This is a genomic window from Actinoplanes sp. NPDC024001 (assembly GCF_040638955.1).
In the GTDB taxonomy this organism is placed as follows: domain Bacteria; phylum Actinomycetota; class Actinomycetes; order Mycobacteriales; family Micromonosporaceae; genus Actinoplanes.
On sequence record NZ_JBEZZB010000027.1, the window covers coordinates 23,470 to 80,309 of the forward strand.

54 protein-coding genes and 1 pseudogene are annotated in these 56,840 nt (G+C 70.2%); 39 read left to right on the forward strand and 16 right to left on the reverse strand.

Features of this window, described 5'->3' with window-relative positions:
* Positions 1-1,009: 1,009 nt before the first annotated feature.
* Positions 1,010-1,315, forward strand: a complete 306-nt coding sequence (locus tag AB0F81_RS13310; protein WP_360195742.1) for a metalloregulator ArsR/SmtB family transcription factor — start codon at positions 1,010-1,012, stop codon at positions 1,313-1,315.
* Here the strand turns inward: AB0F81_RS13310 and AB0F81_RS13315 are convergent.
* The 3 genes and pseudogenes from AB0F81_RS13315 to AB0F81_RS13325 all read right to left on the reverse strand — a co-directional run bounded on the left by AB0F81_RS13315 (position 1,305) and on the right by AB0F81_RS13325 (position 2,684).
* Complete coding sequence (locus AB0F81_RS13315) at positions 1,305-1,637, reverse strand: DUF3140 domain-containing protein (protein ID WP_360195744.1); 333 nt, start codon at positions 1,635-1,637, stop codon at positions 1,305-1,307. The two genes, AB0F81_RS13310 and AB0F81_RS13315, sit on opposite strands and share 11 nt — an antisense overlap.
* Positions 1,630-1,829, reverse strand: a pseudogene (locus AB0F81_RS13320) (DUF2945 domain-containing protein). The gene AB0F81_RS13315 and the pseudogene AB0F81_RS13320 overlap by 8 nt, the downstream one beginning before the upstream one ends.
* 42 nt (positions 1,830-1,871) lie before the next feature.
* Entirely contained in the window at positions 1,872-2,684 is an 813-nt protein-coding gene (locus AB0F81_RS13325; protein ID WP_360195747.1) for a class I SAM-dependent methyltransferase, read from the reverse strand.
* Positions 2,685-3,006: 322 nt separating this feature from the next.
* Here AB0F81_RS13325 and rpsA point away from each other — a divergent pair, with 322 nt between their 5' ends.
* The 4 genes from rpsA (at position 3,007) to AB0F81_RS13345 (ending at position 9,211) form a co-directional block, all read left to right on the forward strand.
* Positions 3,007-4,515: a 30S ribosomal protein S1 gene (gene rpsA / locus AB0F81_RS13330; RefSeq protein WP_360195749.1), complete on the forward strand. Its 1,509-nt coding sequence runs from the start codon at positions 3,007-3,009 to the stop codon at positions 4,513-4,515.
* A gap of 144 nt (positions 4,516-4,659) precedes the next feature.
* The gene (coaE, locus tag AB0F81_RS13335; RefSeq protein WP_360195752.1) at positions 4,660-5,853 is read left to right on the forward strand and encodes a dephospho-CoA kinase; all 1,194 of its coding nucleotides are present in this window, start codon (positions 4,660-4,662) and stop codon (positions 5,851-5,853) included.
* A 262-nt stretch (positions 5,854-6,115) separates the two neighbouring features.
* Positions 6,116-8,233 carry an excinuclease ABC subunit UvrB gene (uvrB, locus tag AB0F81_RS13340; RefSeq protein WP_360195755.1) on the forward strand — a complete coding sequence of 706 codons (2,118 nt, stop codon included), beginning with the start codon at positions 6,116-6,118 and terminating at the stop codon, positions 8,231-8,233.
* A gap of 252 nt (positions 8,234-8,485) precedes the next feature.
* Positions 8,486-9,211, forward strand: a complete 726-nt coding sequence (locus tag AB0F81_RS13345; RefSeq protein WP_360195758.1) for a VOC family protein — start codon at positions 8,486-8,488, stop codon at positions 9,209-9,211.
* A gap of 298 nt (positions 9,212-9,509) precedes the next feature.
* On the opposite strand, the gene AB0F81_RS13350 is transcribed toward AB0F81_RS13345, so the two are convergent.
* Positions 9,510-9,842 (reverse strand): antibiotic biosynthesis monooxygenase, encoded by a 333-nt coding sequence (locus tag AB0F81_RS13350; RefSeq protein ID WP_360195761.1) that lies wholly within the window; start codon positions 9,840-9,842, stop codon positions 9,510-9,512.
* A gap of 452 nt (positions 9,843-10,294) precedes the next feature.
* On the opposite strand from AB0F81_RS13350, the gene AB0F81_RS13355 reads away from it, so the two are divergent.
* Positions 10,295-11,293 (forward strand): TerC family protein, encoded by a 999-nt coding sequence (locus AB0F81_RS13355; protein ID WP_360195764.1) that lies wholly within the window; start codon positions 10,295-10,297, stop codon positions 11,291-11,293.
* A 60-nt stretch (positions 11,294-11,353) separates the two neighbouring features.
* On the opposite strand, the gene AB0F81_RS13360 is transcribed toward AB0F81_RS13355, so the two are convergent.
* Both AB0F81_RS13360 and typA read right to left on the reverse strand, forming a co-directional pair.
* The gene (locus AB0F81_RS13360) at positions 11,354-11,809 is read right to left on the reverse strand and encodes a hypothetical protein (protein ID WP_360195767.1); all 456 of its coding nucleotides are present in this window, start codon (positions 11,807-11,809) and stop codon (positions 11,354-11,356) included.
* Between the two features lie 76 nt (positions 11,810-11,885).
* Positions 11,886-13,751: a translational GTPase TypA gene (gene typA / locus AB0F81_RS13365; RefSeq protein WP_360195770.1), complete on the reverse strand. Its 1,866-nt coding sequence runs from the start codon at positions 13,749-13,751 to the stop codon at positions 11,886-11,888.
* Positions 13,752-13,900: 149 nt separating this feature from the next.
* Between typA and AB0F81_RS13370 the strand changes: the two genes are divergently transcribed.
* The 3 genes from AB0F81_RS13370 (at position 13,901) to AB0F81_RS13380 (ending at position 15,306) form a co-directional block, all read left to right on the forward strand.
* Complete coding sequence (locus tag AB0F81_RS13370; protein WP_360195772.1) at positions 13,901-14,158, forward strand: hypothetical protein; 258 nt, start codon at positions 13,901-13,903, stop codon at positions 14,156-14,158.
* A 114-nt stretch (positions 14,159-14,272) separates the two neighbouring features.
* Positions 14,273-14,695, forward strand: coding sequence for a transglycosylase SLT domain-containing protein (locus tag AB0F81_RS13375; protein ID WP_360195775.1), 423 nt, complete (start codon positions 14,273-14,275; stop codon positions 14,693-14,695).
* A 185-nt stretch (positions 14,696-14,880) separates the two neighbouring features.
* A complete protein-coding gene (locus tag AB0F81_RS13380) occupies positions 14,881-15,306 on the forward strand; it encodes a 50S ribosomal protein L11 (RefSeq protein ID WP_360195778.1) in 426 nt (141 codons plus the stop codon).
* Between the two features lie 30 nt (positions 15,307-15,336).
* On the opposite strand, the gene AB0F81_RS13385 is transcribed toward AB0F81_RS13380, so the two are convergent.
* Entirely contained in the window at positions 15,337-15,978 is a 642-nt protein-coding gene (locus tag AB0F81_RS13385) for an ATP-dependent Clp protease proteolytic subunit (RefSeq protein WP_360195780.1), read from the reverse strand.
* A gap of 143 nt (positions 15,979-16,121) precedes the next feature.
* Between AB0F81_RS13385 and AB0F81_RS13390 the strand changes: the two genes are divergently transcribed.
* Positions 16,122-16,631: a SigE family RNA polymerase sigma factor gene (locus AB0F81_RS13390; RefSeq protein ID WP_360195783.1), complete on the forward strand. Its 510-nt coding sequence runs from the start codon at positions 16,122-16,124 to the stop codon at positions 16,629-16,631.
* 26 nt (positions 16,632-16,657) lie between these two features.
* Positions 16,658-17,326, forward strand: coding sequence for a hypothetical protein (locus tag AB0F81_RS13395; RefSeq protein WP_360195785.1), 669 nt, complete (start codon positions 16,658-16,660; stop codon positions 17,324-17,326).
* 83 nt (positions 17,327-17,409) lie between these two features.
* Here AB0F81_RS13395 and AB0F81_RS13400 read toward each other — a convergent pair whose 3' ends face one another.
* Both AB0F81_RS13400 and AB0F81_RS13405 read right to left on the reverse strand, forming a co-directional pair.
* Entirely contained in the window at positions 17,410-18,066 is a 657-nt protein-coding gene (locus AB0F81_RS13400) for an MBL fold metallo-hydrolase (RefSeq protein WP_360195788.1), read from the reverse strand.
* The gene (locus tag AB0F81_RS13405) at positions 18,063-18,767 is read right to left on the reverse strand and encodes a maleylpyruvate isomerase family mycothiol-dependent enzyme (RefSeq protein ID WP_360195791.1); all 705 of its coding nucleotides are present in this window, start codon (positions 18,765-18,767) and stop codon (positions 18,063-18,065) included. The genes AB0F81_RS13400 and AB0F81_RS13405 overlap by 4 nt, the downstream gene beginning before the upstream one ends.
* 284 nt (positions 18,768-19,051) lie before the next feature.
* Between AB0F81_RS13405 and rsgA the strand changes: the two genes are divergently transcribed.
* The 13 genes from rsgA (at position 19,052) to AB0F81_RS13470 (ending at position 36,401) form a co-directional block, all read left to right on the forward strand.
* On the forward strand, positions 19,052-20,077 hold the full coding sequence (gene rsgA / locus AB0F81_RS13410; protein ID WP_360195793.1) for a ribosome small subunit-dependent GTPase A: 1,026 nt from the start codon (positions 19,052-19,054) through the stop codon (positions 20,075-20,077).
* Between the two features lie 1,099 nt (positions 20,078-21,176).
* Positions 21,177-22,985, forward strand: coding sequence for a hypothetical protein (locus tag AB0F81_RS13415; protein ID WP_360195796.1), 1,809 nt, complete (start codon positions 21,177-21,179; stop codon positions 22,983-22,985).
* Between the two features lie 127 nt (positions 22,986-23,112).
* The gene (uvrA, locus tag AB0F81_RS13420; RefSeq protein WP_360195799.1) at positions 23,113-26,070 is read left to right on the forward strand and encodes an excinuclease ABC subunit UvrA; all 2,958 of its coding nucleotides are present in this window, start codon (positions 23,113-23,115) and stop codon (positions 26,068-26,070) included.
* 233 nt (positions 26,071-26,303) lie between these two features.
* On the forward strand, positions 26,304-26,822 hold the full coding sequence (locus AB0F81_RS13425) for a Rieske (2Fe-2S) protein (protein WP_360195802.1): 519 nt from the start codon (positions 26,304-26,306) through the stop codon (positions 26,820-26,822).
* Between the two features lie 99 nt (positions 26,823-26,921).
* Complete coding sequence (gene uvrC / locus AB0F81_RS13430; RefSeq protein WP_360195806.1) at positions 26,922-29,042, forward strand: excinuclease ABC subunit UvrC; 2,121 nt, start codon at positions 26,922-26,924, stop codon at positions 29,040-29,042.
* Between the two features lie 105 nt (positions 29,043-29,147).
* Entirely contained in the window at positions 29,148-30,050 is a 903-nt protein-coding gene (rapZ, locus tag AB0F81_RS13435) for an RNase adapter RapZ (protein ID WP_360195878.1), read from the forward strand.
* On the forward strand, positions 30,047-31,141 hold the full coding sequence (locus tag AB0F81_RS13440; protein WP_360195809.1) for a 2-phospho-L-lactate transferase CofD family protein: 1,095 nt from the start codon (positions 30,047-30,049) through the stop codon (positions 31,139-31,141). Before rapZ ends, AB0F81_RS13440 begins: the two co-directional genes overlap by 4 nt.
* 54 nt (positions 31,142-31,195) lie before the next feature.
* The gene (whiA, locus tag AB0F81_RS13445; protein WP_360195812.1) at positions 31,196-32,176 is read left to right on the forward strand and encodes a DNA-binding protein WhiA; all 981 of its coding nucleotides are present in this window, start codon (positions 31,196-31,198) and stop codon (positions 32,174-32,176) included.
* A gap of 410 nt (positions 32,177-32,586) precedes the next feature.
* Entirely contained in the window at positions 32,587-33,585 is a 999-nt protein-coding gene (gene gap / locus AB0F81_RS13450) for a type I glyceraldehyde-3-phosphate dehydrogenase (RefSeq protein WP_360195814.1), read from the forward strand.
* Positions 33,586-33,593: 8 nt separating this feature from the next.
* Positions 33,594-34,790 (forward strand): phosphoglycerate kinase, encoded by a 1,197-nt coding sequence (locus AB0F81_RS13455; RefSeq protein ID WP_360195817.1) that lies wholly within the window; start codon positions 33,594-33,596, stop codon positions 34,788-34,790.
* On the forward strand, positions 34,790-35,575 hold the full coding sequence (gene tpiA, locus AB0F81_RS13460; RefSeq protein ID WP_360195820.1) for a triose-phosphate isomerase: 786 nt from the start codon (positions 34,790-34,792) through the stop codon (positions 35,573-35,575). Before AB0F81_RS13455 ends, tpiA begins: the two co-directional genes overlap by 1 nt.
* Positions 35,576-35,665: 90 nt before the next feature.
* Positions 35,666-35,920 (forward strand): preprotein translocase subunit SecG, encoded by a 255-nt coding sequence (gene secG / locus AB0F81_RS13465; RefSeq protein ID WP_328467304.1) that lies wholly within the window; start codon positions 35,666-35,668, stop codon positions 35,918-35,920.
* Between the two features lie 139 nt (positions 35,921-36,059).
* Positions 36,060-36,401, forward strand: a complete 342-nt coding sequence (locus AB0F81_RS13470; RefSeq protein WP_360195822.1) for an RNA polymerase-binding protein RbpA — start codon at positions 36,060-36,062, stop codon at positions 36,399-36,401.
* Position 36,402: 1 nt separating this feature from the next.
* Here the strand turns inward: AB0F81_RS13470 and AB0F81_RS13475 are convergent, their stop codons facing one another.
* Positions 36,403-37,005: a GNAT family N-acetyltransferase gene (locus AB0F81_RS13475; RefSeq protein WP_360195825.1), complete on the reverse strand. Its 603-nt coding sequence runs from the start codon at positions 37,003-37,005 to the stop codon at positions 36,403-36,405.
* Positions 37,006-37,114: 109 nt separating this feature from the next.
* Here AB0F81_RS13475 and AB0F81_RS13480 point away from each other — a divergent pair, with 109 nt between their 5' ends.
* From AB0F81_RS13480 to AB0F81_RS13490, 3 genes are read left to right on the forward strand one after another with little or no spacing between them, the layout of a single operon-like run.
* Positions 37,115-37,474, forward strand: coding sequence for a hypothetical protein (locus tag AB0F81_RS13480; protein WP_360195828.1), 360 nt, complete (start codon positions 37,115-37,117; stop codon positions 37,472-37,474).
* 52 nt (positions 37,475-37,526) lie between these two features.
* Positions 37,527-38,114, forward strand: coding sequence for a sigma-70 family RNA polymerase sigma factor (locus AB0F81_RS13485; protein WP_360195830.1), 588 nt, complete (start codon positions 37,527-37,529; stop codon positions 38,112-38,114).
* Positions 38,111-38,599, forward strand: coding sequence for a hypothetical protein (locus tag AB0F81_RS13490; protein ID WP_360195833.1), 489 nt, complete (start codon positions 38,111-38,113; stop codon positions 38,597-38,599). Before AB0F81_RS13485 ends, AB0F81_RS13490 begins: the two co-directional genes overlap by 4 nt.
* Positions 38,600-38,636: 37 nt before the next feature.
* Here the strand turns inward: AB0F81_RS13490 and pgl are convergent, their stop codons facing one another.
* The 5 genes from pgl to tkt all read right to left on the reverse strand — a co-directional run bounded on the left by pgl (position 38,637) and on the right by tkt (position 45,303).
* Positions 38,637-39,374, reverse strand: coding sequence for a 6-phosphogluconolactonase (gene pgl / locus AB0F81_RS13495; protein ID WP_360195836.1), 738 nt, complete (start codon positions 39,372-39,374; stop codon positions 38,637-38,639).
* A 66-nt stretch (positions 39,375-39,440) separates the two neighbouring features.
* Entirely contained in the window at positions 39,441-40,427 is a 987-nt protein-coding gene (locus tag AB0F81_RS13500; protein WP_360195838.1) for a glucose-6-phosphate dehydrogenase assembly protein OpcA, read from the reverse strand.
* A 15-nt stretch (positions 40,428-40,442) separates the two neighbouring features.
* Positions 40,443-41,960 carry a glucose-6-phosphate dehydrogenase gene (zwf, locus tag AB0F81_RS13505; RefSeq protein ID WP_360195841.1) on the reverse strand — a complete coding sequence of 506 codons (1,518 nt, stop codon included), beginning with the start codon at positions 41,958-41,960 and terminating at the stop codon, positions 40,443-40,445.
* 78 nt (positions 41,961-42,038) lie between these two features.
* Entirely contained in the window at positions 42,039-43,175 is a 1,137-nt protein-coding gene (gene tal, locus AB0F81_RS13510; protein ID WP_360195843.1) for a transaldolase, read from the reverse strand.
* Positions 43,176-43,188: 13 nt separating this feature from the next.
* Positions 43,189-45,303, reverse strand: coding sequence for a transketolase (gene tkt, locus AB0F81_RS13515; RefSeq protein ID WP_360195846.1), 2,115 nt, complete (start codon positions 45,301-45,303; stop codon positions 43,189-43,191).
* Between the two features lie 265 nt (positions 45,304-45,568).
* On the opposite strand from tkt, the gene AB0F81_RS13520 reads away from it, so the two are divergent.
* The 3 genes from AB0F81_RS13520 (at position 45,569) to AB0F81_RS13530 (ending at position 47,886) form a co-directional block, all read left to right on the forward strand.
* Complete coding sequence (locus tag AB0F81_RS13520; RefSeq protein ID WP_360195882.1) at positions 45,569-46,513, forward strand: heme o synthase; 945 nt, start codon at positions 45,569-45,571, stop codon at positions 46,511-46,513.
* Between the two features lie 201 nt (positions 46,514-46,714).
* On the forward strand, positions 46,715-47,008 hold the full coding sequence (locus tag AB0F81_RS13525; protein ID WP_360195849.1) for a hypothetical protein: 294 nt from the start codon (positions 46,715-46,717) through the stop codon (positions 47,006-47,008).
* Positions 47,008-47,886 (forward strand): hypothetical protein, encoded by an 879-nt coding sequence (locus AB0F81_RS13530; protein ID WP_360195851.1) that lies wholly within the window; start codon positions 47,008-47,010, stop codon positions 47,884-47,886. Before AB0F81_RS13525 ends, AB0F81_RS13530 begins: the two co-directional genes overlap by 1 nt.
* Positions 47,887-48,078: 192 nt before the next feature.
* Here the strand turns inward: AB0F81_RS13530 and AB0F81_RS13535 are convergent, their stop codons facing one another.
* Complete coding sequence (locus tag AB0F81_RS13535; RefSeq protein ID WP_360195885.1) at positions 48,079-48,993, reverse strand: COX15/CtaA family protein; 915 nt, start codon at positions 48,991-48,993, stop codon at positions 48,079-48,081.
* Between the two features lie 151 nt (positions 48,994-49,144).
* Here AB0F81_RS13535 and AB0F81_RS13540 point away from each other — a divergent pair, with 151 nt between their 5' ends.
* The 9 genes from AB0F81_RS13540 (at position 49,145) to AB0F81_RS13580 (ending at position 56,535) form a co-directional block, all read left to right on the forward strand.
* The gene (locus AB0F81_RS13540) at positions 49,145-49,849 is read left to right on the forward strand and encodes an HTH domain-containing protein (RefSeq protein ID WP_360195854.1); all 705 of its coding nucleotides are present in this window, start codon (positions 49,145-49,147) and stop codon (positions 49,847-49,849) included.
* The gene (sufB, locus tag AB0F81_RS13545; RefSeq protein WP_360195857.1) at positions 49,846-51,267 is read left to right on the forward strand and encodes a Fe-S cluster assembly protein SufB; all 1,422 of its coding nucleotides are present in this window, start codon (positions 49,846-49,848) and stop codon (positions 51,265-51,267) included. Before AB0F81_RS13540 ends, sufB begins: the two co-directional genes overlap by 4 nt.
* Before the next feature lie 37 nt (positions 51,268-51,304).
* Entirely contained in the window at positions 51,305-52,432 is a 1,128-nt protein-coding gene (gene sufD / locus AB0F81_RS13550; RefSeq protein WP_360195860.1) for a Fe-S cluster assembly protein SufD, read from the forward strand.
* On the forward strand, positions 52,422-52,754 hold the full coding sequence (locus tag AB0F81_RS13555; RefSeq protein WP_360195862.1) for a non-heme iron oxygenase ferredoxin subunit: 333 nt from the start codon (positions 52,422-52,424) through the stop codon (positions 52,752-52,754). Before sufD ends, AB0F81_RS13555 begins: the two co-directional genes overlap by 11 nt.
* Entirely contained in the window at positions 52,751-53,509 is a 759-nt protein-coding gene (gene sufC, locus AB0F81_RS13560; RefSeq protein WP_360195865.1) for a Fe-S cluster assembly ATPase SufC, read from the forward strand. The genes AB0F81_RS13555 and sufC overlap by 4 nt, the downstream gene beginning before the upstream one ends.
* Before the next feature lie 16 nt (positions 53,510-53,525).
* Positions 53,526-54,755 (forward strand): cysteine desulfurase, encoded by a 1,230-nt coding sequence (locus AB0F81_RS13565; protein ID WP_360195867.1) that lies wholly within the window; start codon positions 53,526-53,528, stop codon positions 54,753-54,755.
* Positions 54,755-55,210 (forward strand): Fe-S cluster assembly sulfur transfer protein SufU, encoded by a 456-nt coding sequence (gene sufU / locus AB0F81_RS13570; protein ID WP_360195870.1) that lies wholly within the window; start codon positions 54,755-54,757, stop codon positions 55,208-55,210. Before AB0F81_RS13565 ends, sufU begins: the two co-directional genes overlap by 1 nt.
* Positions 55,207-55,713, forward strand: coding sequence for a metal-sulfur cluster assembly factor (locus AB0F81_RS13575; protein ID WP_360195873.1), 507 nt, complete (start codon positions 55,207-55,209; stop codon positions 55,711-55,713). The genes sufU and AB0F81_RS13575 overlap by 4 nt, the downstream gene beginning before the upstream one ends.
* Before the next feature lie 69 nt (positions 55,714-55,782).
* Complete coding sequence (locus AB0F81_RS13580; RefSeq protein ID WP_360195875.1) at positions 55,783-56,535, forward strand: maleylpyruvate isomerase family mycothiol-dependent enzyme; 753 nt, start codon at positions 55,783-55,785, stop codon at positions 56,533-56,535.
* The last annotated feature ends 305 nt before the right edge of the window (positions 56,536-56,840 follow it).

The window sequence follows — 56,840 nt, forward strand, 5'->3', positions numbered from 1 at the left end:
GGGCTGGTCGTGGATGTCGGCTGGTTGGTCGCGGTTGGCGGTGTGTGCCGGTGGGCTGGTCGTGGATGTCGGCTGGTTGGTCGCGGTTGGCGGTGTGTGCCGGTGGGCTGGTCGTGGATGTCGGCTGGTTGGTCGCGGTTGGCGGTGCGTGCCGGTGGGCTGGTCGTGGATGTCGGCTGGTTGGTCGCCGTTGGCGGTGCGTGCCGGGGCGGGCACCTGCTGCTATCGGCTGTGCCACCGGCTTCTCTCGGAGCGGTATGCCGGTCGATGCCGGCCTACCTTCGCGTTACCGACGTGTGCCGGCGGGCCGATGGCTGGTGCCGACCACTTCTTCGCTGTCGTCGCGCGCGCCGGACCGGGCGACCGCTGGGCCTGGCCCTGCCGCAATGGCGGGCCGGGGATGTGGTCAGCTTCCTCGCGCCGCCATCGGTTCCGCGCGGGTTCCTCCCGTGGGGCTCCGCGGTGCGGACGTCGGTGGCGCCGTCGGCCGCAACGCCGCCGGACTCCTGCCGCTGGCCAGGGCCGGGCCACTCTTCCGGGTGGCGCCGTCGCGCGCTTTGCGGTGATCTGCCACTCTGGTCCGATGCCGAGTGGATCGACATCGATGGAAGTCGTTGCCGCAGTCGCCGAAACCGCGCCCGCATCGTCCCGCCGACCCGGCTTCAACCCACCGCCGGACCGGCCCGCAGCCGAGGATGGGCCCACTGACGACAGCGCAGCCGGTGGGAGTTCAGCAGTAGGCGGCTCAGCGGTAGATGACTTGGCGGGCGCCGGCACCACTGGCGCCGGCTCGGCTGGTGAAGGCTCAACTGGCGGCACCACTGGCGTCGGCTCGGCTGGCGAAGACTCGGCCGGCGGCACCACTGGCGTTGCATCGGCTGTCGAAGGCTCGGCCGACGGGACCACTGGCACCGGCTCGGCTGTCGATGGCCCGGCTGGCGGCCGCCCGTCGGCCGGCGGATCACTGCCGCCAGCGCTGCGCGACCCCGCCGCCATCGCCGACGGCCCCATGGACGCCGCTCGCGCCGGCGCCCTCGCCGTCATGTTCAAAGCGCTCGGCGACCCCGTACGCCTGCGCCTGCTCTCGATGATCGCTTCGGTGCCGTCCGGGGAGATCTGTGTCTGTGACCTGAGTGGCGCCTTCCCGCTGACCGGCCCGACGATCTCGCATCACCTGCGCATCCTGCGCGAGGCCGGCCTCGTCGGCAGCTCCCGCCGGGGCACCTGGGTGTACTACCGGCCGGTCCCCGCCGCGCTCACGGCCCTGGCCGCGGCGCTCGACCCGCCGGGCCGGCCGGTCACGGTCACTTCTTGAGCGGGTCGTGACCCCAGTTCATCAGTGAGTACCGCCACCGGCTCTCGCTGACGTCCCCGTCCGGGCGCTGCGCCATGTGCCGGTGCACGTAGCCGACCACCTTGCGCATGTGCTTCTCGTCGGCCTCGGTGAGTTCGGTCTTCTTCTTGCCGAGGATCTGCACGATCTTCCGGCCGGAGTCGTGCCCCACCGACTCGGCCCCGGCCGACGACTTCTGGCCCACGTCCCGGGACTCGTCGCTGCCGAGCCATTTGCGCAGCTCGGCAGGGGTCATGTTGACCGCGTCGCGGAACTCGGCGTACGTGTCGGTCTGCTCAGCCATGACGCAGCGCCCCGCCCTTGTGCACCGCCTCGCGCCCGGTCTTGTCGCTCTTGACCTTGTACTGGGGTTCGTCCGGCCGGCGGCCTCGGTGCGCTTGGTGATCTTCTGCTGCACGGTGCCGTGGACGTTCTCACCGTGACTCTTCCAGGTGACTTTGTCGCCTTTTTTCAGGCTCTTCTCCGCGCTGCTCATGCTCGCGAGATACCCGCTGACCGGGCCGGAAAACGACTCCGGTCAGAGTTTGGGCAGCTCACAGACGAAGATCGCGGTGCCCGGGAAGAGCCGTCCGCGCAGTGGGCTCCACTGCCCCCACACCTGCTCGTGGTCTTCCGGCCACTCCGGTTCGACCAGGTCCCGCAGCACGAACCCGGCCGCGACCAGCTCCCGCACCCGGTCGCCGATGGTCCGGTGCTGCTCCAGGTAGCTGACGGTGCCGTCCTCGTCCCGCTCGACATACGGCGTCCGGTCGAAATACGAGTTCCGCGCGATCAGGCCGCTCTCGTCCGGCTCGTCCCAGAAGACCCAGCGCATCGGGTGCGTGACCGAGAACACCCAGCTGCCGCCGGGCCGCAGCACCCGGGCCACCTCGCGCATCGCGGCGCCCGAGTCGGCCACGAACGGGATGGCCCCGAACGCGGTGCACACGATGTCGAACGCGTCCGCCGGGAACGGCAGGGCCATCGCGTCGGCCTGGACGAGCGGCACGCGTACCCCGCTGCGCTCGGCGGCCTCGCGCGCATGCCGCAGCATGCCCGCGGAGAGATCCAGGGCGACCGGCCGGGCGCCCTCGCGGCGCAACCACCGGCTGGCTGCCGCAGCGCCGGCGCCCAGTTCCAAGATCGTTTTTCCCCGTACGTCGCCGAGCAGCCGCGCGTCCGCCTCCCGGAGCCGCTCGGGGCACCAGACGAAGTCGACGTCACCGAGGAATGCGCCGTGTTCATCCTGGTAGTCGTCGGCGTCAAGATCCCACCAGGAACGGTTGGCGCGACGTGCCTCAGCCTCGGTGACGCGGCGCCGGGCGGGCTGGGGAGAGGGGATCTCGGTCACCCGGCAACGGTACGACAGGCGTGTCGGCCGCCCTGAATCAGCTCATATCGGGCATGCTGACGGGTTCCAGCCGAACAATGTGCCGCGGTCCTCAGGAGGGCTTGCAACCTGTGGTAATGCGCACGGTAAGCTAGTCGATGCGCTCGCGGATCGTGTGCCTCGGCAGGGAGCAGGCTCCGTGGTCGTCGGTCTCGGCATGATCGACTGCGTTGATCAGACTGCTCTCGGGTTGGTCGTCTCGTTTCGCTCGTGCCGCGTCCGGTGGCAGTTCCGCTGAGCGCGAGAGACACCACGACACCATCCGTTCGGAGCAACTGTCCACATGACGAGCAGCATCGAGGCCACCTCGAGCGCCAACAAGGTCACCGTCGACGACCTCGGCTCGGAGGAAGCTTTCCTCGCAGCCATCGACGAGACCATCAAGTACTTCAACGACGGCGACATTGTCGAAGGCACCGTCGTCAAGGTCGATCGGGACGAAGTCCTGCTCGACATCGGCTACAAGACCGAGGGTGTCATCCCCTCGCGCGAGTTGTCGATCAAGCATGACGTGGACCCCGCGGAAGTGGTGTCGGTCGGTGACCACATCGAAGCCCTCGTCCTCACCAAGGAGGACAAGGAAGGGCGGCTGATCCTCTCGAAGAAGCGCGCTCAGTACGAGCGTGCCTGGGGCACCATCGAGAAGATCAAGGAAGACGACGGCGTCGTCCGCGGCTCGGTCATCGAGGTCGTCAAGGGTGGTCTCATCCTCGACATCGGCCTCCGTGGCTTCCTCCCGGCCTCGCTGGTCGAGATGCGCCGCGTCCGCGACCTCCAGCCCTACGTGGGCCGGGAGCTCGAGGCCAAGATCATCGAGCTGGACAAGAACCGCAACAACGTGGTTCTGTCCCGCCGCGCCTGGCTCGAGCAGACGCAGTCCGAGGTTCGCACCGAGTTCCTCAACAAGCTCCAGAAGGGCCAGGTCCGCAAGGGCGTCGTGTCCTCGATCGTCAACTTCGGTGCCTTCGTGGACCTGGGTGGCGTGGACGGTCTGGTGCACGTCTCCGAGCTCTCCTGGAAGCACATCGACCACCCGTCCGAGGTTGTCGAGGTCGGCCAGGAGGTCGAGGTCGAGGTGCTCGACGTCGACCTGGACCGCGAGCGCGTCTCGCTGTCGCTGAAGGCGACCCAGGAAGACCCGTGGCGTCAGTTCGCCCGGACCCACGCGATCAACCAGATCGTGCCGGGTAAGGTCACCAAGCTCGTTCCGTTCGGTGCGTTCGTCCGCGTCGACGACGGCATCGAGGGCCTGGTGCACATCTCCGAGCTGGCCGAGCGTCACGTCGAGCTGCCCGAGCAGGTCGTGCAGGTCGGTTCGGACGTCCTGGTCAAGGTCATCGACATCGACCTGGAGCGCCGCCGGATCTCGCTGTCGCTCAAGCAGGCCAACGAGGGCTTCGTCGAGGGCGAGGAGCACTTCGACCCGACCCTCTACGGCATGGCCGCGACGTACGACGCCGAGGGCAACTACATCTACCCGGAGGGCTTCGACCCGGAGACCGGCGAGTGGATGGAAGGCTTCGACAAGCAGCGCGAGGCCTGGGAGAAGCAGTACGCCGAGGCGCGCGAGCGCTGGGAGGCCCACACCAAGCAGGTGCAGGCGTCCCGCGACGCCGACGCCGAGGCCGCGCTCAACCCGGCTCCGGCCGGTGGCGTGACCACCTCGTCGTCGTCCTCCTCCTCCACGAGCTCGTCGGCCCCGGCGCGCTCGGCCGAGGAGCCCGCGGGCACTCTCGCCACCGACGAGGCTCTCGCCGCTCTGCGCGAGAAGCTGGCCGGCGGCAAGAGCTGACCTCAGGCAGCAGCCGGTAATACCCAGCTGTACCAGCTACCCCAGAAAGGCCGCTCCGACTCAGGTCGGGGCGGCCTTTCGCCTTTCCCGCACACCGGCGGCCCGGGACCACACGTCGATCATTCCGACCGGGATACTGATGCCATGTTGATGGTCGGGCTCACGGGTGGAATCGGTGCCGGAAAGAGTGCGGTCGCCCGCCGCCTGGCCGAGCGCGGTGCGGTGATCATCGACGCCGACGTGCTCTCCCGCGAGGTGGTGCAGCCGGGGACCGACGGTCTCGCGGAGATCGTCGCGCTGTTCGGGTCGGGGGTGCTGACCGCCGACGGCGAGCTGGACCGGCCGGCGCTGGGTGCGAAGGTGTTCGGCGACGAGGAGGCACGCCGCAGCCTCGAGCGGATCATCCATCCCCGGGTGCGAGCGCGGACCGCCGAGCTGACACACGCGGCGGCACCGGACGCGATCGTGGTCAACGACGTGCCGCTTCTGGTCGAGGCGGGGCTGGCTTCGTCGTACCACCTGGTGATCGTGGTGGAGGCCGACCGTGAGGTGCGCTTGGAGCGTCTGACCGGCTTGCGGGGCATGACGGCGGCGGAAGCCGCCGCCCGGATCGACGCGCAGACCGACGACGCCAGCCGGCGTGCGGTCGCCGACGTGGTGCTGACCAACAACGCCGGCCTGGACCAGCTGCACGCCCAGGTGGATCGGCTGTGGCGCGAGCGGCTGGTCGAGTTCGAGCGAAACCTCCGCCTGCGCCGGCACGCGCCGAAAGGCGCCGAGCTGTGCATCGTGCCCCCCGACCCGGGCTGGCCGGCGGCGGCGGCGCGGCTGATCGCGCGGATCCGGCACGGGCTGGGCCCGGGTGTCGAGGTTCACCACATCGGCTCGACCGCGGTGCCCGGCCTGCCGGCCAAGGACATCATCGACCTGATGCTGAGCGTGCGCACGCTCGTGCAGGCCGACCAGCTCGCGGACCGGCTGGGCGCGCTGGGCTTCCCGCAGCGCTCGGGGGAGTGGAGCGACAACGCGCACGGCGCCCCCGGCGGCACCTGGCCGAAACGGATGCACGGCTGCGCCGACCCCGGATACCGGGTCAATCTGCACGTCCGCGTGACGGGTTCGCCGGGCTGGCGTTTCGCGTTGCTGATGCGTGATCACCTGCGCGCGGTGCCTGAGGCGCGCGAGGCCTACGCGGCGGCGAAAGCCGAGCTTGCGCTCCGGCATCAGGAGCGGGCAGCGTACGCCGAGGCGAAGGAACCGTGGTTCGAGGCGGAGGCGCGGGCGGCCGACGACTGGGCCGAGGCAACCGGCTGGCAGCCCTCGTCCTCGGAAAAGTAGGGGCCCTCGCGGCGGCCGGTCGGCGCTGTGCGCGACCCACCGCAGGTGCGCTCGCCGGGGCGTCCAGGGCGCATCGACCACGGTGCGGCACCACGGAACGTCTGGCGATCCGTCCGGTGCCTGGCGGCCGCCGCGAGCGGCCTACCTGACCAGGGTAGGTGGCCGTGGAAAGCCCGGACAATGCCGCCGCCCCAGGCCGAATGTGCACCCTCAGCACGCGGGGTTCGAGAACTTGTCATACCCCCGACGTACGGTGGTGGGCATGGCGCTCGACATCCCACGACTCGACGGCCGGTTCGAGGTCGTCAGCGACTACCAGCCCGCGGGTGACCAGCCCGCCGCGATCAACGACCTCGAGCGGCGGGTGCGCCGCGGCGACCGCAACACCGTCCTGCTCGGCGCGACGGGGACGGGTAAGAGCGCGACCACGGCCTGGCTGATCGAGCGGCTGCAGCGGCCCGCGCTGGTGCTCGCCCCCAACAAGACTCTCTGCGCCCAGCTGGCGAAAGAGTTCCGCGAGCTGCTGCCCAACAACGCGGTGGAATATTTCGTCAGCTACTACGACTACTACCAGCCCGAGGCCTACATCGCGCAGACCGACACCTACATCGAGAAGGACTCCTCGGTCAACGAGGAGGTGGAGCGGCTGCGCCACTCGGCCACCATGTCGCTGCTGACCCGCCGCGACACCATCGTGGTGGCCACGGTCAGCGCCATCTACGGCCTCGGCACCCCGGCGGAATATGTCGAGCGCGCCGTCCGGGTGAAAGTGGGCGGCGAGATCGACCGCGACAAGCTGCTGCGCCGGCTCGTCGACATTCAGTACGCGCGGAACGACATGGCCTTCCAGCGCGGCACCTTCCGGGTCCGCGGCGACACCCTGGAGATCATCCCGGCCTACGAGGAGCTGGCCGTGCGGGTCGAGCTCTTCGGCGACGAGGTGGAGAAGCTCTACTATCTGCACCCGCTCACCGGCGAGGTGATCCGCGAGGTCGACGAGCTGATCATCTTCCCCGCGTCGCACTACGTGGCCGGCCCGGAGCGGATGGAGCGGGCGATCCGCGACATCGAGGCCGAGCTGGCCGACCGGCTGGCCGAGCTGGAGCGTCAGGGCAAGCTGCTCGAGGCCCAGCGGCTGCGGATGCGGACCACCTATGACATCGAGATGATGCGCCAGGTCGGCTTCTGCAACGGCATCGAGAACTACTCGATGCACATGGACGGCCGCACCTACGGCGAGCCTTCGTACACGCTGCTCGACTACTTCCCCGACGACTTCATCACCGTCATCGACGAGTCGCACGTGACGATCCCGCAGATCGGCGGGATGTATGAGGGGGACGCCTCCCGCAAGCGGATCCTGATCGAGCACGGCTTCCGGCTGCCCAGCGCCGCCGACAACCGGCCGCTGCGGTTCGACGAGTTCCTCGAGCGGGTCGGGCAGATGGTCTTCCTCTCCGCGACGCCCGGGCCGTGGGAGATGGAGCAGGCCCAGGGTGAGTTCGTGGAGCAGATCATCCGCCCCACCGGCCTGGTCGACCCGCACGTCGTCGTCAAACCCACGAAGGGCCAGATCGACGACCTGATGCACGAGATCAAGCTGCGGACCGAGCGGGACGAGCGGGTCCTGGTGACCACCCTCACCAAGAAGATGGCCGAGGACCTCACCGACTACCTCCTGGAAAACGGCATCCGCGTGCGCTATCTGCACTCCGAGGTGGACACGCTGCGCCGGGTCGAGCTGCTCAAGGAGCTGCGCAAGGGCGACTACGACGTGCTGGTCGGCATCAACCTGCTGCGTGAGGGTCTCGACCTGCCCGAGGTGTCGCTCGTCGCGATCCTCGACGCGGACAAGGAGGGCTTCCTGCGCAGTGGCCGGTCGCTGATCCAGACCATCGGCCGGGCCGCGCGTAACGTCTCCGGCGAGGTCCACATGTATGCCGACAAGATCACTCCGTCGATGCGGGACGCGATCGACGAGACCGAGCGGCGCCGGGCCAAGCAGATCGCGCACAACGAGGCCCACGGCATCAAGCCGCAGGCGCTGCGCAAGAAGATCCACGACATTCTCGACGACATCTACCGCGAGGCCGAGGACACCGACAACGCGGTTGCCGGGCCGATGGTCGGCGGTGGCGGGCGGCAGATGTCGCGCGGCAAGGCCCCGGTGCCGGAGACCCGCTCCAAGGGCAAGGCCGGCAGCGGCACCGCTCGTGCCGGCATGGCCCGCGCCGAGCTCGCCCAGCTCATCCAGGACCTCAACGACCAGATGCTGGGCGCGGCCCGGGAGCTGCAGTTCGAGCTGGCGGCGCGGATCCGCGACGAGATCTCCGAGCTGAAGAAGGAGCTGCGCGGCATGGACATGGCGGGGGTGAAGTGAGCCCGCTGCCGGGCGGCGGTGATCTGTCTAGGCTGACGGCATGAGGTCTCTCCAGGAGCGGCCGCCCCATCTCCCTGCGGCGGACGTGCCGCCGCGCCGGCCTTCCTCATCTGGCTTCCCGGCCCCGGCGGTCTCGGCTGGTTATTCGGCCTCGGCCGCCTCGGTGGGTGAGGCGTTGTGCTCGATCGTCTCCGCGGGTGGGCCGCCGAGCCTGCGCTGGTCGGAGGCGAGTGCTGCCGGTTGGTGGTCGCTGTGATCCGGTGGGTTTCTGCCGTCGTCGACCGGCCGGCGCGGAAGCTGGACGTCGCCGTCGAGTTCTGGGCGGCCGTGTCCGGGTCGCAGGCGCACCCGCGTGACGTGGCCGGCCTCGCCGGCCTGCACAGCGATCGCGGCGACGACTACCTGCGGGTGCAGGGCGTGCTCGACGGGCCGGGCGGCGCCCACCTGGATTTCGCCGTGGACGACGAGCGTGAGTTCGCCGCTCGGGCCATCGACGCCGGCGCTGCGGTGGTCGACGATCACGGGTCGCGGCTGGTGCTCGCCTCCCCGGCCGGGCTGCCCTTCTGCGTCAACCCGTGGAAGGGCGAGCACCACCGGCCCGAGCCGTTCGCCGTGCCGGGCGGGCCGCTCTCCCGCGTCCACCAGGTCTGCGTGGACGTGGCGCCGTTCCGTTACGGGCGCGAGGTCGGCTTCTGGACCGCGCTCACCGGCTGGTCGCTGGAGACCACCGGCCTGCCCACGTTCTCAAGGCTCTATCCGCCGTCGCCGATCCCGGTCCGGATGCTGCTCCAGCGGCTCGACGAGACCCGGCCGACCTCCGCGCACATGGACATCTCCACCGACGACATCCCCGCGATGCGGGCCTGGCACGAAAGCCTGGGCGCCTCCTTCGTCGGCGAATGGCCGTGCTGGACGACCCTGCGCGACCCGGCGGGCGTCGCCTACTGCCTCACCTCTGGCGATCCCGGGACCGACTGACCGCCGCCTACTGTCTCGCCTTTGGCGATCCCGCGACCGACTGACCGCCGCCTTCCGAAGCGAAACCCAGCAGGTCCAGCCTGATGGCGGTCGGTGAGGTTGGGCTTCGGCTGTGGCGGTGCGCGGCCTGATGGCGGTCGGTGGGGTTGGGCTTCGGCTGTGGCGGTGCGGCGGGCGGCCCGAGGGCGGTCGGTGGGGTTGAGCTTGAGTCGCGGGCGTGCGGCGGGCGGTCTCATGACGGCCGGTGAGGTTAGGCTCCAGCCGCGGCCATGAGGCGGGCTCGGCCGCCAGGGCGGCCTCAGCCGGCGAAGAAGTCGTGGTCCGGGTCGGGCCGGTTGCCGGAGGGCACCTCCGTGAAGAACTCCGCCAGCGGCGGCTGCGCCAGCGACCCACCGATCAGCGCCCGCCACTGGGCGAAGCGTTCGGTGCGCCGGAAGTTGTGCTCGTGCGTCTCCATGCTGTCCCACTCGACCAGCAGCGCGAAGCGGTTGGCCGACTCGACGCCGCGCTTGAGCCGCACCGAACGGCAGCCTGGCGCGCCGGCGATGACCGGTCGGGCCAGCTGGTAGGCGGCGACGAAGTCGTCCGCCCGGCCGGGCAGTACGTCGATCAGCGAAACTTCGAGAACCATGCCCGCAAGCGTCCCATACGCACCAGATGGATAGCTTACTAGGATGCTCCAGCGGAATGTGAAAGGAGCAGAACGGGCACCCGGGCGCGGGTCTAAGCTGAGATCGCGGCGTCTTCTTCGGAGGAATCGACGGCGGATGAACCGGAAATGATCAATCTCTTAAGTCGTGTAGCGGCCGGGATGCGCGGGTTTGAGCGCGAGCCCCGCCACGCCCCGGCCTCCCGATGTGCCGTTCGCGGTAAGGATGCGCAACAATGGCTCACGTGGGAGGGGAGTATTCCCTCGCTCCGGTCTCGTCAACACGGAACGCCCCCTGAGGCGAACCCGGGGCCGGTGGTCGCGGATCGAGTCGATCGTCCGCGGCGGAAGAGACCTCCGACAGTCGCACGTCGCTGTTCTCGCTCGATCTTCGGGTGGGCGCAGCGACGACCCGTGTCTGCCGGAGGTCCTCGTTGAACGTTTCTGCCTGGGTCTGGGGCGCCACCCTGGTGGCCCTGATCGCTGTGCTCGCCGTCGATCTCTTGATCATCGGGCGCAGACCACACGAACCCAGCATGAAGGAAGCCGGTAGCTGGGTCGCCTTCTACGTCGCCCTCGCCCTGATCTTCGGTGTCGGCGTCTGGGTGGCAGCCGGTGGGCAGGCGGCGGGTGAGTTCTACACCGGCTGGCTGACGGAATACTCGCTGAGCGTCGACAACCTCTTCGTCTTCGTGATCATCATGGCCCGCTTCGCGGTGCCACGGCATCTCCAGCAGAAGGTGCTGCTGATCGGCATCGTGCTCGCGCTCGTCATGCGCGGCGCGTTCATCGCCGCCGGCGCCGCGCTGATCTCGCAGTTCTCCTGGGTCTTCTACATCTTCGGCGCCTTCCTGGTCTACACCGCGATCACGCTGGTGAAGGGCGGGGAGAACGACGAGGAGGACTTCAAGGAGAACATGCTGATCCGCTGGGCGAAGCGGGCGCTGCCGATCTCCTCGTCGTTCGGTGACGGCCGGTTCAGTGTGGTCACCGAGACCGGCAAGCGGATGTTCACCCCGATGCTGATCGTGATGATCGCGATCGGCACCACCGACCTGATCTTCGCGCTCGACTCGATCCCGGCGATCTTCGGCATCACCAAGGAGCCGTACCTGGTCTTCACCGCGAACGTCTTCGCGCTGATGGGCCTGCGCCAGCTCTTCTTCCTGCTCGGCGGCCTGCTGGAGCGCCTGGTCTACCTGAACATCGGCCTGGCGGTCGTGCTCGCCTTCATCGGTGTGAAGCTGGTCCTCGAGGCGCTGCACACCAACAGCCTGTCGTTCATCAACGGCGGCCACGGCTTCCACTGGGCGCCGGAGATCCCGATCTGGCTCTCGCTGCTGGTCATTCTCGGCACACTCGCCATAGCGACCGTCGCGAGCTTGATCAAATCGTCCCGGGACCGGAAGCGCGAGCTGATCTCCAACAAGTGACGGTGAACTACGAAGCGGGCCCGGGCGACGAGCGTCGCCCGGGCCCGCTGTTCATGACGGTCAGGGAGTCTCGGACTCCAGCATCTCGCCGACCATCTGCTCGACCTTCGGGTGGTAGCCGCAGATGGCGGCCCGTTCCCGGCTGTTCTCGCTGACGAGTTCGCCGTCCAGGAAGATGCGGCACGTCACCAGGTCGGTGTCGGTGGAGAAGGCGCTGAGGGTCACTCCCAGCTGGAATTCCTCCGGGGCGTCGAGGGTGGTCGACCACGGCATCGGGAGCGGGTCGCCGGTGACCGGCTTGGGCACGTCCATCTCGACGTTCCAGCGGATCTGCAGTGCGGTTCCGCTGCGCGTGTCCACCTCGAGCCGCAGACCCTTGTCGCCGGCGGACGACGCGTACAGGGTGAAGGCGGTAGCAGCGACCGCGACGGATAGCACGGCTGCCGCGACGGCCAGGTAGATGCGTTTGCGGGGGCGGCGTTCTTCCCGGCCCGCCGTGGTGTCCAGATCGATCACCGCGACAGCGTAGGCGGTCGATGAAAAGCCGCGTGCCCGCCCGGCCGATGGCCGGACGGGCACGCGATGCGGGCTGTTACTGCTGGTGCTTGCGGCGAGCCGCGGCCCGGCCCCGTACGGTCTGGTCCAGCTCGACCTTGCGGATGCGCACCGCGGCCGGCGTCACCTCGACGCACTCGTCCTCGCGGCAGAACTCCAGGGCCTGCTCGAGCGACAGCTTGCGCGGCGGGATCAGCTTCTCGGTCTCGTCGGCGGTCGACGAGCGCATGTTGGTGAGCTTCTTCTCCTTGGTGATGTTGACGTCCATGTCGTCGGAGCGGGAGTTCTCGCCGACGATCATGCCCTCGTACACCTCGGTGGTGGGCTCGACGAACAGCTGGCCGCGCTCCTGCAGGTTGGTCATCGCGAAGGCGGTGACCACGCCGGCGCGGTCGGCGACGAGCGAGCCGTTCTGGCGAGTGCGCAGCTCGCCGAACCACGGCTCGTAACGCTCGAACAGGTGGTGCATGATGCCGGTGCCGCGGGTCTCGGTGAGGAACTCGGTCCGGAAGCCGATCAGGCCGCGCGCCGGGACCAGCCACTCCATCCGCAGCCAGCCGGTGCCGTGGTTGATCAGCTCTTCCATCCGGCCCTTGCGGGTGGAGAGCAGCTGGGTGATGGCGCCCATGTACTCGTCGGGGGCGTCGATGGTCAGCCGCTCGACCGGCTCGTGCACCTTGCCGTCGATGGTCTTGGTCACCACCTGGGGCTTGCCGACGGTCAGCTCGTAGGACTCGCGCCGCATCTGCTCGACCAGGATCGCGAGGGCCAGCTCACCACGGCCCTGCACCTCCCAGGCGTCCGGGCGCTCGGTGGGCAGGACCCGCAGCGAGACGTTGCCGATCAGCTCCTTGTCGAGGCGGTCCTTCACCATGCGGGCGGTGACCTTGGCGCCCTTGACCTTGCCGACCAGCGGCGAGGTGTTCGTACCGATGACCATCGAGATGGCCGGCTCGTCGACCTGGATCAGCGGCAGCGGGATCGGGTTCTCCGCGTCGGCGAGGGTCTCACCGATCATGATCTCCGGGATGCCGGCGACCGCCATGATGTCGCCGGGGCCGGCGCTCTCGGCGGGCTTGCGCTCCAGGCCCTCGGTGATCAGCAGCTCGGAGATGCGCACGTTGGCGACGGTGCCGTCGGTCTTGCACCAGGCGACGGTCTGGCCCTTGCGGATGGTGCCCTCGTGCACGCGGCAGAGCGCGAGACGGCCGAGGAACGGCGAGGCGTCGAGGTTGACCACGTGCGCCTGGAGCGGCGCGCCCTCGGTGAACTTCGGGGCCGGGATGGTCTCGAGGATCGTGCTGAACAGCACCTCGAGATCGGTGGCGTCCTCGGGGACGGTGCCGTCCTTGGGCTGGGTCAGCGAGGCGATGCCGTCACGCGCACACGCGTAGACGATCGGGAACTCGATCTGGTGCTCGTCGGCGTCGAGGTCGAGGAAGAGCTCGTACGTCTCGTCGACGACCTCCTTGATCCGGGCGTCCGGCCGGTCCACCTTGTTGATGATCAGAATGATCGGCAGCTTGGCGGCGAGCGCCTTGCGGAGCACGAAGCGGGTCTGCGGGAGCGGGCCCTCGGAGGCGTCCACGAGCAGCGCGACACCGTCGACCATGGTGAGGCCGCGCTCGACCTCACCGCCGAAGTCGGCGTGGCCGGGGGTGTCGATGATGTTGATGGTGACCGGGCCGCCCTCGGCGGGCTGGTAGCTGATCGCCGTGTTCTTGGCGAGAATGGTGATGCCCTTTTCCCGCTCCAGGTCCATGGAGTCCATGACGCGGTCGGCCATCTCGCCGCGCGCGTGGGACTGGCTGCCCTGGCGCAGCATGGCGTCGACCAGGGTGGTTTTGCCATGGTCGACGTGAGCGATGATGGCGACGTTGCGTAGGTCGGTGCGGGTCTGCATGGATCCATTGTCCCCGGCTCAGGTTGCCGTCCGAGGCGCGGGGTCAAGAGCCGAATCTTGTGCTCTTTTGGTCGGTTTCGTGGACTGCGAAGATCACTCACCTGCTGTTAGCGTTCCTCATCGATGGCTTACGGGGGAGGTTCGCATCGATGAGGACGCGTGTCGTGGCGGCGCTGATCGCGCTGGTGGTGGCGGGCGGCTGCGGGCTGGCCGGAGGCGGCGACGAGGACGCGGCAGCGCCCGCGCCGGCGGCCGCGACCCCGAGCATCGAGCCCACCACCGAGGAGCCGGTGGTCGAGGAGGAGGAGCCCACCGCGGAGCCGACGCCGTCGAAGACGAAGCCGAAGTCGACGAAGCCGAAGCCGAGCGCCAGCAGCACGCCGACCGAGGACCCGAACAACTTCTAGCTGCCGGAGTGTGCCGAGCGGAAGGGTAAAGAGGTCTCCAAGGCGAAGGCCAAGGCGGCGCTGAACGCGGCCGCGACCAAGACCTACTGGCCGGGGTCGGCGCCGGAGCTCAAGGTGCCGGCCGACCTGGTGCGCGCGGTCGCCTGGCACGAGAGCGGCTGGACCTCGAACATCGAGAACTGTGACGGTGGATACGGCCTGATGCAGGTCATGCCGGACACCGAGAGCTTCATCAACGGCCGTTTCGAGAAGTCCTACGACTCGGCGAACTACCGGGAGAACGCGATCCTCGGCGCCAACTATCTGGCCTGGCTGACCAAGTACTTCGGCGAGAAGTACTTCGGGGAGAAGTACAACCTGAGCACCTCCAAGTGCAAGACCGACACCTCGCTGTGCCTGCTGAACCTGGTGATCGCCGGCTACAACATGGGGCACGTCTCGGTCGAGGAGGCCTACCTCGACAAGCAGCTGATCGCGACGGACTATGTCGTCGACATCCGGGCGAACATGCGCTCCTGCTACTGCGACCGCTACTGATCCGGGGCGGTCCCGGCCCCGCCGGGACCGGGAGCTACACTTGTCGGCGGACCCGAGACCCCGCTTGCTCAGCCGTTTTGACCCTCTCGTCAGTGCGGTAGTAAGGTCTCGGGGTTGTCGTGTGTCGTTGATGCTGGCGAGCTGCGTTGTCTCGGCCCGCAGCTCACCCTAAGGAGCCTTACCCAATGCCTCCCAAGAAGAAGACCCATGAGGTAACCCTCGCGCTTGAGGCGGGTAACGCCGCGATGGTCGACCTCGGTAAGATGCTCGGCCCGACCGGTGCCAACATGCGCGCCGTCAAGGTTGAGTACGACGAGGCGACCGCGAAGAACCGGGGCGAGATCATCCCGGTCATCGTCTCGGTCTACGAGGACCGCAGCCACACGCTGGCCTACAAGACGCCGCCGACCAGCTTCCTCATCCGGAAGACCCTGGGCATCCAGTCCGGCGCCGCCAACCCGCTCACCACGACCGTCGGGACGCTCAGCGCGACCCAGGTCAAGGAGATCGCGGAGCGTAAGCTGCCCGACCTCAACGCGAACGACCTCGACGCCGCGATCAAGATCGTCGCCGGCACCGCCCGCTCCATGGGTGTGAAGGTCGCTTCCTGAAGTAGCTGACAGAACGGGCCCCGGTGATCATCACCGGGGCCCGTTCTTCTTCGGCGTGACGACCTCGTCGATCAGGCCGTACTCCAGGGCCTCAGCCGCGCTCAGGCTGCGCCCGGAGGAGAGGTCGTCCTCGATGCGGCTGCGCGGTTTCCCGGTGACCTCGGCGAGCCGCAGCACCGCCTCCTCCAGTTCGCGCAGGTGCTGCCCGGCCGCGGCGGCCACCTCGTCCGCCGTGCCGGTGACCCCGCCGGCCCGTGGCTCGGCCAGCTTGAACCGGGCGTGCCGGTACGCCGCCCGCTTGTCCGCCGCCGCCAGAACCGCCAGCACCGCGCCGCCCGCCTCGGACGTCACCACCGCGTGCACCGGAGCGGTCAGCGCGTCGATCACGTCGATCACCGACAGGGCGGCGCTCAGATCCCCACCCGGGCTCGCCACGTGCAGGTGCACCGGGTCGGGACCGGCCGAGTCGAGGGTGAGCAGCGCGGCCGCGATCCCGGTCGCCGTCTCGCCGGTGAGCTGACCGCGGAGCATCACGATTCGCTGGTCGAACAGCCGTTCCTCGAGCCAGCCGGGCAGGCCTGGGCCGGCGCCGGGCAGGTGTGACGGTGGCCATTCGGACGGCTGGTTGGGTGGGGGAAACCCCCAACGGGACGGATCATGTCGCAGGTTCACCGCTACCTCCAGTGCTCGGGGGTGCCGCCAGCGTAACCAGCGTCACGGGAGCATCGACGAACCTTTCCGCCAAGGGCCGAACTCGTGCAACCCCGGGGAGGCGGCAGTCGTCAGGGAGGCGTGAGAGCGAAGGAGGGGCTCGTGTGAAGACCGAGCGTGATGAGCAATTCCACGATTTCGTGGTGGCCCGGCGTGCTGGGCTGGTGCGTACGGCGACTCTGCTCACGGCGGGCGACGCCCACCTGGCGGAGGATCTGGTGCAGTCCACCCTGACCAAGCTGTACGTCGCCTGGCCGGCGTTCCAGCGGGCCGACAACCCCGATGGATATCTGCGCCGGGTGCTGGTCAACGCCTTGACGGACGAGCGCCGCCGCTGGTGGCGGCGACGGGAACGGCCGATGGCCGAGGTTCCGGACCGGGCCGCGGCCGAGACGGGGCCCGGTGACCTGGAGGAGGGGCTGCGCGCGGCCCTGAGCCAGTTGCCGCCCCGGATGCGGGCCGCTCTGGTGTTCCGCTACTTCTACGACCTCGATGTCGCCGACACCGCCGACGCCCTCGGTTGTTCCGAGGGCACGGTGAAGAGCCAGACCGCGCGGGCCCTGGACCGGCTGCGCACGGTCATCGGCCAGAACCCGTCTTTCGCACTGCGCTGACATCTGCGCTGACCAGGAGAATCGACATGCAGAACCTGTACGACGGGCTGGAGCGGATCGCCGGCCCCACCATCGAACCCACCACCGGCCAGATCGAGGCCGACCTGACCCGGGGCCGCCGGGCGCTGCGCCGCCGCCGGGCCGGGCAGACCGCCGCCGGTTCGGTCTTCGCGGTGGCCGCCGTCGCCGCGGCGTTCGCTTTCGCCACCGCCGGGACCCCGGCGGCCACCACCCGGACGGAGGCCGCGCCCCCGGCGACGGCCCCGGCGCAGACGCCGGCCGGCCCGTCGATCGAGCTGAAGTCCTACACCGGCAAGCAGCCCAGGGGCTTCAAGCTGGACAAGGTGCCGGACGGCTGGGAGGTCCAGGGCGTCGACGCGGGCGTGCTGACCCTCGCCCCGATCGGCATCAAGGACCAGGAGATGCTCAGCTTCGAGGGCAAGGTCGCCGTCATGCTCCAGTCGGTCGACGACTCCACCGACTGGAAGGGCGAGGAGGTCAAGGTCGGCTCGAACAAGGGTGTGCTCACCAAGGCCGGGGGCCAGACCACCGGCTGGACCCTCTTCGTCGACCGCGGATCCGAGCCGCGCCTGCAGGTGCAGGTTTGGGACGGTCTCGGCTGGACCGGTGAGCAGGTCGTCGAGTTCGCCGCCGGCATCACCGTGACGAAGGACGCCCAGCCGGGTCGCGGCTGAGGCACCCCCCCCAGGGCGTGTGGAATTCGGACGGGGCGAGCGCCCGAATTCCACACGGCTCGCCTCAACCTCACACGCTGGGTTCACCAGCCGCGGGCGCGCCACTCGGCGAGGTGCGGGCGCTCGGCGCCGAGCGTGGAGTCCTTGCCGTGACCGGGGTAGAACCAGGTGTCGTCACCGAACCGGTCGAACAGCTTGGTCTCCACGTCGTTGATCAGCGACGTGAAGTTCGTCTTGTTGCCCCGGGTGTTGCCGACCCCACCGGGGAAGAGGCTGTCGCCGGTGAACAGGTGGGTGCGGCCGCCCGGCTGCCGGTAGGCCAGCACCACCGAACCCGGCGTGTGACCCACCACGTGGATCACCTCCAGCGCGTGCCCGCCGACCTCGACGACGTCGCCGTCGCGCAGGGTGCCGGTGACGACCGGGACGGCCGGGGCGTCGTCCTCGTGTGCCAGGGAGGCGGCGCCGGTGGCCTTCACCACCTGCTCCAGTGCGACCCAGTGGTCCTGGTGGCGGTGGGTGGTCACCACGGCCCGCAGCCCGGCCGGCCCGATCAGGTCGAGCAGCGTCGCGGCGTCGTTGGCGGCGTCGATGAGCAGCTGCTCGGCGCCGGCGCGCAGCAGGTAGGCGTTGTTGTCCATCGGGCCGACCGACACCTTGGTGAGGGCCAGGCCGTCGCCCAGGTCACGGACCGCCGGCGCCCCGCCGGGCTGGACGTCGCCGGTGTAGTCGTCGCTCATTTCCACCTCGCGGGAATCGGGAGCTCACCGTCGGGCGAGACGGTCAGGTCGGCCCCGTCGGCGCGACCCGCCAGCCAGGCGGCGAGTGACTTGGTCGGGCCGCCGATCACCGGGCCGTCCCCGGCGCCGACGGTCAGCGGATGCTCCAGCCCGAACGGGCGCAGCACCATGGCGGGCGCGTCCGCCGGCAAGCCGGTGACGATCTCGCGGAGCAGGCGCAGGGCGAACGCGTCCGACCAGTCGGCGGGCGTGTAGCCGCGGCCCAGGTCGACGTGGTGGACCTCGACCTCACGCAGCCGGCCCCACGGCACCCCGGCCGCGGACTGGCCGACCGGTGGCGGCAGCTGGAAGGCCCACGCCGAGGCCGGCATCGCCGCGGCCGCGTCGGCGAACCGTTCGTGCGCCGCCCGGATGTCGGCGATCTGCTCGGCCAGCGGTCGCCCGGCGCCGGCCTCGATCCCCGCGTTGCGGGCGTCGGCGCTCGCATACGCCGGGGTCTCCACGCCGGTGCGGGCCCAGGTCAGCATGTTCGTGTAGGCGTCGGCGTTGCGCGCGACATGGGTCAGCACGTGCCCGACGGTCCAGCCGGGCAGCGCCGACGGCTCGCGCACCGCACTGTCGTCCAGACCTTCCGCCGTGCGCAGCAGCGCCTCGGTCGCGGCCTCGACATCCGTCATCAGAACGAGCGGGTCGATGGTCATGACGCACTGCACCGAGCGGTAGGTGAGTGCGCTGTCCCGGGGCCTCGCAGGCGACGGCCAGGAGGGCATGACAAGGGGAACTCAGTCACCAGATGACCCTATCGGGCCGGGACGGAATTCGCTTTCGCCCCGATGACGCGGACCGTACCGTCGGTGCCAGACGCGATCGATCGAACCCGCGGGGAGGTGAGGAACGTGCTGTTCGAGATCACCGCGTCCCTTCACCAGGGGGCCGTCGCCTGACAGCCGGGCGCCGGAAACTCCCTCGACCGTAAAGGGTTCCCATGTCGTACGACCTGTCCCAGCTCGGCTGGGACCAGACCTGCACATCCGCTTTCCGGCGGTTCGACCGGGCGGACTCGATTCCCGGCCGGGTCCTGCGAGCCGACCGCGGTGTCAGCACCGTGCTGACCGCCGACGGCGTCACCCGGGCCGCCCTGGGCGGGGGCGTCCTGCTCGACGCCGCCCGTGACCCGGTCGGCCTGCCCTGCGCCGGCGACTGGGTGGTGCTGCGCCGCTGGCCGGACCGGCGCATCACGCTGGAGCTGGTGCTGCCACGCCGCACCGTGCTGATCCGCCGCACCGCCGACAAGGACGCCTCCGGCCAGGTGCTCGCCGCCAACATGGACACCGTGGCGGTGGTCGAGCCGATCCATCCCGAGCCCGACGAGGCCCGCGTCGAGCGGCTGCTCGCGCTGGCCTTCGAGTCGGGCGCCGAACCGCTGCTGGTGCTCACCAAGGCCGACACCAGCCTCGACCCGGGCGCGATCGCCCGGCAACTCGCCGCCGTCGCACCCGGCGTGCCGGTCCTGCCGATCTCGGTGCGACTCGGCACCGGCGTCGACGAGCTGCGACGATATGTCGCTCCCGGCCGCACCTGCGCGCTGCTGGGCCGCTCCGGCGCGGGCAAGTCGACGCTGGCGAACGCGCTGGCGGGCGCCACCGTCATGCCGGTGCAGGCGATCCGCGACGCGGACGGCAAGGGCCGGCACACCACGGCCTACCGCAATCTGGTCCCGGTGCCGGGCGGCGGCGCGGTGCTGGACACGCCCGGCATCCGCGGCGTCGGCCTGCTGGACACCGGCAGCGGCCTCGACCGCGCCTTCGCCGACGTGACCGGGCTCGCCGCCCGCTGCCGCTTCGACGACTGCCGCCACGAGGCCGAACCGGGCTGCGCCGTGCAGACCGCCCTGGCCGACGGCACCCTCGCGCCGCGCCGGCTAGCCAGCTGGCGCAAGCTGCGCCGCGAGATCGAGATCGAAAGCGGACGTCGCTCAGTGCGCCTCGCTCGCGCTCGCCAGGCAAGATGAAAACCATTCGCCGTACGCCTACGAATGCGCCCGTGACCAACCGCGACCTGAGCGCCCACTCCCGGCCGCCCGGCGACCGCCGGGCATAAGCACGGCGAGACCCCAGCCACCCCACCCCCATTCCAGCTTCCGCACGGTCAGTGCTGTGCTGGGCCCGGTTGAGGGGCGCTGGCGGTCAGCCGCACCTGGCGGCTGGCGGTCACTGCTGTGCTGAGGCCGGTGAGGCGACGCTGTTGGTCAGCTGCGCTGGCTGGCTGACGGTCAGTGCTGTGCTGGGCCCGGTCAGGGGGCGCTGGTGGGCGGCTGCGCTGGCTGGCTGACGGTCAGTGCTCTGCTGAGGCCGGTCAGGGGGCGCTGGTGGGCGGCTGTGCTGGCTGGCTGGCGGGCAGTGCTCTGCTGAGGCCGGTGAGGCGACGCTGTTGGTCAGCTGCGCTGGCTGGCTGACGGTCAGTGCTGTGCTGGGCCCGGTGGAGGGGCGCTGGTGGGCAGCTGCGCCTGCCGGCTGACGGGCAGTGCTCTGCTGAGGCCGGTGAGGGAGCGCTGGTGGGTGGCTGGCTGGCTGGCTGGCGGGCAGTGCTGTGCTGAGGCCGGTGAGGCGACGCTGGTGGGCGGCTGTGCTGGCTGGCTGACGGTCAGTGCTGTGCTGGGCCCGGTTGAGGGGCGCTGGTGGGCAGCTGCGCCTATCGGCTGGCGGGCAGTGCTCTGCTGAGGCCGGTGAGGCGACGCTGTTGGTCAGCTGCGCTGGCTGGCTGACGGGCAGCGCTGTGCTGGGGCCGGTGGAGGGGCGCTGGTGGGCAGCTGCGCCTGTCGGCTGGCGGTCAGTGCGGTGCTCAGGCCGGGTGGGGGAGCGCGGGTGGGTGGCTGCGGCTGTTGGCTGACGGGGAGTGCTGTGCGGGGGCGGTGAGGGAGCGCTGGGGACGGCCGTGGGGGTGTGCTTACGCCCGGCGGTCGCCGGGCGGCCGGGAGGGGCTGCGGCATCGCGTTTGGCCACGGGAGCGTTCGTAGGCGTACCGAAAATGGGGTAAGCGCACGTCAATGCCGGCCGGGAGAGAAGGGCGGGCGTGCCGGGCGTGGCCCGGCCTCTGGCAGAATTCGGCCGGTGCGTGCGGCAGAAGAGATGATCGAGGAGCAGGTGGCGACCACGAAGGAGGCCCCTGTCACACCGGTCTCCGGATGGTGGCGCCGGCGGATCGATCTCTGGGTGCTGCTGGGCTTCCTGGCGCTCGCCGTGCTGGTGACGATCCAGCTCTGGATCGACCCGAACGGCCGGGTGCTGGCCGGCAACGACGACGACCACGGGGTCTTCCTCGCCGTGCTGGCGCACGCCGAACGGGTGGTCTTCGACGGTGCCGCCCCGTTCTGGAACGACCGGCTGAACGCGCCGGTCGGCGTGAACATGATGGCGAACACGTCGATCCTGGCGCTGAGCCTGCCGCTGGCGCCGGTCACCCACTTCCTCGGCGCCGGCGTCTCGGTCGCGCTGCTGATCACGCTGGGCCTGGCCGGGACGGCTTTCGCCTGGTACTGGGTGCTCTCCCGGCATCTGGTGAGCAGCCGGCTGGCGGCCTGGATCGGCGGCGCCTGGTGCGGGTTCGCGCCGACCATGGTGTCGCACGCCAACGGGCATGTGAACTTCGTCAACCAGTACGTGGTCCCGTTCATCGTCTGGCAGGTGCTGCGGCTGCGGGAACCGGGCCGGACCCGCCGCGGCGGGGTGATCCTCGGCCTGCTGATCGTGCTGCAGTGCTTCATCAACGAGGAGACGCTGCTCTTCACCGCGCTCACCCTGGGCTTCTTCGTGGTGGCCTACGCGGTGCTGCGGCCGCGTGAGGTGGCCGCGGTCTGGCGGCGGTTCGTGGCCGGGCTCGCGGTGGCCGCGGCGACCTCGTTCGCGCTGCTCGCCTACCCGCTGTGGTACCAGTTCTTCGGGCCGGGCAACTATCACGGCCAGCCGTTCGCGCCGTCGGACTACGTCACCGACCTGGCCTCGCTGGGCTTCTTCGCCCGGCAGTCGCTGGCCGGCTACGCCGCGCTGACCCGCCAGATGAGCGTCAGCTCGACCGAGGACAACACGTTCTTCGGCCCGGCCGGCCTGGTCATGATCGTGGTGGCCGTGGTGATGCTGTGGCGTTCGGCGGCGGCCCGCGCCGCGGGGATCGCCGGCCTAGTGCTGCTGCTCATGTCGATGGGCCCGGAGCTGCGGGTCTTCGGCCGCGACACCGGGATTCCGCTGCCGTTCGGCCTGATCAGCCACGTGCCGGTGATCGACCTGGTGAGTGTGACCCGGTTCGCGATGGTGCCGGCCACGGTGGCCGGGGTGCTGCTGGCGCTCGCCGCCGACAAGATCGGCGAGTACCCGCGGCGGCGCCGCCGCTGGTTCTGGACCGGCATGGTGCTGGCCCTGGTGCCGCTGATCCCGAAGCCGCTGCCGGTGGTGGCCGGCGATCCGATGCCGCCGTTCCTCACCGACGGCATCTGGCGTGAGTACGTGCCGGAGGGCCGCACCCTGGTCACGGTGCCGCTGCCGGACGTGACCACCGGCCGCACCGGGATGCGCTGGGTGACGCTGAACAACTTCGACTACGCCACCCCGCGCGGCTACTTCATGGGGCCGGTGAACCCGCCGCACGACCGGACCGGATCGTGGAGCGCGCCGGCGCGGTTCACCTCCAGCCTGCTCTGGCGGGTCCGGGAGTACGGCACCGTGCCGGTCCTCACCGAGGCCGACCGGGAGAAAATCACGGCGGATCTGGTGTACTGGCGTACGGCGGTCGTGGTGCTGATCCCGCAAGGGCGCAACGTCGCGGCGCAGCGGGCCACGCTGGTCGACGCGCTGGGTGAGCCGCAGCTCGTCGGCGGTGTCGAGATCTGGGACATGCGGAAGCTGCCGGTTCCCCCTACGGAGTGAGTCCGATTCGGGGGAATGTCCGGCATGTGGAACGCGCTGCACCTAGGCCGACAGAAAATGTCGTACCCCGTGGCTAGAGTGTCCGCGGCTCTGCTCTATTTCAAACACCTGTACGGAGAGGCTGACCGTGGCCGACCGACTGACCATTCGCGGCGCTCGCGAGCACAACCTGCGCGACGTCAATCTCGACCTGCCCCGAGACGCCATGATCGTCTTCACCGGGCTGTCCGGTTCCGGCAAGTCGAGTCTCGCGTTCGACACGATCTTCGCGGAGGGGCAGCGGCGTTACGTCGAGTCACTCTCGTCGTACGCGAGGCAGTTCCTCGGCCAGATGGACAAGCCCGATGTCGACTTCATCGAGGGTCTGTCCCCGGCCGTCTCGATCGACCAGAAATCGACCTCGCGCAACCCGCGTTCAACCGTCGGCACCATCACCGAGGTCTACGACTATCTGCGACTGCTGTTCGCCCGCACCGGCATCCCGCACTGCCCGGTCTGCGGTGAGCGGATCAGCCGGCAGACCCCGCAGCAGATCGTCGACCGGGTCCTGGCGATGCCCGAGGGCACCCGTTTCATGGTGCTCGCCCCGGTGGTGCGCGGCCGCAAGGGCGAATATGTCGATCTCTTCGCCGAGCTGCAGGCCAAGGGCTATGCCCGGGCCCGGGTGGACGGCGTGGTGCACCCGCTCACCGAGCCGCCGAAGCTGAAGAAGCAGGAGAAGCACACCATCGAGGTGGTGGTCGACCGGCTCAGCGTCAAGGCGTCGAGCAAGCAGCGGCTCACCGACTCGGTGGAGTCCGCGCTCGGCCTGGCCGGCGGCATCGTCCTGCTCGACTTCGTCGACCTGCCGGAGGACGACCCGGAGCGCGAGCGTCGCTTCTCCGAGCACCTGGCCTGCCCCAACGACCACCCCCTGGCGATCGAGGACCTCGAGCCACGGGTGTTCTCCTTCAACGCGCCCTACGGCGCCTGCCCCGAGTGCTCCGGCCTCGGGACGAAGAAGGAGGTCGACCCCGAGCTGATCATCCCGGACGAGGAGAAGAGCCTCGGCGAGGGCGCGATCCAGCCGTGGGCCGGCGGCACCACCCAGGAGTATTTCCTGCGGCTGCTGGAGGCTCTCGCCTCCGCCGAGGGCTTCACCCTCGACCAGCCCTGGCGGTCGCTCTCCAGCCGGGCGCAGAAGACGATTCTGTACGGCGCGGAGGACCAGGTCCACGTGCGGTACCGCAACAAGTACGGTCGTGAGCGCTCCTACTACACCGGCTTCGAGGGCGTGGTGCAGTGGATCGAGCGGCGGCACAACGACACCGAGAGCGACTGGTCGCGCGAGAAGTACGAGGGGTACATGCGCGACGTCCCCTGCAAGGTGTGCGGCGGCGCCCGGCTCAAGCCCGAGGTGCTCGCGGTGACCGTGGCCGGCAAGAGCATCGCCGAGGTGTGCAACCTGTCGATCGGCGAGTGCGCCGAGCTGCTGGCCGGCCTGGAGCTCGACGACCGGCAGAAGATGATCGCCGAGCGGGTGCTCAAGGAGATCAACGCCCGGCTGCGGTTCCTGGTCGACGTCGGCCTGGAATACCTCTCGCTGGACCGTGGGGCGGGCACCCTCTCCGGCGGCGAGGCGCAGCGCATCCGGCTCGCCACCCAGATCGGCTCCGGCCTGGTCGGCGTGCTCTACGTGCTGGACGAGCCGTCGATCGGCCTGCACCAGCGCGACAACCACCGGCTGATCGAGACCCTGGTGCGGCTGCGCAACCTGGGCAACACGCTGATCGTGGTCGAGCACGACGAGGACACCATCCGGACCGCCGACTGGATCGTCGACATCGGCCCGGGCGCCGGTGAGCACGGCGGGCAGATCGTGCACAGCGGCACCGTCGAGGGGCTGCTCGCCAACGAGAAGTCGCCGACCGGGGCCTACCTGTCGGGCCGCAAGATGATCCCGGTGCCGGCCACCCGCCGGCCGCAGACCGCCGGCCGCGAGGTGGTGGTGCACGGGGCGCGCGAGCACAACCTGCGCAACCTCACCGTGCCGTTCCCGCTGGGCCAGTTCATCGCGGTCACCGGCGTCTCCGGCTCGGGCAAGTCGACGCTGGTCAACGACATCCTGCACACCGTGATGGCGAACCAGATCAACGGCGCCCGGCAGGTGCCCGGCCGGCACACCCGGGTCACCGGGCTGGAGCAGGTGGACAAGGTCGTCGGCGTGGACCAGTCGCCGATCGGGCGGACCCCGCGGTCGAACCCGGCCACCTACACCGGCGTCTTCGACCACGTCCGCAAGCTGTTCGCCGAGACCAGCGAGGCCAAGGTGCGCGGCTACGGCCCGGGCCGGTTCTCCTTCAACGTCAAGGGCGGCCGCTGCGAGAACTGCTCCGGCGACGGCACCATCAAGATCGAGATGAACTTCCTGCCGGACGTCTACGTGCCGTGCGAGGTGTGCAAGGGTGCCCGGTACAACCGGGAGACCCTGGAGGTGCACTACAAGGGGAAGACCATCTCCGAGGTGCTGAACATGCCGATCGAGGAGGCCGCGGAGTTCTTCTCGGCGCTGCCGGCGATCCACCGGCACCTGCGCACCCTGGTCGACGTCGGCCTGGGCTACGTGCGGCTCGGCCAGCCGGCCACCACGCTCTCCGGCGGTGAGGCGCAGCGCGTCAAGCTCGCCTCCGAGCTGCAGAAACGCTCCACCGGCCGGACCGTCTACGTGCTCGACGAGCCGACCACCGGTCTGCACTTCGAGGACATCCGCAAGCTGCTCATCGTGCTCAACGGCCTGGTCGACAAGGGCAACACGGTGATCACGATCGAGCACAACCTGGATGTCATCAAGACCGCGGACTGGCTGATCGACATGGGCCCGGAAGGCGGCAGCAAGGGCGGCATGGTGCTCGCCACGGGCACCCCCGAGGAGCTCGCCGAGGTGGCGGAGAGCCACACCGGCCAGTTCCTGCGGCACGTGCTCGGCCGCGACGGCGAGGCGAAAGGCTCGCCGGTGGCGACCGCCCGGGCGGCCAAGGCCAACGGGGTGACCGGCAACGGGACGCGGACCCGGGCCACGCGCTCGCGGGCGAAGGCGACGGCCTGACACAGGAGAGTCTCAGGTAACTCATAGCTATCGCGCCCGGTCGGGGCCCTAGTCTCGACCGGGTGCCGGCCTGGGCGTTACCGGTCGGGACGAAGGCTTACCTATCGGGAGAAGCCGCCGCCCCTGTGGCGGAGAATCCCGACTGATGCGTGAACTGATCGCGGTGGTGGTTGCGTACCTAGTGGCGACTCCGCGTGACTTCGGAGCAGAAACCAGGTACTGGAGGGCGACACATGACTGACGTGCAGACGAGGGCCGACGCCGACAACCCGGCGGAGCCGGCGGGCACCACCTCGACACGGCGCGTCGTCCTGCTGAGCGCCGGCGCGCTCGGCGCCGGCGCCGTCTTGACGGCGTGCGGCACCGACAACGGCGGACCCGGCAGCAACCCGAACGGCACGGACTTCGACAGCAACCCGGTCCCGGCCGGCAGCACCGGGGCGCAGGCCGACTCCGCCGGCGGCAACGCCGGCACCGTGCTGGTGGCGGCCTCCGAGGTCGCCGTCGGCGGCGGCGTGATCAAGGGCGACTACGTGATCACCCAGCCGGAGAAGGGCAGCTTCAAGGCGTTCAGCAAGGTCTGCACGCACCAGGGCTGCGACGTCACCGAGATCAACGACGGATCGATCCTCTGCCGCTGCCACAACAGCGCCTTCTCCATCAAGGACGGTCAGCCGACGGCCGGCCCGGCCACCCAGCCGCTGCCCGAGACCAAGGTCTCGCTGGACGGCGACAACGTGGTCGCGGCCTGATCGGGTCGCGTCTCGCAGGCCGGAGGTCCGGCGCCGTGGCGGCGGCACCGGACCTCCGGTCGGGCAATTCTGTCAGTCCCAGGCACTAGTGTTGGAGTTGTGCCAGACCCGTCCACCTATCGCCCTGCTCCCGGTACCATTCCGGACGCTCCCGGTGTCTACCGCTTCCGTGATCCGGCCGGCCGGGTGATCTATGTCGGCAAGGCGAAGAGCCTGCGCAACCGGCTCAACTCCTACTTCGCCGACGTCTGGTCGCTGCACGCGCGGACACAACAGATGGTCACCACCGCGGGCAGTGTGGACTGGGTCACGGTGGGCACCGAGGTCGAGGCGCTCCAGCTGGAGTTCTCCTGGATCAAGGAGTTCGATCCCCGCTTCAACGTCAAATACCGTGACGACAAGTCGTACCCGTTCTTGGCCGTCACCCTCGACGAGGAGTTCCCCCGGCTGCAGGTGATGCGCGGCGCCAAGCGCAAGGGCGTGCGCTATTTCGGTCCCTATTCGCACGCCTGGGCCATCCGCGAGACCCTCGACCTGCTGCTGCGCGTCTTCCCGGCCCGCACCTGCTCGGCCGGCGTGTTCAAGCGGCACGGCCAGATCGGCCGTCCCTGCCTGCTGGGTTACATCGGCAAGTGCTCCGCGCCGTGCGTCGGCCAGGTTAGCGCCGAGCAGCACCGGGCGATCGTCGACGACTTCTGCGACTTCATGGCCGGGCGCACCGACGCGTTCGTCAAGCGGCTCGAGCGGGACATGCTGCAGGCCTCCGAGGAGCTGGAGTTCGAGCGGGCGGCCCGGCTGCGTGACGACATCGCCGCGCTGCGCCGGGCGATGGAGAAACAGACCGTCGTGCTCGGCGACGGCACCGACGCCGACGTGGTGGCCTTCGCCGAGGACCCGCTGGAGGCGGCGGTGCAGGTCTTCCACGTCCGCGACGGGCGGGTCCGCGGCCAGCGCGGCTGGGTGGTGGAGAAGGTGGAGGACCTGACCACCGGTGACCTGGTGCACCACTTCTGCACCCAGATGTATGGCGGGTTGCAGGGCGAGGGCGACGTCCCCCGCGAGCTGCTCGTGCCGGCCCTGCCGGACGACGCCGACGCCCTCGCCGACTGGCTCACCCAGCACCGCGGCAGCCGGGCCAGCCTGCGGGTGCCGCAGCGCGGCGACAAGAAGGCGCTGATGGAGACCGTCGCCCGCAACGCCGCCGAGTCGCTGCAGCGGCACAAGCTGCGCCGTGCCGGTGACCTCACCACCCGCAACAAGGCCCTGGAGGAGATCGCCGACGCGCTCGGCATGGACACCGTGCCGCTGCGCATCGAGTGTTTCGACGTGTCGCAGATCCAGGGCACCGACGTGGTCGCCTCGATGGTCGTCTTCGAGGACGGCCTGGCCCGCAAGGGTGAGTACCGTCGTTTCGCCGTGCGGGGCGCGACCGACGACCTCTCGGCCATGAGCGAGGTGCTGCGGCGGCGGTTCGCCCGGTTCAAGGCCCAGGAGGGCGCTGACGCTCCCCGCGACCTTCCGGAGTCCGACGTCGCGGACGAGGCGGCCGACGCCAAGCTGCACGGTCTGGAGCCCGCCACGGCCGAGCTGCCGGGGGTGGACCCGCTGACCGGCAAGCCACGCCGGTTCGCCTACCCTCCCCAGCTGGTCGTGGTCGACGGCGGCCTGCCCCAGGTCAACGCGGTCGCCGCGGTCTTCTCCGACCTGGGCATCACCGACGTGGCGCTCTGCGGCCTGGCCAAGCGGCTGGAGGAGGTGTGGGTGCCCGGCGACGACTTCCCGGTCATCCTGCCGCGCACCTCGGAGGCGCTCTACCTGCTGCAGCGGGTGCGCGACGAGGCACACCGGTTCGCGATCACCTTCCACCGGCAGCGCCGGTCGAAACGGATGACGGCCTCCGCGCTCGACGACATCGCCGGCCTGGGCGAGGTCCGGCGCAAGGCGCTGCTGCGGCACTTCGGCTCGCTCAAGCGGCTCGCCGCGGCCACCCCCGAGGAGATCACCGAGGTGCCCGGCATCGGCCGGCGCACCGCCGAGACGGTGCTGGCCGCGCTGAACCAGCCGGCGGCCGGCAACGCCACGGCGGAGGAGAGCGCCGAGGCCACGACGGTCCCGGCCGGCGGCGCCGGGCGCCCCATCGCGCGCAGCCGGGCGCGGGGAAGCCAGACGGGTGCCCGCGGCGTTGATACCGGCGGCGGGCAGGTTGACCCGGACCGGTAGCGGACAGGCTGTCCGGCGGCCGGCGGGGTCCCCGTCGGCCTAGGATGTTGTGTCCGCCCGCGCGACGCGGGCGAAGCGACGCGGGAGGCGTGCGTGACGGAAGCGATGCCGGACCTCGACTCGAACGAGGTGGTCGAGCCGGACGAGGCCGGTACCGATCTGGTGGTGGTGACCGGTCTGTCCGGCGGTGGGCGCAGCACGGTGGCGCGCGCCCTGGAGAACGTCGGGTTCTACGTGGTGGACAACCTGCCGCAGGCGCTGATGCTGGAGATGGCCGAGCTGGCCTTCGCCGCCGGCGGCGCGGCCCGCCGGACCGCGATGGTGCTCGACGTGCGCAGCCGGGCCTTCTCCACGGACCTGGCCGGGGCGGTGCGCGAGCTCAAGGAGCGCGGTTTCTCGCCGCGCGTGGTCTTCGTGGACGCGGACGACGAGGTGCTGATCCGGCGCTTCGAGTCGGTGCGGCGCTCACACCCGCTGCAGGGTGACGGCCGGCTGGCCGACGGCATCGCCGCCGAGCGCAAGCTGCTCGAGGAGGCCCGCGACCAGGCCGATGTGATCATCGACACCAGCCACCTGAACGTGAACCAGCTGCGGCGCCGGGTCGAGGAGCTGTTCGGCGGGGAGGACTCGCGGCGGCTGCGGATCACCGTGCTCTCCTTCGGCTTCAAGTACGGTCTGCCCCCCGACGCCGACTACGTGCTGGACGCCCGGTTCCTGCCGAACCCGTTCTGGGTGCCGGAGCTGCGCGAGCACACCGGCCTGGAGGAGGGCGTGAGCAGCTACGTGCTCGGCCAGGAGGGCGCGACCGACTTCGTCGGGACCTACGCGGGGCTGATCGCGGCGACCGCGCCCGGCTTCGAGCGGGAGGGCAAGCGTTACCTGACCGTCGCCATCGGCTGCACCGGTGGCAAGCACCGCAGCGTCGCGATCGCCGAGGAGCTGACCTCGCGGCTGAGCGGGATGCGCCTGTCCGCGCACACCTCGCACCGCGACCTGGGGCGCGAGTGACGGCGGGCGGCGGCGACGGCCGCCCGGTCCGGGTCGTCGCCTTCGGCGGCGGCCACGGGCTGAGCGCCTCGCTGCGTGCCCTGCGGCACTGCACCCGCGACCTGGAGCTGGAGATCACCGCGATCGTCACGGTCGGCGACGACGGTGGCTCCAGCGGCCGCCTGCGGGTCGAGCGGGACGCCCTGCTGCCCCCGGGCGACCTGCGGCAGGCGCTCGCCGCGCTGGCCGCCGACCACCCCACCGCGCTGCGCACGGCCAGCCTGATGCAGCACCGGTTCGCGGCGATGCCGGATCCGGAGGCGGCCCGCCGCACGGTGCCGGCTCAGGCGGGCGCCGAGATCAACGGCACCTATCCGATCGACCGGGTGCTCACCCGCGGCCCGCGCCTGGAGCGGCGGGCCGACCGCAGCAAGGACACCCTGGCCGGGCACACGGTCGGCAACCTGCTGCTGCTCGGCCTGATCGAGATGCTCGGCGACCCGGTGCTGGCCCTGGACCACGCGGCCGAGATGGTCGGCGCGCAGGGCCGGGTGCTGCCGATGGCGCTGCACGCGGTCGGCATCGAGGCGGACATGGTGGTCGCCGACGGCACCCCGGTCACGGTGCGCGGGCAGCACTCGGTGGCGGTGGCCGACGGCCGGGTCGAGGCGCTGCGCCTGGTGCCGGAGGACCCGCCGGCCTGCCCGGAGGCGATCGAGGCGGTCCGCAGCGCCGACTGGCTGATCTTCGGACCGGGCAGCTGGTACACGAGTGTCCTGCCGCACCTGCTGGTCCCCGAGCTGGCCGCGGCCATCGTGGCGAGCCCGGCCCGGCGGCTGGTGACGCTCAACCTGAGCGCGGACAAGGAGACGGCTGGGTTGTCCGCCGCCGACCATCTGGCCGCGCTGCGGTCGTACCTGCCGCAGTTGCGGGTCGACACGGTCCTGGCCGACGCGAAATGGGCCGGGGAACCGGAACCGGTCCGGGCCGCCGCGCGGGAGCTCGGCGCGGAGCTGGTGTTGGCACCCGTCGCCGTTGCGGATGGCAGCCCACGGCATGATCCTCAGTCATTGGGTGTCGCACTGGTGCCAGTATTGGGCGCCGATCGTTAGGCACTGGCGTAGTACGGCACAGTTTGTTCAAGATCCGGCGCATGAGGTGACGTAATGGCGATGACGGCAGCGGTCAAGGACGAGCTGAGCCGGGTCGACGTGCCCAAGCCCTGCTGCCGCCGGGCCGAGATGGCGGCGCTGCTGCGCTTCGCCGGCGGGTTGCACATCGTCTCCGGCCGGGTGGTCGTGGAGGCGGAACTGGACACCGGCGCGGTCGCCCGGCGGCTGCGGCGCGAGATCGCGGACGTCTACGGCTACCCGAGCGAGGTGCACGTCCTCGCCTCCGGCGGGCTGCGCAAGGGCAGCCACTACATCGTGCGCATCGTCAAGGACGGCGAGGTGCTGGCCCGCCAGACCGGCCTGCTGGACGTGCGCGGCCGCCCGGTCCGCGGCCTGCCGCAGCACGTGGTGAACGGCAACGTCTGCTGCTCGGTGGCGGCCTGGCGGGGCGCGTTCATGGCGCACGGGTCGCTCACCGAGCCGGGCCGCTCCAGCGCCCTGGAGATCACCTGCCCGGGTCCGGAGGCGGCTCTGGCGCTGCGCGGGGCCGCACGCCGGATCGGGATCACTGCCAAGGAGCGGGAGGTCCGCGGCGTCGACCGCGTCGTGATCAAGGACGGCGACGCGATCGCCGCGCTGCTCACCCGGATCGGCGCGCACTCCAGCGTGCTGGCCTGGGAGGAGCGCCGGGTCCGCCGTGAGGTCCGGGCCACCGCCAACCGGCTGGCCAACTTCGACGACGCCAACCTGCGCCGGTCCGCCCGCGCGGCGGTCGCCGCCGCGGCCCGGGTCACCCGCGCGCTGGAGATCCTCGCCGACGAGGCGCCGAACCACCTCACCTCGGCCGGCCGGCTGCGGCTGGAGCACCGGCAGGCGTCCCTGGAGGAGCTGGGCGCCCTGGCCGACCCGCCGCTGACCAAGGACGCGATCGCCGGGCGGATCCGGCGGCTGCTGGCCCTGGCCGACAAGCGGGCCCGGGACCTCGGCATCCCGGACACCGAGGCGGCGGTCACCCCGGAGATGATGGCCTGCTGATCACCCACGTGGGTGATCACTGTCACGGGCGCCGGCGTCCCGCGTACGTCTGCGGCTGTGAGAGGGACCCGATGCCCGGCCGGCGGGTGACCTTCGGCCCTTATCCGCCGGAGGCGGATCGACGAGGCTGAACGTGGCTCCGGCGCTGCCGTGGTGATCCGGTTTAGATAACGTTCAGGTCGCGGCCCCGCTGCTTCACGGGTGCGTGGTCTCGGATAGGGTCACTGGTGACGGCGACGGTGCCGGCAGTTCGGCCGAACCCCCGCTGTGACGCCGCCAGCCAGTGCTGCGGCGCTCTCGCTCCCTCGGGCGCGGCGGCCGGGCGCCCTTGTGCCTGCCTCCCACACGGCTGGCATGCAGACCCCTCCGCCGGTCGCAGAATCCGGCGGACCGAAACGAGGAGACCACCTGTGACCATCCGGGTTGGCATCAACGGCTTCGGCCGTATCGGTCGTAACTTCTTCCGGGCGGTTCTCGCTTCCGGGGCCGACATCCAGATCGTCGGCGTGAACGACCTGACCGACAACGCCACGCTGGCTCACCTGCTGAAGTACGACAGCATCCTGGGCCGTCTCGGCCACGAGGTGAAGGCGACCGCCGACGAGATCACCGTCGGTGGCAACACCTTCAAGGCGTTCGCCGAGCGCGACCCGAACAACCTCCCGTGGGGCGACCTGGGCGCCGACGTCGTCATCGAGTCGACCGGCTTCTTCACCGACGCCACCAAGGCCAAGGCGCACATCGACAAGGGCGCCAAGAAGGTCATCATCTCGGCTCCGGCCAAGAACGAGGACATCACCATCGTCATGGGTGTCAACGACAACCTGTACGACGGTGCGCAGCACACGATCATCTCGAACGCGTCCTGCACCACGAACTGCCTCGCCCCGATGGCGAAGGTCCTGAACGACAGCATCGGGATCGAGAAGGGTCTGATGACCACGATCCACGCGTACACCCAGGACCAGAACCTGCAGGACGGCCCGCACAAGGACCTGCGCCGCGCCCGCGCCGCCGCCCTGAACATCGTGCCGACCTCGACCGGCGCCGCGAAGGCCGTCAGCCTGGTGCTGCCGGAGCTGAAGGGCAAGCTGGACGGCTACGCGCTGCGGGTGCCGATCCCCACCGGCTCGGCCACCGACCTCACCTTCACCGCCGCTCGCGACACGTCGGTCGAGGAGGTCAACGCCGCGATCAAGGCCGCCGCCGAGGGCCCGCTCAAGGGCATCCTGGTCTACACCGAGGACGACATCGTGTCGGCCGACATCGTCACCGACCCGGCCTCCTGTATCTTCGACGCCGGCCTCACCAAGGTGATCGGCAACCAGGTCAAGGTCGTCGGCTGGTACGACAACGAGTGGGGCTACTCGAACCGCCTCGTCGACCTGGTCAAGCTCGTCGGGGCCTGATCTACACGATGAAGACTCTCGACGACCTGCTCGGCGAGGGTGTCTCGGGTCGGCGCGTGCTCGTGCGCGCCGACCTGAACGTCCCGTTCGACAAGGCAAACCCGGGCGTGATCAGCGATGACGGCCGCGCCCGCGCGGTTCTGCCGACCCTGATCGCGCTGCGTGACGCGGGCGCCCGCGTCATCGTCATGTCGCACCTGGGCCGCCCGAAGGGCGCGCCGGACCCGAAGTACACCCTGCGCCCGGTCGCCACGCGGCTGGCCGAGCTGCTGGGCTCGTCGGTGGTCTTCGCTGAGGACACCGTCGGCCCGGAGGCTCGCCAGACCGTCGAGTCCCTCCAGGACGGCCAGGTGCTGCTGCTGGAGAACCTGCGGTTCAACAAGGGCGAGACCTCCAAGGACGACGCCGAGCGGGGCGCGTTCGCCGATGAGCTGGCCGCGTTCGCCGACTTCTACGTCGACGACGCGTTCGGCGCGGTGCACCGCAAGCACGCCTCGGTGTACGACGTGGCCGCCCGCCTGCCGCACTACGCCGGTGGACTCGTCCTCAAGGAGGTCGAGGTCCTCAAGCGCGTGTCGGAGTCGCCCGAGCAGCCCTATGTGGTGGTGCTCGGCGGTTCGAAGGTGTCGGACAAGCTCGCCGTCATCCAGGCGCTGCTGCCCAAGGTGGACAAGCTCCTGGTCGGCGGTGGCATGTGCTTCACCTTCCTCAAGGCCCAGGGCCACGAGGTGGGTAAGTCGCTGCTCGAGGCCGAGATGATCTCCGTTTGCCAGGAGCTGCTCGCCAAGGCCGAGGGCCGGATCGTGCTGCCGGTCGACGTGGTGGCGGCGACCGAGTTCTCCGCGGACGCTGATCACGCCGTAGTCGACATTTCCGACATTCCCGGGGATCGGCTCGGCCTGGACATCGGTCCGAAGTCCACCGCGCTGTTCGCCGAGGCGATCGCCGGGGCGAAGACCGTGTTCTGGAACGGCCCGATGGGCGTCTTCGAGCTGGCGCCGTTCGCCACGGGCACCCGCGGCGTCGCCGAGGCGATCACCAAGATCGACGGCTTCTCGGTCGTCGGCGGCGGTGACTCCGCGGCGGCCGTGCGCACGCTCGGCCTGGACGAGAACGCGTTCGGGCACATCTCCACCGGCGGGGGCGCGTCCCTGGAGTACCTCGAAGGCAAGACGCTGCCGGGCGTCGCCGCACTGGAGAAGTGATGACGACCCGTAAGCCGATCATTGCCGGCAACTGGAAGATGAACCTCAACCACTTCGAGGCGAATCTGCTGGTCCAGAAGCTGGCCGCGAGCCTGACCGCGGAGCAGCTGGAGGCCGTGGAGACGGTCGTGCTGCCGCCGTTCACCGACCTGCGCACCGTGCAGACCGCGGTCGACGGCGACAAGCTGGCCATCGCCTACGGCGCCCAGGACATCTCCCAGCACGCCGGCGGCGCGTACACCGGGGAGATCGCCGGCTCGATGCTGGCGAAGCTGGGCTGCACCTACGTGGTGATCGGTCACTCCGAGCGCCGTGAGTACCACAACGAGAGCGACGAGCTCATCAACGCGAAGATCAAGGCGGCCTTCGCGGCCGGCCTGACCCCGATCTTCTGCGTCGGCGAGGGCCTGCCGGTCCGCGAGGAGTCGGCGCACGTCGGCCACTGCACGGCGCAGGTCGACGCGGGCCTCGACGGGCTCAAGGAAGACCAGATCAAGCAGATCGTCATCGCGTACGAGCCGGTGTGGGCGATCGGCACCGGCAAGACCGCGACGCCGGACGACGCCCAGGAGGTCTGCGGCGCGATCCGGGCCCGGCTGGTCGAGAAGTTCGGCGCCGAGGTGGCCGAGGCGGTCCGCATCCAGTACGGCGGCTCGGTCAAGGCGGCGAACATCGCCTCGATCATGGCCCAGCCGGACGTGGACGGCGCCCTGGTCGGCGGTGCGAGCCTGGACGCCGAGGAGTTCGCCTCCATCGTGCGTTTCCCGGAGCACGTCGCACGTTGAGTTTCACCCCGTGTGCCCGGTCGCCCCGTGCGGCCGGGCACCGGCTATTGTGGGACGGCTGCCTGTCCCCTGAGAGGAATGAACCCGACCATGCCGATCGAGTTCGCTTACACGTTGATCGTGTTGCTGATCATCACCAGCATCCTGCTGACGCTGCTGATCCTGCTGCACCGGGGTAAGGGCGGCGGCATGTCCAGCATGTTCGGCGGCGGCGTGACCTCCAGCCTGGCCGGTTCCTCGGTGGCGGAGAAGAACCTGGATCGCTACACCGTTCTGGTGGGCATCATCTGGTTCGCCTGCATTGTCGGGCTTGGCTTCTGGCTCAAACTTGCGGTGGGTTCCTGACCCCTCGCCCGTAGTCGTACAATCTGCCGCGCGGCCGGTTTTTCCGGCCGCGCGGTTTTTTGTCCTTGCCGTCCGGTTCCAGCCCCCATTGCCGAGCGCCCGGACGGTATTGAGGCCCCTCGAGACAGGAGTGACGTCCGTGTCCAGTGGCAGCGCTATCCGCGGTAGTCGTGTCGGCTCCAGCCCGATGCGTCCTGACGAGCGCAGCGAACCCGCACCGCGCCGGCAGATCACCTACTTCTGCGCGGCCGGTCACGACAGCCAGATCTGGTTCGCGGCCGAGGCCGCGGCGCCGGACACCTGGGACTGCCCCCGATGCGGGCAGCCGGCCGGGCTCGACCGGTCCAACCCGCCCGGGCGGTTGCGGACCGAGCCGTACAAGTCGCATCTGGCCTATGTGAAGGAGCGGCGCTCCGAGGAGGACGCCGCGGCGATCCTCGCCGAGGCGCTCGCCAAGGTGCGCCGCCGCCGCGGCGAATGAGTCACAGCGGGCTGGTGTCCCGGCCCAGATAGAGCGCGCCGGCGTCCGGGACCGTCAGGTCCCGGAAGCCGAGCCGCTGGTAGAAGGCGTAGGCGCCGTGGTTCTGCGGCGCCATCCCCAGGTGCACGCGGGGCACGCCGGCCGCGCGCAGCCCGCCCAGGAAGGCGGCCATCAGACCCCGGCCCTGCCCGCGGCCCTGCCACTCCGGCAGCAGGTCGATGTGCAGGTGTGCCGGGTAGTCGGCCAGCTCGGGCAGCAGCATCCGCTCCGGGTCACGGTGCAGGCCGAGCATCACCTCGTCGCGCGGGTCGCCGTCCGGGTAACGGCCCTCGGTCGCGGGCAGCCACTCGGCGCGGTACCACTTCACGAACGCGGCGGTGTCGGACGTGCCGAGCACGTAACCGACCGGGGTGCCCGTGCCGTCGTCGAGGACGTGGGCGTGCTGCGGCTCGTAGGTCACGTAGGGCACCGCCCAGATGTCGCCGAGCAGGCGGTCGGAGCTGTGCCGGCCCCGGGCGTCGCCGCCGGCGTCACCGGTGCGCACACAGATGTCATAGATCGCGTCGAGGTCGGTCGGCCGGTAGGCGCGGATCGTCGGCTGCACGGCCGCCAGTCTAGATCTGTGGCGTGGGTCACTTCGGAGCCGCCAACCTTCCGGCGGGTCGCGCGTCTACTCCTGCGTAAGCGTTCACCGATCTGCGCAGGGAGTCTTGATGCGTTTCTCGACCCGGGGTCTGGCCATCGCCGCCGGTCTGGCGGCCGTGCTCGCCGGCGGTGGGGTGTCGGCCGTCGCCTTCGCCGATGACGCGGCGCCGGAGCCGGCACCGGCCACCGCGACACCGGAGCCGGTGCCGGCCACCACCACCGCGACGCCGGAGCCGGTCCCGGCCACCACGGAGCCGCTCCCGGCCACCACGGAGCCGGGAACGCCGGAGCCGTCGCCGGCGATCACCGAGGAGGCGGAGACGCCGGAGGCCGCGCCGCCCACGCCGGAGGCCGCGCCGCCCACCGCGCCGCCGGCCGTCGACAGCACCCCGCGCCCGTCCCCGACCGTCTCCCGGCCGGGCCGCTGATCCCGCCCCCGCCGGTAGCCTTCATCCTCCGACCGACCCCGGAGATCCGCCTGTGATCCACGTTCTGCCGTTCCCGCCGCTGCTCAGGTGGCTGCGACGGTCCCTGACCGAGGTGTCGCAGCCCACCCGGGCCACCACCGCACCGCCCGGCCCGCCCGCGATCAACGAGCTGTACCACAGCCGGCGGCTCAGCCTGGTGCGCCTGGCGGTGCTGATGGTCGACGACCTGCCCACGGCCGAGGACATCGTGCAGGACGTGTTCGCCGCGCTCTACCGGCGGCACGGTGCGGATCTGCGGGGCGTGACCGACCCGCACGCATATCTGGTGACCGGGGTGACCAACGCGGCCCGGTCGGCGCTGCGGCGGCGCCGGACGGCGCGTGCCTACAGCCCGCCGCCGCCCGGCACGGTGCCCGCCGCGGAGGACGAGGCGCTGCTCGGCATGGGGGAGAACGACCGGGAGGTGCTGCTCGGCCTGCGCCGGCTGACCGACCGGCAGCGCCAGGTGCTGGTGCTGCGCTACTGGTCGGAGCTCTCCGAGCAGGAGATCGCCGACGCGATGCGGGTCACCCGCGGCACGGTGAAGTCGACGGCGCACCGGGCGCTGTCCATCCTCCGCGACCACCTGGGGGAGCGATGATCGACGTCGAACAGCGGCTGCGCAGCGCCCTCACCGCGCGGGCCGAGCAGATCACCCCGGAGCGGCTGGGCGTCGGGGTCCCGCCGACCCTGGCCGTTCCCCGGCGCTCGCGGCGGTGGTGGCGGTGGCTGCCGGTGCCGGCCGGCGCGGTGGCGGCAGCCGTGCTGATCGTGATCGCGGCGGGGCCGTCGGCGGAGTCGCCCGAGCCGGTGCTGCCGGGCGGGCCCCCGCAGACCAGCGTCGCCCCGTCGCCGCCGACCCCGGAGCCGACGACGGACGGTTCCGGCGAGCCGCGGCCCGCCACGTCACCGCCGATGCCCGCACCTTCGGTTCCCGGGCCGCCGGGTCCCACGCCATCGGGTTCCGGGCCGCCGGGTCCCACGCCATCGGGTTCCGCGCCGCCGGTGTCGCCGCCGACGGTTTCCGCGCCCGCCGTGACGGTCACTCCCGAGCGCAGCCCGCTCGCGGTGCCCCCGGCCGGCTGAGCCGGCGGGGATGCCGGGCATCCCCGCCGGTCAGGTCTCAACGCTGGGTGGGCACCTGCGCGGCGGCAGCCTGGTCCAGCAGCCACAACGTCTTGCGTACGCCGGTCGCACTGGCCGCCGGCAGGTGCTTGGGCCCCCCGCCCTCCAGAGCCACGCCGATCGGGGCGGCCTTGTCCGGCCCGGCCGCGATCAGCCACACCTCCTCGGCGCTCTGGATCGTCGACAGGGTCAGCGTGATCCGGGTCGGCGGCGGCTTCGGGCTGTCGTGCACGGCCGCCGTCGTACCGGTCTCCTGCAGCACCGGGTGCTCCGGGAAGAGTGACGCCACGTGCCCGTCCTCGCCCACGCCGAGCATCAGCACGTCGAAACGGGGCAGCGAGGCGCCCAGCTCGTCCGCGTAGCGGGCGGCGGCCGCCACGGCGTCCTCGCCGTCCGGGCCGTCGGAGGCCGGCATCGCGTGCACCCGGGCCGGGTCCAGCGGCAGCGAGTCCAGCAGGGCCTCGCGGGCCTGGGTCTCGTTGCGGTCCGGGTCGCCGGCCGGCAGGAACCGCTCGTCACCCCACCACAGGTCCACCCGGGACCAGTCGATCGCGGCGGAGGCCGGCAGGTCGCGGACCGCGCGCAGCACCTTCGCGGCGACCCGGCCGCCGGTCAGGACCACGCTCGCCGAACCGTGCGCCGCCTGCGCGTCGATGATTGTGATGGCGAGCCGTGCCGCCACCGTGGACGCCAGGATGTCGGCGTCCGGAACCACCACGACCACGGTCTCACTCACAGGGTTCTCTCCTTAAGAAGGGCCGCCCACCGCGGTGCGGCGAGCGGCCCTGTCGATCTCGGGCTGTCAGGCGGCGGTGCTGGCGGCACGGGCGGCCAGCGCCGGGTCCTTCCAGACGTGCACGCGCATCGGCGGCCGGTGTTCCAGGTCGGGCACCCCGGCCATGGCGCCGAGCGCCTCGGCGTAGATCTGGTCGGCGTCGAGCCGGCGCAGCTCCTCGGCGAGCTCGTCACCGACCGGCCGCTTCGGCAGCGGCATGTAGCGGTCCTCCTGGCCGGTCCGGCTGAACAGCGCCGTGCCCTCCTCGCGGGTGACCCGCACGCAGTCGCCGTTGGCGCACTGCAGCTCGACCGAGCGCATCCGCGGGGACCGGTCGGTGTGTTCCAGCACCGGCTCGATGCCGAGGCGGGACTTGAGCCAGCCCAGCATCAGCCAGGCCGTCGGGTCCCGGTCGGGCGCCACGATCCGGGCGCCGATGACCTGCGCCTCGGTGCTGTCGAAGGCGCCGGCGACCAGCGTGCGCCACAGCGTGATCCGGGTCCAGGTCAGGTCGGTGTCACCGGGCGCGTAGTCGTGTGCCCGCTGGCGCAGCGCGGCCACCGGGTCGGGCGCCTGCGCGCTGTCGGTGATGCGCCGGTCGGCCACCACGCCGAGGAAGTCGTTGGCGATCATGTTCGGCGGCTCCTCGTGCCACCAGGTGACCACCGGGACGTCCGGGGCGAGCAGCGGCATCACGACCGACTCGGCGTGCAGGGCCAGCCGGCCGTACATCCGCATGACGACCGCCTCGGCGGGGCCGAGGCGACCGCCGACCACGATCTCGGCGTCCAGCCGGCTGCGGCCCTCCAGATCGGAACGGACCACGATCAGCAGCCGGCAGGGGTGGGCGGCCGCGGCGATGGTGGCCGCCGCCTCCGCCTCACGTACCTTCTTCTCCTCGACCACCGAGACCAGCGTGAGTGCCAGGCCGGAGGCCACGCCGCCGGCGCTGCGCCGCTCCGCGGCCAGCGCCTTCACGACCTCGTTGCCGGTGGTGTCCCAAAGACCGATCACTTCGTTCCCCGCTTCCTAAGCACGCCGCCACGCACGGCCCTCGCGGGCCAGCATCTCGTCCGAAGCCCGGGGACCCCACTCGCCGGCCCGGTACGGCTCCGGTGTGGTGCCCGCCCAGGCGGCCTCCAAGGGGTCGATCACCCGCCAGGACTGCTCCACCTCGGCGGCGTCCGGGAAGAGGGTCCGGTCGCCGATCAGCACGTCCAGCACGAGCCGCTCGTACGCCTCCGGGCTGGACTCGGTGAACGCCTCGCCGTACTGGAAGTCCATCGCGATGTCGCGGACCTCCATCGAGGTGCCCGGCACCTTCGACCCGAATTTCAGGACCACGCCCTCGTCCGGCTGCACCCGGATGACCAGCTGGTTGTTGCCCAGCATCTCCACGTCGGCCGGGTCGAACGGCAGGTGTGGCGCCTGCTTGAAGAGGATCGCGATCTCGGTGACCCGGCGCGGCATCCGCTTGCCGACCCGGACGTAGAACGGCACACCGGCCCACCTGCGGTTCTGGATGCCGAGGCGGACCGCCACGTAGGTCTCGGTCGTGGAGTCCGGCGGGATGTTCGCCTCCTCCAGGTAACCCACGGCGCGCTCGCCGGCCACCCAGCCGGGCAGGTACTGCCCGCGAACCGAGCCGGTGGAGATGTCCGGCGGCAGGCTGATGGCCTTGAGGACCTTGAGCTTCTCCGCGCGGACCTCCTGCGGGTCGAAGCTCGTCGGCTCCTCCATGCCGACCAGCGCGAGCAGCTGGAGCAGGTGGTTCTGCAGCACGTCGCGGGCCGCACCGGAGGCGTCGTAGAACGCCGCCCGGGTGCCGATACCGACGTCCTCGGCCATGGTGATCTGGACGCTGTCCACGTATTTCGAGTTCCACACCGGCTCGAACAGGCTGTTCGCGAAGCGAAGCGCCATGATGTTCTGGACAGTCTCCTTGCCCAGATAGTGGTCGATGCGGAAGACGTCCTGCGGGATGAAGACGTCGTCGACGAGCTGGTTGAGCTGCACCGCGCTCTGGTAGTCGTGGCCGAACGGTTTCTCCACCACGACCCGGCGCCAACCGCCGGACTTGGAGCTGTCCGCCATCCCGGTGCGGTTCAGCTGGTTGAGCACCAGCGGGAACGCGGCCGGCGGGATGGAGAAGTAGAAGGCGGCGTGGCCGGAGATGCCATTGCGCTCCTTCAGCTCGTCCAGCGTGGCCGCCAGGTTGTCGAAGGCGGCGTCGTCGTCGAACGAGCCGGGAATGAAGTGGAACTGGCTGTTGAGCCGCTGCCAGACGTCCTCGCGCCACGGGGTGCGGGCGCCCTTCTTGGCGGCGGCGTAGGCGAGCGACTCGAAATCGCCCTCGCCAAAGTCTTGGCGGGCGAAGCCGACAACCACGAAACCGGGCGGCAACAGGCCGCGGTTGGCCAGGTCGTACACCGCCGGGATGAGCTTCTTACGGGACAGGTCACCGGTGACCCCGAAGATCACCAGAGCGCAGGGCTCCGGGATCCGCGGGAGCCGACGGTCCTGTGCGGTACGCAGCGGATTACCCACGTTGCCATCCTGCCAGTTTTTCGGTGACGGGAACGGCCTGTCGCGGGAGAGCCCGCGACAGGCCGCAGATGGTGCTGATCAGGCAGCGTCGCTGGGGTGCTGCGAGCCGGAGGAGGCGGCCTTGAGCGACTTGTCGACGCCCTCGAGCAACTCGTTCCAGCTGGCCTCGAACTTCTCGACGCCCTCGGCCTCGAGGACCTTCACCACGTCGTCGAAGTCGATCCCGGCCGCCGCCAGGTCGGCGAAGACCTTCTTGGCGTGGTCGTAGTTGCCGGTGATCGTGTCGCCCTTGGTGGTGCCGTGGTCCTCGAACGCGAAGATCACCGACTCCGGCATGGTGTTCACCGTGCCGGGCGCGATCAGCTCCTCGACGTAGATCGTGTCGGGGAAGTCCGGGTTCTTGGTGGACGTGGACGCCCAGAGCGGCCGCTGCGGGTGGGCGCCGGCGTCGGCCAGGGCCTTCCACCGGTCGCTGCTGAACACCTCGGAGTACGCCTCGTACGCCAGGCGGGCGTTGGCGATGGCCGCCTTGCCCTTGAGAGCCTTCGCCTCGTCCGTGCCGATCTTGTCGAGCCGCTTGTCCACCTCGCTGTCCACGCGGGAGACGAAGAACGACGCGACCGAGCCGATCTTGGAGAGGTCGTGGCCGTTCGCCTTCGCCTGCTCCAGGCCGGACAGGAACGCGTCCATGACCGCCCGGTAGCGCTCGAGCGAGAAGATCAGCGTGACGTTGACGCTGATGCCCTCGGCGAGCGTGGCGGTGATGGCCGGCAGCCCGGCCAGCGTCGCCGGGATCTTGATGAAGAGGTTGGGGCGGTCCACCAGCCACCAGAGGGTCTTCGCCTCGGCGACGGTCGACTCGGTCTCGTGCGCCTTGCGCGGGTCCACCTCGATGGAGACCCGGCCGTCGACGCCGGCGGACCGGTCGTACTCCGGGCGCTCGACGTCGCACGCCCAGCGGACGTCCTTGGCGGTCATCAGGCGCACGGCCTCCTCGACCGTCACCTTCTGCGCGGCCAGGTCACGCAGCTGCGCGTCGTACGCGTCCGCGTCGGAGAGCGCCTTCTGGAAGATGCTCGGGTTCGTGGTCACTCCGACCACGTGCTGTTCGCGGCGCATCTTGTCCAGCGAGCCACTGGTCAGACGCACCCGGGAGAGATCGTCGAGCCACACCGCGACGCCCGCGGCGGAAAGCTCGGCCAGCCTGTCGGTCATTGCTCTAGTCTCCTCAGTTTCCGGTCTTGTGACCGGTGATCTCGCCAACCTTGGCCAGGCTGGCGTTGGCCTTCGCGACGACGTTGTCGGCGGTGAAACCGAACTGCTCGAAGAGGATCTTCGCGGGAGCGCTGGCGCCGTAGTGCTCGATGCTGACGGCCTCGCCGGCGTCACCGAGGATGCGGTCCCAGCTCATCCGGATGCCCGCCTCGACGGTGACCCGGGCCTTCACGCCGTGCGGAAGGACCTGCTGCTGGTAAGCGGTGTCCTGCTGGAAGAACCACTCCTGACAGGGCATCGACACGACGCGGGTCGGCGTGCCCTCGGCCTCCAGGCGCTCCTGCGCGGTCAGCGCGATCGACACCTCGGAGCCGCTGGCGATCAGGATGACCTTCGGGGTGCCGCTGGACGCCTCGGAGAGGATGTAGCCGCCCTTGAGGGTGCCCTCGGCCGACGCGTACTTCGCACGGTCGATCGTGGGCAGGTTCTGCCGGGACAGCGCCAGCGCGGTCGGCCGGTCGGTGTGCTCCAGCGCGCCACGCCACGCGTACGCGGTCTCGTTGGCGTCGGCCGGGCGGACCACGTCGAGGCCGACGATCGCGCGCAGCGCGGTCAGCGTCTCGATCGGCTGATGCGTCGGGCCGTCCTCGCCGAGGCCGATCGAGTCGTGCGTCCACACGAAGATGACCGGCAGCTTCATCAGCGCGGAGAGCCGGACGGCGCCACGCATGTAGTCGCTGAAGACCAGGAACGTTCCACCGTACGGGCGGGTGCGGCCGTCGGCCGCGATGCCGTTGAGGATCGAGCCCATGCCGTGCTCGCGGATGCCGAAGTGCAGCGTCCGGCCGTACTCGTGGCCGGGGAACTCCTTCGTCGCGTACTCCGCCGGGATGAACGACGGCTCACCCTTCATGGTGGTGTTGTTGCTCTCCGCCAGGTCGGCGGAGCCACCCCACAGCTCGGGCAGGACCGGGGCCAGCGCCTCCAGGATCTTGCCGGACGCGGCACGGGTGGCCAGGCCCTTCTCGTCGGCCGGGAACTCGGGCAGTGCCTGGTGCCAGCCGTCCGGCAGGGTCTTGCTGGACAGCCGGTCGAAGAGCGCCTTGTTCTCGGCGTTGCCGGCGGCCCAGGCGTCGAACGCCTTCTGCCACTCGGCGCGGGCGGCCTTGCCCCGCTCCACGACCTGCTGCGCGTGCTTGACGACCTCGTCCTCGATGGCGAACGGCTCGTCTGCGAAGCCGAGCAGCTCCTTGGTGGCGGTGATCTCGGCGGCGCCCAGCGCCGAACCGTGGATCTTGCCGGTGTTCTGCTTCTTCGGCGCAGGCCAGCCGATGATCGTCTTGAGCACGATGAACGACGGCTTGTCGGTCACCGCCTTAGCGGCCTGGATCGCGTTCCAGAGCGCCTCGACGTCTTCCGCGTACTCGCCCTCGCCGCGCCAGGCCACGGTCTGGACGTGCCAGCCGTACGCCTCGTAGCGCGCGCCGACGTCCTCGTTCTTGGCGATCCGGGTGTCGTCCTCGATGGAGATCTCGTTGTCGTCGTAGATCAGCACGAGGTTGCCGAGCTTCTGCACCGCGGCGATGGCGCTCGACTCGTGGCTGACGCCCTCCTCGATGTCGCCGTCCGAGGCGATCGAGTAGACGTAGTGGTCGAACGGCGACTCACCGGGGGCGGCGTCCGGGTCGAACAGGCCGCGCTGGCGGCGGGCCGACATGGCCATACCGACGGCGTTGCCGATGCCCTGGCCGAGGGGACCGGTGGTGATCTCGACGCCCGGCGTGTGGCCGTACTCCGGGTGACCCGGGGTCAGCGAGTCCCACTGGCGCAGCGCCTTCAGGTCGTCCAGCGACAGGCTGTAACCGTTGAGGAACAACTGAATGTAGAGGGTGAGGCTGGAGTGACCGCAGGACAGCACGAAGCGGTCGCGTCCCGCCCACTCCGGATCCGTCGGATCGTGCCGCATCACGCGGTTGAACAGCAGGTAGGCGGCCGGTGCCAGGCTCATGGCGGTACCGGGGTGGCCGTTGCCGGCCTTCTCCACGGCATCCATGGCCAGGACCCGGGTCGTGTCCACCGCCTTGCGGTCGAGGTCGGACCAGTTGAGAGCGGGATCTGTGGCAGCCACGTCGGTTCTGCTCCTCGGGCAAAATAATGGAACCCTTTTCGGCTTGACCCTATCCAGTCGGGCTAAACACGTGCGCAGTGAACGCCTTAGGCACATACGCTGTGAGCGGACACGCCGGTTGAAGATGGTGTGACCGTCTGCACCCGTGCTGGGTGCCCCGAGCAGCGGATACCACTGCGCGTACGCTGTCCGGGCGGGCCGCCGGGTGGATCCCCGGCCACGGCCGCGAGTCAGAGCCGATGCCGGAAGGTGGCTGTCCGTGAGCATGATCACCGAGCGTCCCGTCCACGGACGGCCGCCCGGCGTGGCGGAGCCTGCGCCACGTGCCCAAACTCGACGGGACCGGGGCGCGGTGTTCCGGGCGTACCTGGCGCTGACCAAGCCGGCGATCGTCGAGCTCCTTCTCGTCACCACCGTGCCGACGATGATCCTGGCGGCCGGCGGCTGGCCGGACCCGGTGACGTTCTTCGTGGTCCTGGTCGGCGGCGCCCTGGCCGGTGGCGCGGCGAGCGCACTGAACTGCTACATCGATCGCGACATCGATCAGCTGATGCGCCGTACGAAGCGGCGCCCGCTGCCGGCGCACGAGATCACGCCGCGGGCCGTGCTGATCTTCGGGCTCACCCTCGCGGTGATCTCGGTCGTGCTGATGGGCGCCTTCACCAACTGGCTGGCGACCGCGCTCACCGCCGCGTCGATCTTCTACTACGACGTCGTCTACACGATGTGGCTGAAGCGGCGGACCCCGGCGAACACCTTCTGGGGCGGCGTCTGCGGCGCGGCTCCGGTGATCATCGGCTGGGCCGCGGTCACCGGCACCATCGCCCCGATGGGATGGGCGCTTTTTGCGGTTGTCTTCTTTTGGCAAATGCCGCACTTCTATGCGCTCGCGGTGAAGTACAAGGACGACTACGCGCGGGCCGGGATCCCGATGCTCCCTGTAGTCCGCTCGATGGACCGGGTGAACTTCGAGATCCTCGTCTACACAGTCCTGACCGTCGCCGCCTCGCTGGCGGCGTGGCCGCTCGGCCTGGGGCCGGTCTACGGCGTCACCGCGATCGTGATGGGCGCCGTCTTCCTGGGCGAGGCGATCCGCCTGGTCTACCGGGCCAAGGTCGGCACCCCGGTCAAGCCGATGCGGCTGTTCCACCTGTCGATCACGTACCTCACCGTGGTCTTCATGGCGGTCGCGGTCGACGCGCTGCTCTGATCGGCGTCGCACAGGATGCCCGGATTGTGGTCAGTGTCAGTCACTGTCCGTCACTCGAAGGTTTGATTGTCAGCCGTGGTGCAATTCGGGCGTTATCGGCGCATAACAATGCGCCGAGTTTTGAAACCCGCAGGTAATTGGAGTCACAAAAAGGCCGCGGATACCCCCGCGTGTCGGGGATGACTGCTTAGGCTTCGCTCCATGGCAGAAGGTTCCGTTACGACACTGACCTCCGAGATCAAGTCTTTCGCCGCCGAGCACGGCGGTGCGAAGGCGGTGGTCGAGTACGTCGGTAAGCGCGGCGCCCGCATCGTCCTCGTCGGTGAGGACGGTGAGTGGTCCGACCAGTTCGCCCAGGACACCAACCAGGCCCGCAAGGCCTGCGAGCACGCCGGTGTCGAGGTGGAGAACGAGTGGGAGCGCGAGCTTCTCGAGCAGATGCGGCCCAGCAACGACCTGTGGCGTTCGATGGCGCGCCGGAGCATGGCCCGCTAGTGAGCCACGAAACCCGGGTGGCGCTGGTTACCTGCGCCACCTTTCCCGACCTCTGGGACGACGATCACCCGTTGCGCGACGAGTTGCGTGCGCGCGGGGTGGTCGTCGAGGCGGTCCGCTGGGACGACGACACCGCGGACTGGTCCCGTTACGACCTCACGGTCATCCGGTCGCCCTGGGACTACGTGGCCCGGCGCGACGCCTTCGTCGAGTGGGCCCACCGCGTTCCCCGTCTGGCCAACCCGGCCGAGATCGTCGCGTGGAACACCGACAAGCGGTACCTGAGCGAGCTCGCTGCGGCGGGCGTCCCGATCATCCCGACCGAGTTCGTCGGTCCCGGCCAGACGTGGGCCCCGCCCGCCGAGGGCGAGTGGGTGGTCAAGCCGACGATCAGCGCCGGCAGCCACGACACCGGCCGTTACGCGCTGCCCGCCCAGCGCGAGCCGGCGCAGGCTCACGTCGAGCGTCTGACCGGCGGCGGCCGCACCGCCATGATCCAGCCGTACCTCGCGGCGGTCGACACTGCCGGCGAGACCGCGGTCCTCTGCACGCCCGACGCGGCCGGCGAGCTGACCTTCAGCCACGGCATCCGCAAGGGCGCGATGCTCAAGGCGCCGGGCGAGGGCGCCCTCGACGCGGGCGACGAGAGCATCACGCCACGCACGCCGTCACCCGGCGAGCTGGCCCTCGCCGAGCGTGTCCTCGCCGCGGTCCCGGGCGGCGCCAAGCGCCTGCTCTACGCGCGCGTCGACATGATCCCCGGCCCGGACGGCTCGCCCCTGCTGATCGAGCTGGAGCTGACTGAGCCGTCGCTCTTCCTGCGCACGGACCCGGCGGCCGCCGGCCGCCTCGCCGACGCGATCCTCGCGCGTCTCTGATCCACCCGTTCGCCCGCCGGGCCGCTGACCTTCCGTCAGCGGCCCGTTGCGCATCTCCACCCCGCACGGCGAGACCGCGCTTCTCACTCGCGCCCTTGCGGGGTACGCCCGAAGCACGCCCGCCCAACTACTCCGCCCCATGTCACGGGCGGTGTAGCTGGGCGGGACGGGTCAGCCGTACCGGATATCGGTCTAAGCGGTGACCGGCTCGGTGAGCGGGCGAACCTCGTCGGAGGGAGCCGTGCTGGGTTCCGCCGGAACGGCGGGGCGTTCGCGCAGCGACCAGAGGACCGCGAGGGTGGAGGTCCAGACCAGGCCGGAGCCGAGCATGTGCGCGGCGACCAGCAGCACCGGCAGGTTGGTGAAGTACTGGACGAAGCCGATCACGCCCTGGCCGAGCTCGACGGCGATCAGAACGGCGGCGGCGCGGATCGCGGCCCGCGGAGCGCCGAGCGCCCGCAGGGCGAACCAGAGCGCGACGCTGAGGCCGATCAGCAGGAACACCAGGTCGGCGTGGATCTGCGAGACCGTCTCCGGGTCGAGGCCGTTGCGTTTCGCGTTCGCGTCGCCGGCGTGCGGGCCGCTGCCGGTGACCACGACGCCGGCCGCGATGACCGCGAAGCTGACCGTGGTGGTGATCCAGGCCAGGTGACGGATCGGGGCGGGGACCAGCCGGACCGGTTTGCCGTCGCCCTCACCGGCGCGGCGCCAGAGGGCGTAGCAGCCGGCGATCAGCGCGACGGAAAGGATGAAGTGCAGGCCGACCACCCACGGGTTGAGGTCGGTGAGCACCGTGATGCCGCCCACCACACCCTGGCCGGGGATGCCGAGCGCCACGGCGACCGACAGCACGATCAGCGCCCGGCGGCGGGTCGCCAGCGCGGCCGCGAAGCAGGCGAAGGCGAGGGCCACCAGCACGAACGTCAACAGGCGGTTGCCGAACTCGATCACACCGTGCACACCCATCTCGGGCGTGGTCGTGTACGAGTCCTCGGTGCATCGGGGCCAGGTGGGGCAGCCGAGACCGGATTTGGTCAGGCGGACGGCCGCTCCGGTGACGATCAGCCCGACGTTGGCGACCAGGGAGGCCAGGGCGAGCGGGCGCATGGTGGACGCCAGGCGGCTCCGGACGGAGTACTTCACGCGGCGAATCGTACGCGTGCGCCGAACGACCGGTTTTCCCAGCTCCGGCAACCGGTGGGACGGATCACCGGGGATCGGTTTGCAGGGCGCTGGCGAAATACGTAACGTTGGCGTAGTGAAATACGAGGTGCAGATCCAGACCGGTGTGGTGGCGTCCGCCGCCGCGTCGGACGGGCGCACCCGTGACCGGGTCGCCCAGCTGCTCCTGGAGCGTGGCGCCGCCACGGCGGCCGAGCTCGGAGCCGAGCTGGGTCTGAGCCCCGCGGCGATCCGCAAGCACCTCGACGCCATGCTCGCCGACAACCGGGTGGAGACCCGGGAGGTGCGTAGCGTCCGTCCCCGCGGCCGGGGCCGCCCCGCCAAGGCGTTCGCGCTCACCGCGGCCGCCCGCGAGGATCTCAACCCGCACCACTACGACGGCATCGCCACCGCGGCGCTGCGCTGGATCGCCCAGCACGGCGGCCCGGAAGCGGTCAGTGCCTTCGCCACCGCCCAGGTCCAAGCCCTGGGGGAGCGGCTGGAGGCCGCTCTGCGCTCGGCCGGTCACGATCCGATCGCGCGCGCGGAGGCGCTCGCCGAGGCGCTGACCGCCGAAGGTTACGCTGCCAACGCGACCACGATCGCGTCCGGCGGGCAGCTGTGCCAGCATTCATGCCCGGTGGCCCACGTGGCTGCCGAGTTTCCTCAGCTGTGCGACGCCGAGACCGAAGTCATCTCCCGGCTCATCGGCACTCACGTGCAGCGCCTCGCCACCATCGCCCACGGCGACGGGGTGTGCACGACACACATCCCGTCATCAACGGTTAGGACAGATAGATGACTGACCAGATCGTCACCCAGGAAGAGCACCTCGCGGCTCTTGGGAAGTACGAGTACGGCTGGGCCGACGCCGACGTTGCCGGCGCGGCTGCTCAGCGTGGCTTGTCCGAGGCCGTGGTGCGCGACATCTCCGCGAAGAAGAGCGAGCCGCAGTGGATGCTCGACCTTCGCCTCAAGGGCCTGCGCCTGTTCGACCGCAAGCCCATGCCGAACTGGGGCGCCGACCTCACCGGCATCGACTTCCAGAACATCAAGTACTTCGTGCGTTCCACCGAGAAGCAGGCCGCTTCCTGGGAGGAGCTGCCCGAGGACATCAAGAACACGTACGACAAGCTCGGCATCCCGGAGGCGGAGAAGCAGCGTCTCGTCGCCGGTGTCGCCGCGCAGTACGAGTCCGAGGTCGTCTACCACGCGATCCGTGAGGACCTCGAGGCCCAGGGTGTCCTCTTCCTCGACACGGACACCGCGCTCAAGCAGCACGAGGACATCTTCAAGGAGTACTTCGGCACGGTGATCCCGGTCGGCGACAACAAGTTCGCCGCGCTGAACACCTCGGTGTGGTCCGGTGGCTCGTTCATCTACGTGCCGAAGGGCGTGCACGTGGACATCCCGCTGCAGGCCTACTTCCGGATCAACACGGAGAACATGGGCCAGTTCGAGCGGACCCTGATCATCGCCGACGAGGGCAGCTACGTGCACTACGTCGAGGGCTGCACCGCGCCGATCTACTCGTCCGACTCGCTGCACTCCGCGGTCGTCGAGATCGTCGTGAAGAAGAACGCCCGGGTGCGCTACACGACCATCCAGAACTGGTCGAACAACGTCTACAACCTGGTCACCAAGCGCGCCACCTGCGAAGAGGGCGCGACCATGGAGTGGATCGACGGCAACATCGGCTCCAAGGTGACGATGAAGTACCCGGCGGTCTACATGACCGGCCCGCACGCCAAGGGCGAGGTGCTCTCGATCGCCATGGCCGGCGAGGGCCAGCACCAGGACTCCGGCGCCAAGATGGTGCACGCCGCGCCGAACACCTCCTCGACGATCGTCTCCAAGTCGATCGCCCGGGGTGGCGGCCGCACGTCGTACCGGGGTCTGGTGCAGGTGCTGGAGGGCTCGTCGAACTCGAAGAGCACCGTCAAGTGCGACGCGCTCCTGGTCGACACGATCTCCCGCTCCGACACGTACCCGTACGTCGACATCCGCGAGGACGACGTGAACATGGGTCACGAGGCGACCGTCTCCAAGGTCAGCGAGGACCAGCTCTTCTACCTGATGAGCCGCGGCCTGACCGAGGACGAGGCGATGGCGATGATCGTGCGTGGCTTCATCGAGCCGATCGCCAAGGAGCTCCCGATGGAGTACGCGCTGGAGCTGAACCGCCTGATCGAACTGCAGATGGAAGGCGCTGTCGGCTGACCAGCCGCTCCTGTTGGATTCGGATTTAAAGGAAGAAATGACTACCGAGGCCATCGCCCCGCCGAGCACCAAGTCGCAGGTGCTGCGCTCCTTCGACGTCGCCGACTTCCCGGCCCTCAACGGCCTGGAGGAAGAGTGGCGTTTCACCCCGCTCAAGCGACTGGGTGACCTGGTCAAGGCCACGTCGCTGACCGGTGCGGCGCCGTCGGTCGAGTACGGCGACCTGCCGGCCGGCGTCACGGTGTCCTCGGCGGACTCCGTGGACCCGGTGCTCACCCCGTTCGACCGGATCAGCGCGCTCGCGTTCGGTTCGGCCGCCGGCGTCACCCTGATCGAGGTGGCGCCCGAGGCCGAGCCGGCCGAGGCGGCGGTCATCCGGCTCGTCGGCAAGGGCGGCGACGCCGCGGCGGCGCGCACCTTCGTGAAGGTGGGCAACTTCGCCAAGGCGACGATCATCCTGGAGCAGACCGGCTCGGTCACCCTGGCGGACAACATCGAGGTCGTGCTTGGCGACAGCGCCCAGCTCACCTTCGTGACGCTCGCCGAGTGGGACCGCGACGCGGTGCAGGCCCAGCACATCAAGTTCCGGGTCGGCAAGGACGCCCGCGTCCAGCACCTGCAGGTCACCCTCGGCGGCGACCTGGTCCGGCAGTTCACCAGCGTGGAGTACACGGGGCGCGGCGGCGACGCCGAGCTGTGGGGCCTCTACTTCGCCGATTCCCGTCAGCACCACGAGCACCGCCAGCTGGTCGACCACAGCGTGCCGGACTGCCGCAGCTACGTGGGTTACCGCGGCGCGCTGCAGGGCAAGTCGGCGCAGACCGTCTGGGTCGGCGACGTGCTGATCCGGGCCGCGGCGACCGGCACCGACACCTACGAGATCAACCGGAACCTGGTCCTCACCGACGGCGCCGTCGCTCACTCCGTGCCCAACCTGGAGATCGAGACCGGTGAGATCGCCGGCGCCGGGCACGCGAGCGCGACCGGCCGGTTCGACGACGAGCAGCTGTTCTACCTGATGGCGCGCGGCATCCCCGAGGGCGAGGCTCGCAAGCTGGTGGTCCGCGGCTTCTTCGCCGAGCTGATCAACAAGATTCCGGTCGAGGAGCTGCGCGAGCGGCTCGGCGACGCCATCGAGGCCCGGCTGGTCGACAGTGGCCTTTGAGAATGTCGGCCCGGTGACCGATGTCGCGAAAGGCACCGCTCTCCAGGTGGAGATCGACGGTGTCGAGATCGCGGTCGTGCACGCCGACGACGACAATTTCTATGCCGTCCGCGACGAGTGCAGCCACGCTTCGGTGGCGCTCTCCGAGGGGGAGGTGGACGGGTGCACGCTGGAGTGCTGGCTGCACGGCTCCCGGTTCGACCTGCGTACCGGTGAGCCTTCCGGACCGCCCGCCATCGACCCGGTGGCGATCTATCCCGTCGAGATCCGCGACGGCGACATCTACGTTTCGACGACACCGAGTAATGGAGTAGAGCCGTGAGCACCCTGGAGATCCGCGACCTGCAGGTTTCGGTGAAGCTGCCGGATGGCGAGCTGAAGCCGATTCTCGCCGGGGTCGACCTCACCATCAAGTCGGGCGAGACGCACGCCATCATGGGCCCGAACGGCTCCGGCAAGTCGACGCTGGCCTACTCCATCGCCGGCCACCCGAAGTACGAGATCACCGGCGGCACGGTGACCCTGGACGGCCAGGACATCCTGGAGCTGAGCGTGGACGAGCGCGCCCGCGCCGGCCTCTTCCTCGCCATGCAGTACCCGGTCGAGGTGCCCGGCGTGTCGGTGGCGAACTTCCTGCGTACCGCGAAGACCGCGATCGACGGTGAGGCGCCGAAGCTGCGCACCTGGGCCGGCGAGCTGCGCGGCGCCATGGAGAAGCTGCAGATGGACCCCGCGTTCGCCCAGCGCAACGTGAACGAGGGCTTCTCCGGCGGTGAGAAGAAGCGGCACGAGATCATGCAGCTCGAGCTGCTCAAGCCGAAGATGGCGATCCTCGACGAGACCGACTCCGGCCTCGACATCGACGCCCTGCGGGTGGTCAGCGAGGGCGTGAACCGGGTCCGCGCGACCGGGACGACCGGCTTCCTGCTGATCACCCACTACACCCGGATCCTGCGCTACATCAAGCCGGACTTCGTGCACGTCTTCGTGGGCGGCAAGATCGTTCAGGAGGGTGGCCCGGAGCTCGCCGAGCAGCTCGAGGCCGAGGGTTACGAGAAGTTCCTCACCCGCGCCTGATTCGCTAGGAGAGATCGTGAGCTTCGACGTCGAGCGGGTCCGCAAGGACTTCCCGATCCTCGAGCGGGAGGTCAACGGCCACCCGCTGGTCTACCTGGACAGCGCCAACACCTCGCAGAAACCGGTGCAGGTGCTCGACGTCATGCGCGCGCACCAGGAGCGGTACAACGGCAACGTGTCCCGCTCGGTGCACACGCTCGGCACGGAGTCGACCGAGGCGTACGAGGGGGCCCGGGCCCGCATCGCGACGTTCATCGGCGCGGCGAGCCCGGACGAGGTGGTGTTCACCAAGAACTCCACCGAGGCGATCAACCTGGTCGCCCACTCGGCCGGGCAGATGCTGCGCCTCGGGCCGGGGGACGAGGTCGTGATCTCCGAGATGGAGCATCACTCCAACATCGTCCCCTGGCAGCTCCTCTGCGAGCGGACCGGCGCCACGCTGCGCTGGTTCGGCATCACCGACGAGGGCCGTCTCGACGAGTCGCAGCTGGACTCGCTGATCACCTCACGTACCAAGATCGTTTCGGTCGTGCACATGTCCAACGTGCTCGGCACGATCAACGACGTGTCGCGGATCTCGGCCCGGGCCCGCGAGGTCGGTGCGCTGCTGATGCTCGACTGCTCGCAGTCGGTGCCGCACCTGCCGATCGACGTGCAGTCGCTCGGCGCCGACCTGATCGCGTTCACCGGGCACAAGATGCTCGGCCCGACCGGCATCGGCGTGCTCTGGGGCCGGTTCGACCTGCTCGCGCAGCTGCCGCCGTTCCTGGCCGGCGGCTCGATGATCGAGACGGTCACGATGGCCGGCACCACCTACGCCGCGCCTCCGGCGCGGTTCGAGGCCGGCACGCCACCGATCACCGAGGCCATCGGCCTCGGCGCGGCGGTCGACTACCTGTCCGGGTTGGGCATGGCGGCGATCCACCAGCACGAGCAGGACATCACTCGGTACGCGCTGGACGCGCTCACCTCTGTTCCCGGCGTGCGGATCTTCGGGCCCGCATCGCCGGAGGGGCGTGGTGGCACGGTGTCGTTCGGCGTCGACGGGGTACATCCGCACGACGTGGGACAGGTGCTCGACGCACTCGGGGTCGAGGTGCGGGTCGGCCATCACTGCGCGCGGCCGGTCTGCTCGCGTTTCAGCGTGCCGGCGATGACCCGGGCCTCGTTCTACCTCTACACGACCACGGCCGAGATCGACGCCCTGGCGCGCGGTCTCGACCAGGTGCGGAAGGTGTTCGGCTGATGATGCTCGACGGTCTCTACCAGGAGATCATCCTCGATCACTACAAGAACCCGCACGGGCGCGGGCTGCGCGATCCGTTCGACGGGGAGGCGCATCACGTCAACCCGACCTGCGGGGACGAGATCACCGTACGGGTGACGGCCGACCTGACGGACATCTCCTACGACGGCCTCGGCTGCTCGATCAGCCAGGCCTCCGCGTCCGTGCTGCACGAACTGGTGCAGGGTAAGGACCCGGCGGCAGCCTCGGAGATCCACCACGCGTTCGTGGAGCTGATGCAGAGCCGCGGCCAGATCGAGCCGGACGAGGACGTGCTCGGCGACGGCATCGCGTTCGCCGGCGTGGCGAAGTTCCCGGCCCGGGTGAAGTGCGCGCTCCTGCCGTGGATGGCGTTCAAGGACGCGGCCGCCCGTGCCGGTGTCGACGTGGGCGTGAGCCCGGAGGTGAAGGCATGACTGACAAGACTGATTCCGCCCAGACGGTGGCTACCGCGCCGGGTTCGGCCAGCGATCCCTCCGCTGACGAGGTTCCCGCCTGGCTCGCCGCCGAGCGCGCCGAGGCGGCCGAGGCCGGCGAGCCGGTCGAGGTTCCCGCGGCCAGCGTCTCGGAAGCGGCGGACAAGCCGGCGGCGAAGAAGGCGTCCGTCGCCGACATCGAAGAGGCGATGAAGGACGTCGTCGACCCCGAGCTCGGCATCAACGTGGTCGACCTCGGCCTGGTCTACGGCACCCACGTGGACGACGACAACGTCGCCACCCTCGACATGACGCTGACCTCCGCGGCCTGCCCGCTGACCGACGTCATCGAGGACCAGACCCGGCAGGCGCTGACCACCGGCCCCGGCGGCGGGCTGGTCCAGGACTTCCGGATCAACTGGGTGTGGCTCCCGCCGTGGGGCCCCGACAAGATCACTGACGACGGGCGTGAGCAGCTGCGAGCGCTCGGCTTCAACGTCTGAGGTACGCCATGAGGGCGGTGCGTGGTCAGCGCGCCGCCCTTTGTCGTACCCCGGTGGTAGAAACCGGGAATGACGTCGACACCGCCGTTCCCCGAGCTGTTGTCCCTGATCGTGGGCCGCTCGGCCGCCCTGCGCGACGCCGCCGCGGCCGGCGACCTGACGGCCCGGGTGCCCGGCTGTCCCGACTGGTCGCTGCGTGACCTGGTCGCCCACCTCGGCGCGGTCCAGCGTTTCTGGGCGGTCACCGTGTCCCTCGCCGACGACTCCGCCCCACCCTCGGTGGAGCAGCGCGGTGACCGGGAGCCACACGGTGACCTGCTCGAGTGGTTCGAGGAGTCCACGCGCCTGCTGGTGACGGCCCTGCGCGCCGCCGGCCCCGACTCGCCCAGCTGGGCCTGGTGGGCTGGTTCCGGCGCGCCGCTGACCGCCGGGGCGGTCGCCCGGCATCAGGTGCAGGAGGCGGCGGTGCACGCCTTCGACGCCCAGGAGGCGCTGGGCAAGCCGGAGCCACTGCCGGCCGCCGTCGCGGTCGACGGGGTGGCCGAGTTCCTCTCCGTCGGGCTCGGCTCGCTCGGCGCGTGGCCGCATCGCCCGGCCCGGGTGCAGTTCCAGGCCATCGAGGGCCCGTCGTGGACGCTCGACCTCTCCCCGTCCGGAGCCACCGCCGGCCCCGCCGCGAGCGGCGAGCCGGTCACCCGCATCCGGGGCACCGCGAGCGATCTGGTGTTGCTGCTCTACCGGCGGATCCCCGTGGAGGATGTCCGGGTGGATGGTGATCGCTCGGTCGCCCAGCAGCTCCGCGAGTGGAGCAAGATGGACTGACCGCTGCCCGGACGGCCGTGGCTTGCGGCCTTCGGCCCCAATCCGATGCCCTCGGAGTCGGAGCTTCCCGGATTCAAGCAGACCTGCGAGACCTATCACGCCGCGATCTTGGCGGCCGGGCTTTACGTCATGTGGGCGGCTGTGGCTTGCCGCCTTCTAGGCGGCCGGGACTTCGCGTCGCTCGGGCGGCTGTGGCTTGCCGCCTTCTAGTACTGCTACGGCGGTTCGTAGCTTCCGAGCGTGCTGAGTCGTTTGCGGTAGTGGGAGTCACGGGATCGTTGAAGGCAGCGGCGGCGGAAGGTTGA

Coding starts and splice junctions, on each gene's coding strand:
- AB0F81_RS13310 (WP_360195742.1), top strand. CDS start 1,010: ATGGACGCCGCTCGCGCCGGCGCCCTCGCCGTCATGTTCAAAGCGCTC.
- AB0F81_RS13315 (WP_360195744.1), bottom strand. CDS start 1,637: ATGGCTGAGCAGACCGACACGTACGCCGAGTTCCGCGACGCGGTCAAC.
- rpsA (WP_360195749.1), top strand. CDS start 3,007: ATGACGAGCAGCATCGAGGCCACCTCGAGCGCCAACAAGGTCACCGTC.
- coaE (WP_360195752.1), top strand. CDS start 4,660: ATGTTGATGGTCGGGCTCACGGGTGGAATCGGTGCCGGAAAGAGTGCG.
- uvrB (WP_360195755.1), top strand. CDS start 6,116: ATGGCGCTCGACATCCCACGACTCGACGGCCGGTTCGAGGTCGTCAGC.
- AB0F81_RS13350 (WP_360195761.1), bottom strand. CDS start 9,842: ATGGTTCTCGAAGTTTCGCTGATCGACGTACTGCCCGGCCGGGCGGAC.
- typA (WP_360195770.1), bottom strand. CDS start 13,751: ATGCAGACCCGCACCGACCTACGCAACGTCGCCATCATCGCTCACGTC.
- AB0F81_RS13370 (WP_360195772.1), top strand. CDS start 13,901: ATGAGGACGCGTGTCGTGGCGGCGCTGATCGCGCTGGTGGTGGCGGGC.
- AB0F81_RS13380 (WP_360195778.1), top strand. CDS start 14,881: ATGCCTCCCAAGAAGAAGACCCATGAGGTAACCCTCGCGCTTGAGGCG.
- AB0F81_RS13395 (WP_360195785.1), top strand. CDS start 16,658: ATGCAGAACCTGTACGACGGGCTGGAGCGGATCGCCGGCCCCACCATC.
- AB0F81_RS13400 (WP_360195788.1), bottom strand. CDS start 18,066: ATGAGCGACGACTACACCGGCGACGTCCAGCCCGGCGGGGCGCCGGCG.
- AB0F81_RS13405 (WP_360195791.1), bottom strand. CDS start 18,767: ATGACCATCGACCCGCTCGTTCTGATGACGGATGTCGAGGCCGCGACC.
- rsgA (WP_360195793.1), top strand. CDS start 19,052: ATGTCGTACGACCTGTCCCAGCTCGGCTGGGACCAGACCTGCACATCC.
- AB0F81_RS13425 (WP_360195802.1), top strand. CDS start 26,304: ATGACTGACGTGCAGACGAGGGCCGACGCCGACAACCCGGCGGAGCCG.
- rapZ (WP_360195878.1), top strand. CDS start 29,148: ATGCCGGACCTCGACTCGAACGAGGTGGTCGAGCCGGACGAGGCCGGT.
- whiA (WP_360195812.1), top strand. CDS start 31,196: ATGGCGATGACGGCAGCGGTCAAGGACGAGCTGAGCCGGGTCGACGTG.
- AB0F81_RS13455 (WP_360195817.1), top strand. CDS start 33,594: ATGAAGACTCTCGACGACCTGCTCGGCGAGGGTGTCTCGGGTCGGCGC.
- tpiA (WP_360195820.1), top strand. CDS start 34,790: ATGACGACCCGTAAGCCGATCATTGCCGGCAACTGGAAGATGAACCTC.
- secG (WP_328467304.1), top strand. CDS start 35,666: ATGCCGATCGAGTTCGCTTACACGTTGATCGTGTTGCTGATCATCACC.
- AB0F81_RS13480 (WP_360195828.1), top strand. CDS start 37,115: ATGCGTTTCTCGACCCGGGGTCTGGCCATCGCCGCCGGTCTGGCGGCC.
- AB0F81_RS13490 (WP_360195833.1), top strand. CDS start 38,111: ATGATCGACGTCGAACAGCGGCTGCGCAGCGCCCTCACCGCGCGGGCC.
- tal (WP_360195843.1), bottom strand. CDS start 43,175: ATGACCGACAGGCTGGCCGAGCTTTCCGCCGCGGGCGTCGCGGTGTGG.
- AB0F81_RS13520 (WP_360195882.1), top strand. CDS start 45,569: ATGATCACCGAGCGTCCCGTCCACGGACGGCCGCCCGGCGTGGCGGAG.
- AB0F81_RS13525 (WP_360195849.1), top strand. CDS start 46,715: ATGGCAGAAGGTTCCGTTACGACACTGACCTCCGAGATCAAGTCTTTC.
- AB0F81_RS13535 (WP_360195885.1), bottom strand. CDS start 48,993: ATGCGCCCGCTCGCCCTGGCCTCCCTGGTCGCCAACGTCGGGCTGATC.
- sufB (WP_360195857.1), top strand. CDS start 49,846: ATGACTGACCAGATCGTCACCCAGGAAGAGCACCTCGCGGCTCTTGGG.
- sufD (WP_360195860.1), top strand. CDS start 51,305: ATGACTACCGAGGCCATCGCCCCGCCGAGCACCAAGTCGCAGGTGCTG.
- sufU (WP_360195870.1), top strand. CDS start 54,755: ATGATGCTCGACGGTCTCTACCAGGAGATCATCCTCGATCACTACAAG.
- AB0F81_RS13575 (WP_360195873.1), top strand. CDS start 55,207: ATGACTGACAAGACTGATTCCGCCCAGACGGTGGCTACCGCGCCGGGT.
- AB0F81_RS13580 (WP_360195875.1), top strand. CDS start 55,783: ATGACGTCGACACCGCCGTTCCCCGAGCTGTTGTCCCTGATCGTGGGC.